Raw genomic sequence first — 57,671 nt, forward strand, 5'->3', positions numbered from 1 at the left:
ACGACGGCGACCCGACAAATGATGATACGGACGGTGACGGCACCCCCGACTACCTTGACCCGGACGATAACGATCCCGATACGGACGGCGATGGCGTACCCGATAGTGTTGACCTAGATGACGACAACGACGGTATATTGGATACTACTGAGGACCCTAACGTGGATGGTGACAACGACCCGTTGACCGATTCCCTGGATTCGGACGGCGACGGTAGACCGGACCATTTGGACATAGACAGTGACAACGACGGTATTCCGGACAATATTGAAGGTCAAACGACGGCAGGTTATATAGCTCCCAACGACGACGATGCGGCCACTTACGCGGCGAACGATGGGGTGAACAGTGCTTACATCGGTGGTCTTACCCCTGTGAACACGGACGGTACGGACAATCCGGACTATCTGGACGACGACAGTGACAACGATACGGTCCCTGACAACAACGAGGGTAACGATTTCAATTTCGACGGAGTACCGGACCAGACCTTTACGGGTGTGGATACGGACGGTGACGGTCTTGACGACGGCTACGAGGGTAGTGATGTCGATGACGGTTTCGACGTGAACGACGAGATAGACGACCCGCAGAACGATTTACCGGATACGGACGGTACGGAGGACGTTAACTACCGTGACCTTGACGACGACGGAGACGGCATCGACACTCCGGACGAGGATCTGGACAACGACGGCGACCCGACAAATGATGATACGGACGGTGACGGCACCCCGGACTACCTTGATCCTGATAGTGGTATTTTGGATGCAATAGACGACAGTGTTACCACACTTGAGAATACCCTAGTTGATATTGATATTTTTGACAATGACACTGGTATTCCGGTAGATGGAACACTCACTTTCACCAATCCTTCCAACGGTACCTTGGTATTGAACGACGGCGGTACTCCGGATGATATCACGGACGACTTTCTAGTCTACACGCCAGAGGACGGATTCAATGGCACGGACACGTTTGAGTATACGGTTTGTGATGCGCTTGGAAACTGCGATACGGCTGTAGTTACTATAACGGTAGGAACTCCTCCTGTTTTGGATGTGGTGGACGACTCTTTGTCCACACCGGAGAATACTCCAGTTGATATTGATATTTTTGCCAACGACACTGGTATTCCGGCAGATGGGACCATCACTTTCACTGACCCTTCCAACGGCACAGTGGTATTAAATGACGGAGGAACACCCGACGATATCACGGATGACTTTCTAGTCTACACTCCAGAGGACGGATTCAATGGCACGGACACGTTTGAGTATACGGTTTGTGATGCGCTTGGAAACTGCGATACGGCCATAGTTACTATAACAGTGGGAACTCCTCCTGTTTTGGATGTGGTAGATGATTCGGTTACAACGGACCCTGAAGTTTCCGTAGATATTACGATGTTAGATAATGATAGTAATATTCCCGCAGATGGGACCATCACTTTCACTGACCCTTCCAACGGCACAGTGGTATTAAATGACGGAGGAACACCCGACGATATTACTGATGATTTCTTTACCTATACTCCTAATACAGGATTTAGTGGTACGGACACTTTTGAGTACACCGTATGTGATGTCGCAGGCGTTTGCGATACGGCAATCATAACTGTGACCGTCAATGAACCTCAAATATTACAGATTGAGGTCAACCAAATGGTAACTCCAAACGCAGATGGAAAGAATGATTTCTTGTTTATAAGAGGAGTAGAAGGTATTAGAACCAGTTCTTTAAAAATATTTAACAGATGGGGAGTTGCTGTGTACGAGGGAGAGAATTATAACAATCAAAATAATGTTTTTGATGGACGCTCACGAGGAAGGTCAACCTTAAGTGTTGAGGACTATCTTCCGTCGGGTATCTATTATTATATATTTGACTATACTACCTTGGATGGGGAAAATAAAGTTGATAGTGAGTATATTTACATCAGCAGATAATACTATAACCATATGAATATCAGGAATAAGTTTACTATTGTTACGCTATTATCCTTTGTTTTTATTGGATTGGTCAATGCCCAGCAAGATGCTCAGTATACGCAGTATATGTTCAATACGATGAGTGTCAACCCGGCTTACGCAGGTTCTCGTGGGCAACTTAGTATTGCTGCTTTGTACAGGGCGCAATGGGTCGGTCTCGATGGCGCTCCGACTTCGCAAACGCTAAACCTTCACTCTCCTATTAGAAATAGTAAATTAGGCTATGGTGTGTCCATAGTAAATGACGAAATAGGGGATGGGGTAGTTCAAGAAACTTATTTTGACGGAATTATATCATATACTATTGATGTGTCCAGAGAGGGTAAATTATCTTTTGGATTAAAAGCAGGGGGTAATTTATTAAATCTAGATTTTAATAAGTTAAGGAATTTTGATGCAGAGCCTGTAAATTCAGATAACATAGAGAATAGGTTTTCGCCAAATGTGGGTTTAGGACTGTATTATCATTCCAACAAGTTTTACGCCGGCCTATCCGCTCCTAACTTATTACAAACAGAGCATTTTGATAATTCCCAGAGAGATGCGAATACGGTACAGTTCCTTTCCAAGGAGCGTATCAATTTCTACTTGATAACTGGTTACGTTTTTGATTTAAACGGCAATCTAAAGTTCAAACCTGCATTATTGACCAAGATGGTGGGCGGAGCTCCGTTACAGGTTGATTTTTCAGCAAACTTTATGTTCAATGAGAAATTTACTTTTGGAGCGGCTTATCGTTGGGATGCCGCCTTAAGTGCTATGGCCGGTTTCCAGATTTCGGACCAGTTTATGTTGGGCCTAGCTTACGATAAAGAGACTACTGATTTGGGCGGAACACAGTTCAACGATGGGTCTTTTGAAGTGTTTTTACGATTTGAATTGGTAAAATCGTTCCAAAGATTAGTATCTCCCCGATTCTTCTAAAACAGACAAACCATGATGAAAAAATCACAGCTTTTGGTTCTGCTTTTAATGATATGTGGTTTGGAATTTTCCCAAGCGCAGGAAAGGCTTATCAATAAAGGAAATGAGAAGTATGAAGAGTATTCTTTTAGTCCGGCTATTGATATTTATAAAAAAGTAATTGAGAAGGGATATACTTCAGCGGATTTATTGAAAAAATTAGGAAATTCCTATTACTATAACGCACAGTACAAGGAAGCCGCTGAAACCTATAAGAAATTAGTTTCGGAGTACCCAAATGATATCACCCCTGAGGATTATTTTAAGTACTCTCAGACACTAAGAACGCTCGGCGATTATAATGGGTCTAATGAAGTGATGTCCAAATTCACCATGCTTACCTCGGGAGATAACAGAGCTTCGGTATTCAAGAGTGAAAAAGACTATTTGGCAGAGATTAAGGCTAACTCTGGGCGTTATGAACTAAAGCCTTTTGAATATAACTCGGTTTACTCGGAATTTGCTCCGTCATATTATAAAGAAGGGCTCATTTTTTCATCGGATAGGGATACCGGCAACTTTGCGCGATACAGACACACTTGGAATTCCAAGGATTTTTTAGACTTATATAGGGTAAATGCGGATAGTGTATCTCTTAATAATGTAGTAAAAATAGACCTCAAAGGAAAAAAAGAATCAATTCCTTTAGATAATGGGAATACAACTACTTCCGATGATTTGGGAAAACGGAAGGATAGGATTAATACGCGCTTGCATGAGTCCACGTCAATAGTGACCAAAGACGGTAAAACAATATATTTTACTAGGAATAATTTTGTAGAAGGAAAGTACAAGAAGGACGAAAAAGGGATTATACGATTGAAAATTTTCAGGGCACAGTTGATTGATGGCGATTGGACTGAAATTGAGGAACTTCCCTTTAATAGTGATTCTTATTCTGTGGCACACCCAGCGCTAAGTCCCGATGAGAAGACTTTGTACTTTGCTTCAGACATGCCGGGTACGCTTGGAGAGTCGGATATATTTAAGACATCCATTAATAATGATAGAACGTTCGGAACACCAGAAAATTTAGGAGCCAATATTAATACAGAAGCGAGGGAAACCTTTCCTTTTGTGACTAGTGAGGAAATTCTATATTTTTCATCTGATGGTCATCCCGGACTCGGAGGATTGGATGTTTTTGCTACAAAAATAAAACGACAGGATTTTACTGGGAACGTTATGAATGTCGGGGAACCTGTGAACAGTAATAAGGACGACTTTACTTTTATCTTCAATGAGGAAACTAGAACAGGTTATTTGGCTTCGAACAGGGAAGATGGGTTAGGAGCTGACGATATTTATGCCTTGGTTGAAAAAGAACCACTTGTTTTTGAATGTGTGCAAAAAGTTACTGGAACGGTGAGGGACAAAATTTCAAATGAAGTCTTGGTAGGTGCTACGGTAAAGGTCATAAATGAGGAGAATGAGGAGATTTTTTATACCATTACGGACTCTGATGGTAATTATAGTTTAGTTTTAGATTGTAATCAAGGAAACTTTGTAAGGGCCCTGATGGAGGGTTATATACCATTTGAAGAATATGTTGGCATCTCTGATGGTAAGCCTAAAATAATTGATTTTTACTTGGAAAGAGATACGATTACAGCTGGTTTTGGAGACGATTTGGCCAAGTTACTGCAATTGAGTACCATTTATTTTGACTTTGATAAATACAATATCCGCAAAGATTCTGAAATAGAGGTAGAAAAGGTAATCGCTGCCATGGAGAAATATCCGAGTCTTAAGATACAGGTCAACTCCCATACCGATAGTAGAGGGCCTGCAGCCTATAATCTCTGGTTATCCCAAAAAAGGGCTGAATCAACCATTAATTATATGATAAAAAATGGTATTTCTAAGGACAGGTTAGCGAGTGAAGGATTTGGAGAAACAAAACTTATCAATGAGTGTGAGGATGGAATTAAGTGTTCCTCCGAAAAGCACGATTTGAATAGACGTTCTGAGTTTATTATAATGGAATAGTTTAGTGAATTCCTTTTTCAAACAAAAAAATCATAATCTTTTTTTAGTTAATAGCCCGGTACTTAGAAATTATAAGTTTCTCACAATCAAATAATTCCGTTATTTCGCCTATACCTTTACCGCTTTCACAACAATAAATAATTTAACAATTTATTCAAGATTACATTTGATTTTACGGTTTTTACTTAACCAAACGATTAAAATCTGTTATGTTGAATAGGATTTATCCTTTAATTTTTGTTTTAATTACAATCATTGTCTCAAATGTAAATGCACAAGATACGTTTCGTGATAATTTTGATATCGTTTCTTATAGTAACAATAACGATACTCAAAATTTTAGTTCAAACTGGATTGAGCAAAATGATAATGGGAGCCCCTCTAACGGAGATATTAGAATAAATTCCATTCAGCTCAGGTTCAGGAATATGGATGATGCGTGGATATATAGATTTGTTCCTATAGCTGGCGCATCTTCAGTAACATTAAAATTGGACTACAACGCCACTTCCAGGGGAGATGAACAATTAGATGTTTACATCTATAACTCAAACACATTTGTTTGGAATTTGGTAGGTTTAATAAACACCTCCGATTCGGGAACAATTACGTATGTTTTAACAAGTGACGAAATTGCTTCTAATCCGGCAATCATTTTTTTTAGTGATAACAATGATTGGGGAAATACGGAAACCATTTTCGTAGATTACGTCCTATTTACCGCTCAGTATGGTCCAACTGTTACCGTAAACGACGTTACGTTTAATGAAACGGACGGCACGGGCTCTATAACAGCCACTCACTCCAGTAATGCTGCTACCGGTCCTTTTACAGTAAATTATCAGACCGCCGATATTACGGTGACGGCGGGAACCGATTATGCCCTATCTTCCGGGGCTTTGAATTTTAATGGGACTGTGGGTGATACGGAAACCATAACCGTGTCAATTTTAGATGATACGTTAATTGAAGGACCCAAAGATTTCAGAATTGATTTTGTTTCAAGTTCGGATTCAATAGTGGATTTTACGGATACGGCTACTATTACTATTGATGATAATGAGGTGCGGTCAAATACGCCCTTATCACTATTTAGGGAATATAATGGGTATTATGATTATGCTCTTACCGGTGGTAGTATGCGTGATCAGGATAATAGTGGTAATACCTGTTCTATAGTAACGACATCTAGCAATACGCTAACCACCACTGTGCCCGCCACCGCCCAGAAAGAGCAGGCCTTTTTATTCTGGACACATTCCGGTACCAGCCCCGATTTACAGGTTACGCTTGAGGGGCAGAATATAAATGCAGATTTCGCAAATGAGTCCTTCATAGGTGCACTTTCCTTTTATTCTATGATTGCTGATGTTACAACTCTCGTGGAAGGTATTCCTATAGGTAATATAAGGACAAATACTTTTGATTTTTCAGGTTTGAACGTAGATAATACTAGTTCTTATTGCTCGGGTCAAGTGACATTGGGTGGATGGAGTTTGATGATTTTTTATGAAGAAGCTTCGTTACCTGCGGTATCACTAAAACTATATCAAGGTTTTCAGGGATATCAAAATGCCACATCTCCCGTGAGCTTTACTTTGGACGGATTTTATGCAATCGCTGCTTCTGAAGCTAAGACCACCATTTTGTCTTGGGAGGGATATCAATCGATTACCGGCGTAGAACAACTTTCTATAACCACCTCCTTGGGTACCAATAGGCTCGCAGGCGATGGGGAGAACGACGGTGTAACAGTGGACAATCCATACAATTCTACAATTTTTGATAATACGGTACTTCCAAATATAAATAACACCACTACCTATGGTCTGGATTTGGATACCTACGATATATCTTCATTTATTGCGCCAGCTGAATAATCAGTAGCTACAAACGTAGAAATGGGAGGAGATTTTGTTCTGCCTAACGGTGTGGTAATTAAAGTACCTTCAAATTTGATTGCTGGAACTGTCTTTGAAGATGTAAATTATCCAGGTGGCGCTGGTCGAGATATCACTACAGCTGGTGGAATACCGGTTGAAGGTGTATCGGTAGAATTATATAATTCATCTGGCAGTCTTGTAGATACTCAAATAACCGATGAGAACGGACTATAAGTATATGGAGGAATTCCTAACGATACATATTCATTGCGTGTGGTTAATTCTACTGTTTTTTCAAATAGAGGTGGTGGAGCTGCATGCTCATCATGTTATCCTGTTCAAACATTTAGAAGATTTGATACTGGTGCTGGTCTTGCCGATGTTGTTGATAAAGTTGGTGGAACGAATCCAGCAGGCGAAGATACTCCACTAGGCACTTTGACTGGTGGACAGTCGGTATCGACTATATTTATCAATGCGAGCGGAATTATTGATGTCGATTTTGGTTTTAACTTTAACACCATAGTAAATACCAATGAAGATGGTCAGGGATCTTTTGACCAATTCATAATCAATGCTAATAATTTGGACGAAAGCGGACTGGATATCGAGGCAAATGCCATTTTTGATCTAGGAACAGGAGAAGATGTCTCCATTTTCGTAATTCCTTCTAGCTCAGACCCTATGGGTCTTACGGCTGATGGTGGGTTTGCCTCAGGCTACTTTGATATTTTTTATAATGATACTGTTAACCCTAAAGACCTTACTTCAAATAATTTGATAATTGATGGGCGAACCCAAACAGCATATAGTGGAAATACAAATTTGGGTAGCGTGGGTGCCAGCAGAAATACGGTGGGTACTACTATGGTTAATCTTCCAAACTATGAAAGACTCGAAATACAGATTCAAAGAAATGCCGGAGATGTTATAGTTAATAATGGTAACAATAATGTTATTCGGCATATTTCCATTTTTGCCAATAATAACTCAGGTATTCGAATAGGAACTGGCTCATTGACCAAAGAATCAAACCTTATAGGTGTCAATGCATTAGGTAATAATGCTGGTAATATTGATATAGGCATAGAAAACCAAGGTGGAAATATCCAAGCAATTGGAAATTACGTATCCACAAATAGTGATAGTGGAATTGTTTTGAATGGTGGCACTTCCAGTCTCGTTCAACTTAACCATATTACTACAAATGGAATAACCTCGTGTGATGACAACATAAGAATTTCGGGAGGGAGCGGAATTATTATTCAACAAAATTTGATTGAAAATGCAGCTACGTTGGGAATCAATGCCACTTCCTACTTCAATGGTTTGAGTCTTACGGAAAATACAATTACTTTCTTGGGCCGAATTGTAAGTAATTGTGGAGCGGGACCTGAAAACATGGGAGTTGAGTTGAATGGGGGGAATTCAACCATTAGCTACAATGTATTTCACTCCAATGGAGGTACAGGTTTTGCAACCACTGGTAATGGTACGGCTAATACAATTACTCAAAACTCTTTTTATAATAATGGGACTACCACAGATGCATTGGGTATAGATTTATTGGGTGATGGGGTAACATTAAATGATTCTGGGGATGTTGATTCAGGTTTCAATAACCTTCTCAATTTTCCAATTATAGAAACAGCAAATATTAACGGTACAAGCGTTATTGTTACCGGATGGTCTATACCCGGAGCAACCATGGAGTTCTTTCTAACCGATATTTCTGAAGGAACCGCAGTTGCTGGAGCTAATCAACTAGGTTTATCAACTGATTATGGTGAGGGTCAGGTATTTATTGGCTCCTTTGTAGAGGGTAGTGGTGCTGATACGAATTCAAAAACATCATCTTATTTAGATTTGGATAATAATACGGACAATACCAATCAATTTACGTTTATTTTTAGTATTCCGTTGGGAGTAACTCCAGGAAAGGATATTACGGCTACAGCCACAGTTGCGAATTCTACTTCAGAGTTCTCACCTATGAGTACATTAAAGACCTTTACGGTGATTACCAATCGCAGGATTACCTATCGCATAAAGAAAAATTAATTGTATCTAGGGTGTGCTCCGCAAAACATTCTTCTTCTTCTTCTCGACATACACTTGCAATCGCCCTCAAAGCCCTCTAAGCACATTTGCTAAGTGGTTGTGGATTTTTGTTTTGTCCTATTCCTTATTCGAGTGACTCTAAAGGCACTATCACTCATACGCTTTGCGCTATTGTTGTTCGACTCCAATTGAATCTTATTTTCAAGCTGTTCATATATAAAAAAACTATTATTCAAATTTTTCAAATAGATTAAATATTATTATTTCCATAAAGTAGTGATTCAATAATTATGAAATAGAATACGTAAGCTGGCAATTGAATTCACTTCTAAGAAATATGCCTTTCGTTTAGATCTGTACCTATTTAATAATAATGAAACCTTTGTTTAGCCTATCGTAGGACCCATTGCGGAGTAGAGGTAAGGGTGCTATTACTGGACGATTAGGCTATTGCACGTAATTCGTTTACTGCAATGAAGAGTTCTTATAAGTTGTTCTTGACTTACAAGAATATACTACAAATAAAAGGGTAAAATCGTATGTGTTAATTAAAGATATTGGTCATTTCATCAATTAATTAATTGTTTCAAAGATTAATTTTTACTGGTTTTCCTTAAGGAGTATTGTGTGGTATTTCGTGGAACAACTATAATGAAACCTCATGTTTTTAGCACTAGACATTACTTTTAAATGGTTACACAACATTTATTTCTCAGGACAGGGCTTTAAGTTAATTTTGTGAAGAAGAAGTATGCCATAAATTTTTTACGGGCATTTTAGAACATAAGATGATGAAATTGATTATAGAAATTTTGAATTCAGGATTTACAAAAATGAAGAGGACACAAGTAAGTATTATTAATAAAAATTCACATATGGACAAAAGAGTTCTATGGATACTGTTTTTAGTAACAAGTTTTACATTTGCCCAGACAACGGTTACGTTAGAAGATCAATGTAATTGCGAGGTTATTCAAGGTACGGACGTATCCGCTCCAGGTGTAACAACACCAAGCGGTGCGGATTTGGGTGATTTGTACGTAAACACCACCACAGGTACAATATTCTTCTGGGACGGTGATTCATGGGAATTGACCACTGCTACCAATACAGATAATCAACAACTTCAAAATTTTACATTTGAAACTGCTACAAATATCTTGAGTCTCGATTTACAGAATGGAGGAACGGTAATAGTTGATCTTTCTGACTTGCAGGATACTTCGGTAGATACCAATACGACGAATGATCGTATCGAAGTTGTTGGCCCTAATTTAGTAATTACGGATAGCGATAACAATATAATTTCTATTCCTTTAGCTGACATTGCGTCCCAAGTAGATACGAATACAACGATTACTTCCTTTGCGATAGACGGCTCAAACACAAATTTAGTATTAACAGATAGTGATTCAAATAGTTTTTCTATTGCTATAGCTGATATTGCTAATCTTGTAAATAGCGATAATCAAAATTTGGAGAATTTTCAAGTCAACGGCGCAAATTTAGAATTGGGTATTGTTGACGGAAATGTCGTTTCTGTTCCGCTTGCTGATATTACTGCTGGAGTTAATACGGACGATCAAACCTTGTCCGAAGTACTCGGTGAGGGCGCGGATGCCGGCGGTACGGTGATCACGAACCTGGGTACTCCGGTAGCCGGGACGGATGCGGTAACGAAGGATTACGTCGACGGCCTTGCGGACGACGACATCAGTGCGGTGGCCTTCGACGGAACGAACCTGAGCGTAACGGAGAGCGGAACGACGCTGTCCGCCGATATTTCGGCCTTGGACGATTCAGCGGGAGTGGCGACCAACGCAAGCGACATCGCCACGAACACGACGAACATCGCGACCAACGCAGGGGACATTAGCACTAATGCTGGTAACATAACTACCAATGCTACGGACATAGCGAACCATATCGCCAACGATAACGATACGGACGACCAGAACGAAATACAGAACCTGGGCGAGGTATTGACCGAGGGCGCGGATGCCGGCGGTACGGTGATCACGAACCTAGGCACACCAGTTGCAGCGGGAGATGCGGTAACGAAGGCCTATGTCGACGGCCTTGCGGACGACGACATCAGTGCAGTGACCTTCGACGGAACGAACCTGAGCGTAACGGAGAGCGGAACGACCCTATCCGCCGATATTTCGGCCTTGGACGATTCAGCGGGAGTGGCGACCAACGCGAGTAACATCGCTACCAACACAGGGGACATTAGTACCAATGCTGGTAACATAGCCACGAACGCCGGAAACATTGCCATTAATACCACAAACATAGGTACTAACGCAACGGACATCGCCAATCATATTGCCAACGATAACGATACGGATTTAACAAATGAATTATCACAAGTTGATGCGGGAACACCAGCCTCAACTGGCGCGACAGCCAGTAATATTGGAGAAACATATGTAGATACTAACACAGGGCAGCTATATGTTTGGGATGGAGCAGTTTGGACACAAGTAGGAGGAAATGCATCTCCAGATGCTGATCCAGACCCATTGAACGAGATTCAGAATATTGAAGAAGTACTGGCCGATGGTAACGATGCCAACGGAGCGGTGATTACAGGGTTAGGTACACCTACACTAGGTAGTGATGCTGCTACCAAGACCTATGTGGATACACAGATAGCGGCATCAGCCGACGACGATATCACTGGGGCAAGTTTGGACGCCCCCAGTAATGTTTTAACGATAAGAGAGGGAGCAACCGATGTAACGGTGAACCTTAGTGACCTAGACGATTCAGCGGGAGTGGCGACCAACGCAAGCGACATCGCCACGAACACGACGAACATCGCGACCAACGCAGGGGACATTAGCACTAATGCTGGTAACATAACTACCAATGCTACGGACATAGCGAACCATATCGCCAACGATAACGATACGGACGACCAGAACGAAATACAGAACCTGGGCGAGGTATTGACCGAGGGCGCGGATGCCGGCGGTACGGTGATCACGAACCTAGGCACACCAGTTGCAGCGGGAGATGCGGTAACGAAGGCCTATGTCGACGGCCTTGCGGACGACGACATCAGTGCGGTGGCCTTCGACGGGACGAACTTGAGCGTAACGGAGAGCGGAACGACGCTGTCCGCCGATATTTCGGCCTTGGACGATTCAGCGGGAGTGGCGACCAACGCAAGCGACATCGCCACGAACACGACGAACATCGCGACCAACGCAGGTAACATAACCACGAACGCTACGGACATAGCGAACCATATCGCCGCTGACGGGGATACTGACGATACGAACGAGATACAGGATGCCGTTGGAGTTGACTTCACGGCTGCTGGCAATACAACGAGTACCAATGTACAGGATGCCATAGAGGAGATACAAACGGAATTGGACGGTGTGGATGGAACGGACGACCAGAACCTCGAGAACTTCCAGGTGAACGGAGTCAATTTGGAGATAAGTATACAGGACGGCAACACGGTAAGTGTACCTTTGGTGGACATCGATACGGACAACCAGACGGCATCCGAAGTCAGCGTTGCCGATGTAGGAGGTAACTTCACGAACAATGAGGTAGAGGGAGTTCTCGAAGAAATAGATTCTAGGATAGATGCGCTTGTACTTGCCGGCGGTTCCGATGGGAACGATTTTGTCACGGGAGGTACTTTATCGGGTACCGACCTCACATTGAACGTTCCAAATCAGGTAGACCCTGTCATTGACCTATCGGGACTTCAAGATGGTACGGGTACGGACGACCAGACCCTGTCCGAAGTACTTGCCGAGGGCGCGGATGCCGGCGGTACGGTGATCACGAGTGCGGTGGCCTTCGACGGAACGAACCTGAGCGTAACGGAGAGCGGAACGACGCTGTCCGCCGATATTTCGGCCTTGGACGATTCAGCGGGAGTGGCGACCAACGCAAGCAACATCGCCACGAACACGACGAACATAGCGACCAACGCAGGGGACATTAGCACTAATGCTGGTAACATAACTACCAATGCTACGGACATAGCGAACCATATCGCCAACGATAACGATACGGACGACCAGAACGAAATACAGAACCTGGGCGAGGTATTGACCGAGGGCGCGGATGCCGGCGGTACGGTGATCACGAACCTGGGTACCCCGGTAGCCGGGACGGATGCGGTAACGAAGGATTACGTCGACGGCCTTGCGGACGACGACATCAGTGCAGTGGCCTTCGACGGAACGAACCTGAGCGTAACGGAGAGCGGAACGACCCTATCCGCCGATATTTCGGCCTTGGACGATTCAGCGGGAGTGGCGACCAACGCAAGCAACATAGCAACGAACACGACGAATATCACGGCGAATACGAACGATATCACGAACCTACAGAATGACAAAGAGGACGCCGCCAACAAATCAACTGACGGCACTTTAGCAGGTAATTCCAATACAGACTTCCCAACGGAGCAAGCGGTAAAGACCTATGTGGATACACAGATTACTGCAAACAATACTGTTGTAACGGCAGGTAACGACATAAGTGTAACCGGAGATGGGTCATCAGCAACTCCATACGTTGTAGCTAATACAAGGCCTAATATATTTTATCCGCCATCTATTGCTATTGATGTTTCTGCATATTCGGGAACGCCTATTTTGAACCAAACTATTAATTTGCATGCTCAATATATTGCACAATATGGAAGTCCAATGGTTAGAAGTGATGTTGGAGGTGGAGATGAAGCCCCGAACGCAATTCCGACTTACGCATCGGGCGATTTATATTATTATGTAACATTTTTTGACAACACGGTTTTTGCAAATGTTGAAATTGATGCAGATGGAGAAATGGAGTATGACATCATTGGAGCTCCTGCGGATTACAACTCCTTGATTAATGTAGTGTTTGTTGTAAAGTAACTAATTAAAATAGGAGCCCAAATCAATTTGAAAGCTATCAAAACATATAAAAGTATATTTCTCAGTATTGTGCTAACATTACTAGGAATAGTAGTTTCTAACGCCCAGTTCTTGTTGCAAGCACCGAATAGTACCGATGAAAATAATTATCAATGGTATGAAGCTTCGGATACGAGTACCGTCCTGGGAACGGATTTTTTCTTAGAAGTAACTAATCCAGGTATCTATTTTGCTACCTACGATGGAACCTTATGCGGCTCCAACGCTACAGGTTACTTCATAGTAACGGATTGTTCTTCACCGGATAATCAGGTAACAATGGATATCTCTTCAAATGTTACGTCGGGAGCTTCCGTGAGTTGGAATCCGGTAGTTCCTGGAGATCAACTGAGACCCACTATAACGGCTACGGAGACAGTGGTGCGATATACCGCTACGATTACCAAAGTTGGCAATGATTCTAGTCTGCCAAATTTTACCGTGGTCTGCTTACAGCAGGCAGCTACCTTAGTAAACGATGTTGTAACAGTAGATGAAGACGATAGTGTAATTGTAGATATTTTCGTGAACGATTCGGATTTACCTACCACAGGTACGCTTACGACTACCAATCCCGCAAATGGAACGGTTGCTATAGATGATAACGGTACACCTAATGACCCAACTGATGATATCGTTACCTATACACCTAATGCTGATTACAATGGGCCAGATAGTTTTGACTATACAATTTGTAATGCTATGGGAGATTGCAGCACGGCAACAGTAACGATGGATGTCCTGCCCATATTGGATACCGTGGACGATAGTGTTGCGGTAGATCAAGATACCAATGCAGTAATAGTTTTTTGGCAGGATAATGATAATGATTTACCTAGTATAGGTACTTTAAGTGTAACACAACCTTCTGATGGTGTGGTAACCGTAGATGATAACGGAACTCCAAATGATCCTTCTGATGATGTGGTTACCTCCACTCCAAATTCCGGTTTCTTTGGAACGGACTCCTATGACTATACTGTGTGCGACAATCTTGGTAATTGTGATACCGCTACAGTAACGATTTTAGTTTCACCTCCAATGGTTACGGATATTGATTCGGACAACGACGGTATCATAGATAGTTTTGAGGATTTAAACTTGGACGGAGATAATGACCCTGCTACAAATCCAACCGATTCGGATGGAGACGGTTTCCCGGATTATCTAGATATCGATTCAGACAATGACGGTATACCGGACAATTTAGAGGCACAAACTACTGCGGATTATATTCCACCAAGTGGTGTCGATGCAAATAATAATGGACTTGATGACGCCTATGAAACTAATGGGGATTTAGGATTGTTCCCAATAGATACGGATGGTGACAGTTTGCCAGATTACTTGGATGAAGACAGTGATAATGATAATGTTCCCGATAATATCGAAGCACACGATTATGATCACGACGGTATTCCGGATGTTGTCTTCATTGGTTCCGATAAAGATGATGATGGGCTTGATGATGGTTATGAAGACGCAATAACAGTCGATGTTGACGTCAATGATGAATTGGACGACCCCTTCGGACAGCTACCTAACACGGATGGTGACGAAGAGTCCGACTATCGTGACACGGATGATGATGATGATGGTATTGAGACCATAGGCGAAGATTTAGATTTGGATGGTAATTATGCCAACGACGATACTGATGAGGACGGTATTCCGAACTATTTAGATCCGGATTCAGGAGTACAGGGAGATATCATTGAAGTTTTCAATGTGCTAACGCCTAATGGAGATGGTGTTCATGACGTACTACGAATAGATGGTCTGGAAAATTATCCTAATAATGATATCAGCATTTACAATAGGTGGGGTGTATCTGTCTTTACAACAAGAGCTTACGATACGGAGGGTAATGTTTTTGACGGCACGTCTCAGGGAAGAGTAACCGTAAATCAAGATATCCAACTGCCTGTTGGAACATATTTTTATATTTTGAATTATGAAGAGCCTAATGGCGAAACAAAACAGCTTTCGGGTTACTTATATATTAACAGATAGAGGAATGGTAAGAATTAAATCTTTGGTGAAAAATGTTCATGTCCGGTTTTCTGGTCTATCCTCCCTTATAGTATTGGTCTGTTTTATGAGTATAGGTGTTTATGGGCAGCAAGATGCCCAATATACCCAGTACATATATAATACGGTGAGTGTTAACCCTGCCTATGCGGGTTCTAGAGGTCAGATTAGTATTGCGGCACTACATCGTTCCCAATGGGTGGGTTTAGATGGTGCACCTGTAACTCAAACTTTAAACATACATTCGCCGATAGGGTATAAAGGATTAGGCTTAGGGTTTTCGATTGTTAATGATAAAATTGGTCCGACTTCTGAAACCAATTTTGATGTAGATTTCTCTTATACAATTTACACCTCTTTAGAAGGTCGTTTAAGTTTTGGATTAAAAGCGAGTGCTAATTTATTGGACGTTCGCTTTTCCGAACTGAACCAATTTGGGCCGGATCAAACCTTGCAACAGGATATAGACAACAAACTATCGCCAAATATTGGAGCTGGAGTTTATTATCATACCAATAAATTTTATGCGGGCCTATCCGTTCCAAGATTTTTAGAAACTTCACATTTTCAAGAATCCTCTTTGTCCACGGCAAAAGAGCAGATGAACTTTTATTTTATCACAGGATATGTTTGGGATATAAATCCATTCCTAAAATTCAAACCTACACTACTTACCAAATTGACTCAAGGTGCGCCCCTACAGGTAGATGTCTCCGCTAATTTTATGTTCAGCGAAAAGTTTATCGTGGGAGCTGCATATAGGTGGGATGCTGCGTTTAGTGGTATGGCAGGTTTCAATGTTTCTAACAAATTCTTAATAGGTATTGCCTATGACCGAGAAATGACGGAACTAGGTAACGCTGCCTTTAATGATGGGTCTTTTGAAGTTATATTCAGATACGACTTTATCACTAGCAAGAATAATCTTAAATCCCCTAGATTCTTCTAGAATCACTGTAGTTCCTTTCTTCGTTTCAAGGTTTTTTATTAATTGGTATTGCCCCAAGTTACTTAAAGGTCTTATTTTTACGTAATGAAGGAAGAAGAAGTAATTTTGGTCAATGCCAGCGATGAGCAAATCGGCACGATGCCGAAAATGGAAGCGCACGAAAAGGCACAACTTCACAGAGCATTTTCTGTATTTATTCTTAATGATAAAGGTGAAATAATGTTGCAGCAAAGGGCTGCGCATAAATACCACTCCCCATTACTATGGACGAATACATGTTGTAGTCACCAAAGAGTAGGGGAGACCAATGTAGAAGCCGGTAGAAGGCGTCTTCAAGAAGAAATGGGCTTTACCACAGAACTCAGGGAATTGTTCTCTTTTATCTACAAAGCTTCATTTGATAATGGGCTTACGGAGCATGAATTGGACCATGTGATGATAGGGACTTTTAGTGCACCTCCAGTAATTAATAAAGAAGAAGTTGAAAACTGGAAATGGATGAAACCTGATGTTATTAAAAAGGATATGGAAAGTAATCCGCAGGAGTACACCGCTTGGTTCAAGATTATTTTTGAAAAATTTTATGAACATTTGCTAACGAATATTGAAGAAAATGAAGGTAAAGGTAAGTAGGAAGGCACATTTTAACGCTGCCCATAGATTATTTAGAGCAGATTGGGACGATGCTAAAAACAAAGCAATATTCGGGAAATGCAGTAACCCTAATTTTCATGGTCACAATTACGAATTGATTGTTAGTGTTATTGGAGCGATTGATCCTGAGACCGGTTTTGTAATGGATGTTAAGGTATTAAAAGATCTTATTAAGTTGCACATAGAGGACGCCTTTGACCATAAAAATTTGAATATTGAGGTTGAAGAATTTCAAACACTCAACCCTACTGCGGAGAATATCGCGGTAGTAATCTGGAACAAGTTAAGAAAGCACATTAGCAGCGATAAAGAGCTGGAAGTAGTTCTTTATGAAACACCAAGAAATTTTGTAACCTTTTCTGGATAAATGGGACTTAAAATAGGCGATGCTATTCCGCTATTCACGCTTCCGGATGCACAGGGAAATCAATTTTCTATCAAGCAATTAATAGGGGAAAAGCCTTTTGTACTTTACTTCTATCCAAAAAATAACACCCCTGGTTGTACAAAAGAGGCCTGTGATTTCCGCGATAGATATGAGGATTTTAAAAATTGCGGTGCCGAAGTTGTGGGTATAAGTGCGGAAACACCTAAAAGTCACGCAAATTTTCAGAATAAACATCAGTTACCTTTTATTTTACTATCGGACAAGAACAACGAAGTCCGCAGAAAGTTTAAGATTAGGAACAACTTTCTTTTGGTGCCTGGTAGGGAAACCTATGTTATTGATGAAAAAGGAAAGGTTGTTATGGTCTTCAATAGTTTAAATGCCTCTGAACATATGAAAAGGGCATTATTGGCGTTATCTAAAAAGTAAGATATATCTTACTTAAAAAAGTTAGTATGAATATACATCCACTAAAATTTAAGCCGATTCTCAAAGAGCGACTTTGGGGCGGAGAAAAGTTGCATACGGTCTTAGGAAAACCGATTACGAGTGACATTACAGGGGAAAGCTGGGAACTTTCCACGGTTTCAGGAGATATAAGCGAAGTTTCTAACGGAGAATTGGCCAATACTTCCTTAAAGACACTCATTGACAAACACCCGGAAAAGCTTTTAGGAAAAAGTGTAGTAGAGCGTTTTGGTAAAGAATTTCCCATCCTCATAAAATTCATAGACGCTAAACAGGACCTTTCCATACAGTTACATCCTAATGATAAATTGGCAAAGCAAAGACATGATTCTTTTGGAAAGACAGAGATGTGGTATGTTATGGATGCCAACCCTGGCGCAGAGCTCATAGTAGGATTCAATAAAGATGTTACTAGGTCCGAATATGCTAAGAGCTTAGAGGATAATACCTTATTGGATTTGTTGAATTTTGAACCTGTAAAGGAAGGGGATACTTTTTTTATAAATACTGGAAAGATTCATGCTATTGGCGCTGGTGTACTTTTAGCAGAAATTCAACAAACCTCAGATGTAACCTATCGGGTGTTCGATTTTAATAGGAAGGACAAAGAAGGGAATTTAAGGGAACTTCATACAGATTTAGCGTTAGACGCAATTGATTATCAGAAAAAGGACGATTTTAAAGTGTCCTATGAGGATAAAAAAGATGCTACCAATACCATGGTAGATTGCCCCTATTTCAAGACCAATTTTCTACGTCTTGAAAGCAATTTTAGACAAGACACTGTTCTTAGAGATTCTTTTGCCATATTCATGTGCGTAGATGGTACGGGCAAAATACAAACCGAATCTGGTGAAGCTATTATATCAAAAGGAGAAACGGTTTTGGTTCCTGCTTCATCCAATAGTATTACCATAAAAACTACTAGTGCTAAATTTTTGGAAGTTACTATTTAATCGGATTATATAGTTTAATATTCTAAAATTGTATTTTTGTAAAAAATAGAAGTAACATGGCAAGTGTAAGAGATTTAAAAAAAGATATTAATTACGTTTTAGGAGATATTATTGAGGCGGTCTATATTGTTGAGGCTGCTAACGGAAAACAAGATTCTAAAGAAGGCTCTAAAATCATTGATGGGGCTATTGAAACTTTTGATTCGTTAATCGCAAAAGTAAACCAACGTGATGTTGAAAATAGAAAAGCCCATTTAAAATCGGTTCGTGCAGAACTAGAAACTAAAGCAAAAGGTTTGGTAGACGAGCTTAATAAACTGAATTAAAACTCACTATTTAAGAATTTAGAAAGCACCTTATATAGGTGCTTTTTTATTTTCTATTCTCTAGGAATGCCTTAAGCTGCTTTCCATACTTAGACGCCGCAACTTCTGGAGTTAATACTTGAGCAATAGTATCCAAATATTTAATATTAGCGTCTGGAATCTCCTTGATGGCAATGTAAGGAGCTACATAGGAGTCTTTGTTGTTGATGGCAAAATTAATGGCATACATATAACCTCGCTGAATATTTCTAGTGTTCATAAACTCTAAAGAATCTATTTCTTGGGCAGTCAAGGGGTTTTCGGTATTTGAAGCTGTTTGCATAATTTCGAGACTTCTTTTATTTACCTCGGACATGTTCTTTCGGAACTCATCTAACTTATCATTACTATCAGAGCCTACTATTTTTGCATTTAAATCAAACGTGTTCCAATTGGTGGTAATATTGATAACACCTGATTCTCCAAAAAAGGCAAGCCTATCGTTGACGTCGTTATTATCTTTTTTGTTTAAATACAGGTAAAATAGCTCTGGACTTTCTAGTTCTGTTTTAAATTCAAAATTTCCATCACCCTCAATAAGTAAGGAGTCAATAGACACAAGAGCGGTATCTTTTACATGTTGAAAATATAGAGTTCCTTTTTTTAACCCTTTAATTTTACCTCTTACAGTCATAGTATTTTCTGTGTCTCCACCACAAGAGCTTAAAAAAGCAAGAACTAAAAATGAAGTAAGTATTTTTTTCATGGTTGAATTTTAGAGGGCAAATATCAATAATTTTTTTAGTATTTCTATGACTTCCAACTTTATTTGCAAAGTTTAGTGAACACTAGAAGCTATTTCCATAAGGTAGGCGCAAAGTAAAGCACCTCCTGTACCGACGACATATCCAAGTACAGCCAATAAAACACCAACTGAAGTAAGTGAGGGATGAAACTCTGCTGCTACAACAGGGGCTGAAGCTGCACCACCAACATTAGCCTGACTACCTACCGCAAGGAAAAAGTAGGGCGCTTTTATAAGTTTTGCCACGAGTATAAGTAAAGCGGCATGAATAGTGATCCAAATAAAACCTATGGCGATCAGCCCAGGGTTTTCCAGTACTTTACCCAAATCCATCTTCATGCCAATAGTAGCAACGAGAATATAAATGAACATGCCACCAATTTTACTGGCGCCGGCTCCTTCATAATTTTTTGCCTTGGTAAAGGAAAGTGCTATCCCTATCGTTGTGGCTATGACCACCATCCAAAAGAAAGCAGAACTTAAGAAAGAAAGAAAGCTCTTTTTATCACTGATAGCTTCAATATTACTGCTGAGATAAGCACTTATGGCGTCCCCGAAAAAGTGTGCTATCCCTACTGCTGAGAAGGCCAAACATAACATTATCATATAATCGTTTAGCGTGGGTACTTTAGTAATTCTTTCCGTGAATTCGGTCACTTTAATTTTCAAGGTTTCAATTGCTGAGGTATCGGCCTTTAGCCATTTATCTATCTTTTTGGTCTTGCCTACCCCAAGGAGGATAATTGCCATCCATACATTGGCGACAACGATATCTATAAGCACCATTCCGCCATACTTCTCAGGATTATATTGAAAAATTTCTAGCATGGCGGCTTGGTTGGCTCCACCACCGATCCAACTACCGGCAATAGTGGATAATCCTCTCCAAATAGCATCAAAATCGTTTCCGCCCACGGTCTCCGGTGAGAAAATAGATACGAGCAGAATAGCAATAGGTCCTCCTATAATGATACCCACGCTACCGGTAAGGAACATAATGATCGCTTTTGAACCAAGGTTGGCTATCGCTTTTAAATCAATACTCAGGGTCATTAAAACCAAGGCCGCAGGTAAAAGGTATCTGCTAGCCATAAAATAGAGCTTAGAAGTTTCATCCGAGATAAGTCCACTACTAGCTAATATGGCGGGTAGTAAATAACACATAAGAACCGCGGGAACTATAGAGTAAAATTTTCTCCAAAACCCTGTTTTTATACTAGAGGTGTAAAATATGAAGCCCAGCGCAAAAGCGAGGAGCCCAAAAACTACGGTGTCATTTGATATTAGTGGTTCGGTAATAGAATTGTCCATATATCGGTTGAAGTTGATTTTCCCAAATATACTCAAATAAGTAGGTGTTCACGGATAAAGTGCGCCACCCCGTCTTGCGTATTTTTTAAAGTTACGTGGTCGGCAATATGCTTAACTTCCTCCCTAGCATTTCCGACCGCTACACCACAAGCCACATGGGTCAGCATGTCCATGTCGTTATAATTATCACCAAATGCGATAATGTCCCGTAATGTTTCCTCCTTTGTTAGCAATTGTTGAATGGCCGTTAACTTTGATACTGACTTCGGTGCGACTTCTATAAGCGTATCGTTAGATCGGTATACATGCAACGCTGTACCAAATTGCTGCCGTAACACCGGCATTAATTCATCTGAACTCTCCTTAGTCCCCATAAGCATCAACTTGTGTGCGCCAATCTTATTTTTTTCTAGATAGGCCAATGTCATCTCGGCCGGAACAAATGAAGGGTAAGTTCTCGTATATTTTATTTCTTTTTCTACCCTTTCGGATGATCGGGTCACCTGCCAATGGTCATTTTCATACAGACCTATATCGGTCTTAAATTCTTTACATATTTCGTAAATCTGTCTTACGGTATGCAGAGGTATATAAACGGACAGTAGTTCTTTTTTTCCATCCAGAACAAGGGCCCCGTTATAACAGATAATAGGTTGGTCTTCAATTCCCAGTCTTTTTTGAAGGTAGTGCATGCCACTGGGCATTCTGGCGGAGACTAGAATTACTTTAATTTTCTTGCGAATACGTGCAATTTCACTAATGGTAGTGTTAGATACATCACTTTTAGTGGTGAGTAAAGTTCCGTCCAAATCTGAACATAGTATTTTAAAATTCATTCTAAATATTTAACCAATAAGATAGTTTAAGGTTTATAGATCTAAACCTTGGGGCGAACACGTTAACAAAATAATTGTCATTGTACACGAGAAAAAGGTCTGATAATGGAGCAAAGCGCCATTGCAATCGAGAGTTGAAACCTAAATTATCCCGTTGGTTGCTGTACTGAATCAGGGTAGACCAGAAAATAGATTTGCTGAACGTAATATCGATATTAGGACTAATTAACCAAATATTTGCGCTTGAAAAGGGTTGGGGGAGGTCTATTTGATCATAGTTGAACATAAGGGAGACAGAGGCTTTCGGTTGAAATCGCATGGTCATACCACCTTCCACGGAAAATCGGTCTCCGTTGAAAAAGCGGCCAATGCTGGACTCTATGGCGTAAGAAAAGATTTTTCTTTGGTCGGATTGATACCCTGCTCTTACGCTATTGTAAAAGTAATTTTCGTTAGCGGGAAGCGGTATAGCACCTTCCGTGCGAGTAGGGTCAAAGGGGTTGAACAGGAAAGTAAAACTATTCGTGTACGCGATGCTTGCTCGTGATTGATTATTGAAATTAACTTCATAGCGTGACCGAAGATCATAATCGGTATTTAGAAAACTTCTACTTGGGCTCCAACGTACATTGGTGAAATACTGAAAGGAATGGTTTTGCACTATACCCTTCTTAGGCCAAAACACACGTTCAAGGCTCAAAAGGGTTTTAAAAAGGTCGGTTCTACGAACAAAACCCAAATCTGAACGAAAATCTTCATCTATAAATGAAGCTTTGGCAAAAACATTGAACTTTCTTTTATTGTACCGAATTAATGCACTTGTAGCAAAGTTTCCTTTGCTATCGTCCGGTTGAAAAGATTTATGGGTAATAAATGACCCGTTCCAGGTGTTATCTTTTGAAGCCAGATTATAGTCAATACCCAAAACACGATTATATTCATCCTTGCGTTCTACAAAGTCATAGTCTTGAAAAGACTGCTTATTGATGAAGAAAACACCGATGTTAGACCTTGAGAAAATGCGTTGTTGTAATGCCAACATGGTATTATTGTTAGACGGAATTCTATTTTCTAAATCTTCTGCAGTTTGAATGTTCAAAACCCCTACACGAAGATCATTAGTCAATTTACCGCTTAGCCTTACACCGCCTATAATATTATTTTCTATGGTTTCACCCAAGGTGTCCTGTGCGATTCCGATACGTCTTGAGAAAAACGGACTAAAATCAAAACCGTTTCCAAAACTTGCGAAAAGATCGTTATTGTCTATAAAGAATTGACGTCGTTCCGGTAACGCAATTTCAAAGCGCGTGAGGTTGGTTATAAAATTATCGACCTCTACCGTGGAGAAATCAGGATTTAAGGTAAGGTCCAGGTTTAAGCTGTTTCCTACAGATATTTTGGCATCTGCACCCACCTTTACGTTATTGAAATTACGGTTACCATCAAACTCTCTTTCCGCAATACCGTTAACGTAGGGAATAAGGGCCAATGGAGTTCGCGATTTTCCCAAAGGTTTTTCAAATATCATATCGCCCATAAAGGCAAGATTGTAAATTTGTTGGTTCTGCGGAATCCTTGTCCACGTGCTGCGTTCATTGGATTGAGTTTCAATTCTGTAACTGTTAAACCGCCATTTGGTTGTGCCTTCTTCAAATTTAAAAGAGGTGAGTGGAATGACCATTTCCGCCGTAAAATAATCATCGTAAATTTTTGCATTTCCTTTCCATTTCATATCCCAAGCCAAATTAAAATCATCTTGGCTTGTACCACCGTTTGCGATGAGCCCTTCTCGGCGCACACCAAAAGGATTTATACCGAACAGAAAAGCATTAGTGCCATCGTTAAAGGTGTCAAAAACTAGCGAAAAGCTATCGCTTCCACTGCCTCTAAAATCTCTTCTTAAGGATTGCGTAGCATAATTTTTACCGATAGAATAGGCCTTAATACCTATATAAAGGTTCTTGTGATCATAAAGTATTTTAATTTGGGACTGTTTTCTGGCCTGAATAGAATCTAACGGAAAATACTCCCAAAATTCATCCGCACTTTGTGCTATTTCCCATATAGGCTCGTCTATAATACCATCCGGGACAATTTTTTCGGAAATAAACTTTACGGTTACTGATTTGGTTTCTTGTTGGCTTTGCACAAGAGAATAGCATAACAGACATACGAAGACACAAAAAAGTCTAGTCATTCATTTTAGGTTTGGTACACTCTCAAATTTAAGTGTTTACAAATTAATTTTAAGCATTACATTATGCTACATCGCCTAAATATTTAGCCAATAAGTAAGCTTCAAATTTATGGAGCGAAACTTAGGTTCAAATAAGTTAACGGCATAGTTGTCATTATAAACAATAAAAAGGTCCGACAGTGGTGCAAAACGCCATTGCAGCCTAGAATTAATTCCTAGATTATCTCGTTGATTACTATATTGAATGAGCGTGGACCAGAATACGGATTTACTGAAGGTGATACCAACACGAGGACTAACCAACCAAAGGTCTGCGCTAGGGAAAGGGTCCGGTAGGCTTATTTTATCGTAGTTTACATTTAAACTTAAACGCACTTTGGGCTGTATTCTTAAGGTAAATTCTCCTTCGGCAGAAAATCGGGATCCATTAAAAAAGCTTCCTATAGAACTATTACCTTCATAAGCAAAAACGTTGGCCCTGTTAGACCGGTAGGAAAAATTTACAGTATTGAAATTATAATTTTGATTCCCCGGCAATTTTATGGCACCTTCTGTACTCGTAGGGTCAAAGGGATTGTTCAAAAAAACAAAACTATTGGAATACCCTAAGCCAAACTGGGATAGGTTTTTCATTTCAAAATCATAACTCAGGTTAATGTCGTGGTCCGTTCTTTGGAAATCCAAAGTTGGTCGCCACGTTACCACGGAAAAGAGTTGAATGCCGTGATTATTGATGGGGCCAGATGCTGGCCAAAATAAACGGTTCACGGATAATGCCGATTTAAATATATCCTTTCTTCTTATAAATCCAAGGTCGGAGGTAAAGTCCTCGTCCACGAGTACAACATCGCCAAAAACGCTCCAAAAGCGGGTGTTACGGCCAAGGTTCGCTCCCAGTGAATAATTCCCGACTTTATCTCCAGGTTGAAAGGATTTATGGCCATAGAATTTTCCCTGCCAAACATCGTCCTTACTGGATAAGTTGTAATCTATCCCAACGACTCTGTTGTAACGGTCCTCTGGTAATGAGAAATCATCGTCTCCAAAAGTTTCCCGGTTAATGAAGAAAAAACCAATGTTGGAACGCGAAAATACTTTCTGCTGTAGCGCTAACATCATATTGTTGTTGGAAACTATTTCCCGGTCTAAGTCTTCACCGGTCTGGATGTTCAACAAACCCAGTCTAAGACCGTCATTAATTTTACCACTAAGACGTATGCCTCCAATAATATCGTTTTCTACGGAGTTTCCTGCGCTGTCCGTCGCAATACCTATACGGCGAGAAAAGAAGGGATTTGCATCTCTACCACCTCCAAAATCACCAAAAAGGTCATTATTATCCACGAAGAACTGGCGTCTTTCCGGTAGGGAAACCTCAAAACGTGTAAGGTTGGTAAAAATATTATCTACTTCAACATTAGAAAAATCGGGATTTACCGTAATGTCAAGATTCATTCCGTTGCCAATGGCTATTTTAGCATCCCCTCCGACTTTTAAAGCGGTTTCTCCTTGGTCGGAAGAAAAGTCCCTGTCCGATAGGAGGTTTGCATAGGGGATAATCGTTAAAGGTGTTCTTGATTTTCCTAATGATTTTTCAAATACCATATCGCCCATAAAGGCCAAACTGAATATCGATTGATTTTGAGGAACGGGATACCAAACGCTATTTTCATTGATCTGCACATCGAACCGGTAACTTTGAAAGCGCCATTTCGTCTCTCCTTCTGCGAACTTGAAAGAGGTTAAGGGAATCGCCATTTCGGCGGTGTAATACCCATCGTATATTTTGCTGTCTCCTTTCCATTTTACGTCCCAAGAAGTAGTAAATCCGCTATTGTTGCCGCCGCCTCCAGAAATTAGAGCTTCTCGGCGCACACCATATGGGTTTATTCCAAAAAGGAAGGCGTTGGTTCCATCATTGAATGTGTCAAAAAGAATACTGATGTTATCGTTTCCACCGGCTCTAAAATCGCGTTCTAATGATGGTATTACGTAATCTTTTCCGGGACTATAGACCTTGATTCCTACATAGAGCGTGGTCTCATCGGTAACCATTCTAATATCGGTTTGATATTCCGCTAAGACATCATCAGCGGGAAAATATTGTTGAAAATCACCCGCACTTTCTGCCATTTCCCAAATGGGCTCATCCAAAATACCATCGGGGACAATTTTGTCTGAGCTGTGTTTAACAGTAAAGGATTTATCTACGCCTTGTGCATGTACCGTAGTAAAAAGCAGCAAAAGCACAAGCGTGCTCAATATTTTTGTCATCGGGTAAAATTTGTTTGCCTTAGTATTATGTTTATGTACACAGGTAGTATCTAGCAGCTCGTTTTCTAAATATTTAACCAATAGGTGAACTTTAGGTTTATAGAACGGAATTTTGGTTCAAATAAGTTTACGGCGTAGTTGTCATTATAAACAATAAATAGGTCTGATAGTGGTGCAAAACGCCATTGCAATCTAGAATTTATTCCGAGATTATCCCTTTGGTTGCTGTATTGAAAAAGTGTGGACCAAAATACGGATTTACTAAAGGTTACGCCCACCCTAGGACTGACCAACCAAAGGTCTGCACTGGGAAATGGATCAGGTAGGTTTATCTTATCGTAATTCACGTTTAAGCTTAATCGTAGCTTGGGTTGTAGCCGTAGCGTTGCCTCTGCACCCATAGAAAATCTTGAACCGTTAAAAAAGCTGCCAATGGAGCTTTCTGTCTGAATAGCGAAGACATTAGCTTGGTTAGATTGGTAATTGAAACTGACCGAATCAAAAGTATACCCCCTATCACCGGGTAACTCAACGGCGCCATCTGTACTGGTGGGATCAAAAGAATCGGACAAGAAGATGTAGTTGTTGGAATAGGAGAAGCCAAATTCGGAGAAATTTTTCATTGCAAAATTATAGTTCACCTGCACCTCATGATCCGTTTTCTTATAGTCAAGACCGGGTCTCCAAGTTAAAATCGGAAAAATTTCTAGTCCATGGTTATTGATCGAACCTTTTTCGGGCCAAAATAAGCGACGTACAGAGGTCGCAGATTTTATAATGTCATTTCGTCTTATGAATCCGAGATCAGACTTAAAATCATCCCCGACATACGCCAAATCCGTAAACACGTTCCAAAACCTCGTATTTCTGCCTAAGAAAGCACCTGCCGAGTAGTTTCCTTTCTTATCTCCAGGTTGAAAGGATTTGTGCGTGTAGAACTTTCCGAACCAAACATTATTTTCACTGGCCAGGTTATAATCCACTCCTATAACCCTGTTATAGCTATCTTCTTCATTGATAAAATCTTCGTTTCCGAACGCTTGTCTATTAATGAAGAACATTCCAATATTAGACCTAGCAAATACCTTTTGCTGCAGGGCGAACATCATGTTGTTATTCGATGGTATTTCCTGATTTTCATCCTTAGCCGTTTGAATGTTCAAAAAGCCAAGTCTAAGGTTATTATTTAATTTACCGCTTAATCTAATACCTCCAAGAATATCATTTTGTACAGAATTACCGGAACTATCGGTAGCGATACCGATCCTTCTGGAAAAGAAGGGGTTTGCATCCCTACTGCCGCCAAAACTTCCAAAGAGGTCATTGTTATCTACAAAGAACTGTCTTCTTTCCGGCAAGGAAACCTCGAACCTAGTAAGGTTTGTGAAAATATCATCTACCTCCACATTAGAAAAATCAGGATTTACCGTAACATCGAGGTTCATTCCGTTGCCTATGGCAATCTTGGCGTCACCTCCAACTTTAAAAGAGGTATCTCCGCTATCTGTACTAAAATCCTTATCCGTAATTGCATTTACATAGGGTATCAGGGCAAGGGGAGTCCTTGAGCGACCTAGTGGTTTTTCAAAATACATATCTCCCATAAAAGCTAGGTTAATTACGCTTTGGTTCTGCGGGATAATATACCAATTACTCCGTTCGTTGGACTGCATGTCAAAACGGTAACTCTGGAACCTCCATTTGGTTTCACCCTCCGCGAATTTGAAAGAAGTTAGGGGGATAGCCATTTCTGCCGTATAATATCCTTCGTATATCTTACTTTCTCCACGCCATTTTACATCCCATGATGTGGTAAAGCCCCTTAAACTTTGCCCACCACCGGATATGAGTACTTCTCTGCGAACTCCGTAGGGGTTTATGCCAAATAGGAAGGCATTGGTGCCGTCGTTAAACGTGTCGAATATGATACTTATATTATCGTTACCGCCAGCCCTAAAATCGCGTTCCAATGACGGGATAACGTAGTCTTCCCCGGGAGTATAAACTTTTATTCCTACGTAAAGCGTAGTTTCGTCCGTGACCATTCTTATATCGGTCTGATATTTTGCAGGAACATCGTCCGATGGAAAATATTGTTGAAATTCACCGGCACTCTCGGCAATTTCCCAAATGGGTTCATCTAAAATGCCATCAGTAATAATTTTATCCGTAGTATGTTTAACAGTAAAAGATTTGTCTTTGGTTTGGGAACGTACCGAAATAAAAAGAAGTAGAAGCACTAGAGTACTTAATATTTTGGTCATTTTCGTTTGGAATTAGCTGGTACCAAAATTAACCTTTTACATCGTTAAAAAAATGCTAAAACTTAGTTGTCTTTTTTCTCCTTTGGAGCGCGCTTTGCTTCTTTAAGACTTTTCATAAGCATCCATTCTATTTGCCCGTTAGTACTGCGAAATTCATCTGCTGCCCACTTCTCGATAGCTTTGAGCATATCTTCATTTACCCGTAATGCAAAGGCCTTTTTTTTACTCATTTCATTAAAATCATGACTAGAAAATCTAGGGCTGAATTGTTCTGTAACTTATAGAATAAAGAATCTTAATGATTTAAGGTCCCTGTATTCACAATGGGAGCGGCATCCTTATCCGAACATAATACTACCATTAGATTACTAACCATAGCTGCCTTACGCTCCTCGTCCAAAGCTACCAATTCTTTTTTGCTTAACTCGTCCAGGGCCATTTCTACCATACTTACGGCTCCCTCAACAATTTTATGTCTGGCAGCTACGATGGCGGTTGCTTGTTGTCTTTTGAGCATGGCATTGGCAATTTCTTGAGCGTAGGCCAAGTAGCCCATCCTAGCTTCTAATACTTCAATACCGGCCATGGCCAAGCGTTCCTGAACCTCTTTTTCCAATGCCTCGCTTACTTCGTTGAGGCTAGAACGTAGGGTGATATCCTCATCCAAGCCCTCATCCGCAAAATTATCGTAAGGATACATACTGGCCAGTTTACGCACCGCCGCGTCGGTTTGTACACGTACAAAGTTTTGGTAATCGTCTACCTCAAAAGCTGCTTTGTAGGTATTGGTGACGCGCCAAACTAAAATGGTACTGATCATAACAGGATTCCCTAGTTTATCATTTACCTTAAGTCTTTCACTATCAAAATTACTGGCGCGGAGAGAAATTTTCTTTTTGGAGTATAACGGATTTACCCAGAACAAACCATTTTTCTTGATGGTACCTACATATTTTCCGAAAAGTAAAAGAACTCTGGAGCTGTTGGGGTTTACAAGGACGAACCCGGGTATAATAAAGACTGCGGCAAATAATAGTAAAGCACCTACATAGATTCGAAGTAGAGGTATTCCTCCACCCACCAATACTAGTAGTACAAAAAGCATTGTGTATCCGTTGATGGGATTATAGTTTTTTTCAGTTGACATAATATATGATATTAAAATGATATCATAAATATATCAAATTATTTGACACGAAGCTTTAGTTTGAACTAATTTTTGAACTTTTTTTCTTTCTTCTTATTTGGGTTTTTAAAAAGACGTTTAAAAAAACCATCTCTTTTGATAGGCTTGCAGTCTAGCGCGGTTAGCACGGAAGCACTGGGCTGGGAAAATTTGGCCTGGGTAATTTTATTAAAGGTCTTGTCTTTATTCAATTCTTGATACCACAGCGCAAAAAGAGGTAGTGCGGCGTTGGCACCTTGGCCCAAGCTGGTGTTTTTGAAACCTATTTCATGATTATCCAGTCCTACCCAAGTTAGGTGCAGCAGTTTCGGAGTCAGGGCAACGAACCAAGCATCTTTATTATTCTGAGTAGTGCCTGTTTTCCCTGCAATATCATTCTTTAAATTATAGGTGTCCCGTATTCTGGAAGCAGTACCAGAGTTAATAGTAGCCTTCATCATTTCTATCATAATTGCGCCATTTTCCCTCGAAAAAGCGCTTTTTTCGTTCATTTTTGATTCAAAACTGGCTAAAATAGAGTCATTTTGATTGGTAATACGCTTAATGATAAACGGTTCTACGGTTTTACCTTCATTTAAATAACTGGTATAGGCCTTGGCCATTTCGGTCATTCTAATTTCACCTGTACCCAAGGCCAGGGAGGGTAATTTAGGAAGCTTCTCTTTGATTCCCATTTTCTTGGCCTGCTCCAAAACATGCCCTATTCCCGTTTTTTCTAAAACTTTTACGGCAATCGTGTTTACCGAATTGCTCAGCCCTTGTTCCATGGAGTAATTGAGATAGGTTTCATTCTTTTCGCCGGAGTTACTGGGAGACCATCCTTCTAAATTTTTATAGGCAATTTCCTGAGCGGAAAAATAGGTACATGGGGCTATACCTTTTTCTAGGGCAGCCGTATATACAATAGGTTTAAATGTAGAGCCTACTTGACGTTTGCTTTGTGAAATATGGTCGTATTTAAAGCGTTTGAAGTCCACACCGCCTATCCAAGTGAATACAGCTCCCGTATGGGCGTCCATGGACATGGTCCCCGTATTCAAAATCTTACTGTAATACTGGATGCTGTCCCAAGTACTGGCATCTTTCTCAAAGTCGCCCTGCCAACTAAAAAATGGTATTTTACGGGTGTTGTTCTTAAGGCTATCCATTATTTCAGATTCCTTAAAGCCTTGATTTTTCAATTTTCTAAAAATGGCGCTCCGCTTCACAATTTTATTCATAAGCATCTTGTCTTTTAACCAGGGCGCATTTTTTCCATAACTTTTTTCAAAACTTTCCTGTAATTGGGTCATGTGCTTCACCATAACCTCTTCTGCTAATTTTTGCATTTTATAATTGAGCGTTGTATATATCTTTAGACCACCGGTGTAGAGGTTTAGATTGCCTCCTTTTTCATTTTCCTGCTCGGTCCATTTTATGAGTTGTTTGCGCACTTCTTCCCTGAAATAGGGTGCCAAGCCGGCATTATAGTCAAATTCCCTATAATCCAAGGCCAGCTCGGTATCCGTAGATTCCTTCAACTGATTTTCACTAATAAAGCCATTGCGATGCATCGCCATGAGTACAACGTTTCTTCGGGTAATACTTTTGTCCGGAAAAATTCGGGGATTATAGCCGTAAGTGGCTTTTAGCATACCGACCAAGGTGGCCGCCTGGGGATATGAAAGATTTTTAGTTCTTGTATTAAAGAACTTTAAGGCCGCACTTTCAATACCGAAAGTGTTATCGCCAAAGGACATGGTGTTTAGGTAATGGGCGAGAATTTCTTCTTTTGAAAAAATGGTTTCCAGTCTTTTAGCTATCAACATTTCCTTGAACTTATCTACGACGATATTGGTCTCATTACGCTCTTTTCTCGGATAGAGATTTTTAGCCAATTGCTGGGTAATGGTGCTACCGCCTCCAGAGGAAGTGTCTCCCATAAGTATGGTTTTGAGACCTACTCTAAAAAGACTTTTGTAGTCTATTCCGGAGTGGTCGTAAAAGCGCTCATCTTCAATTGCAATGAGTGCGTGCAGCACCTTATCAGGTATGGCATCGAAAGGAATGGGTTGGCGGTCTTTGAGGTAATATTTACCTATCAATACACTGTCCGCCGAAAAAACTTCCGAAGCCTCTTGATATTGAAAACTGGCCAGTTCCTCGGAGCTGGGAAGCTTGCCCCATGCACCTAGATATATACTTGTTATGAATACGAACAAGACCAGAAAAGACAACCCTATCGTAACTAGAAAATAGCTTAGGAGCTTTGGTTTTATTCGCTTTATAATACCGAACAACTTTTTCATGATTGCAAGATGTAATTAAAATGTAAGCCTAATAGCTTTTTAACAATAACTTAAAATATGATGGTCTATTTTTGATACAAATTTAGGGAATGAAAAATATAGTTATACTGGTCTTTTTAGTGACGCAATTTTCTTTTGGGAACGATGTGATATGGTCTAAAACGGGACATAGGGTTGTAGGAGAGGTAGCCCAAGCGCATTTATCAAGAAGAGCGAAAAAGGCAATACATAAGATTCTTAAAGGTCAAAGCTTGGCAGCGATTGCCAATTTTGGTGATGAAATCAAGGCAGATAGGCAGTTTAGAAAGTTTAGTGCTTGGCATTACGTGAATTTTCCGTCTGATAAGAATTATCGGGATGTTGAACCGAGCGAGTATGGCGATTTAGTAATGGGCATTAATACCTGTATTTCTATAATCAAGGACCCGAACAGTGCTGAGCAAGACGTTGCTTTTTATCTAAAGTTCTTGGTCCATTTGATCGGTGATTTGCATCAGCCCATGCATGTGGGTCGTTTGGAAGATAAGGGCGGAAACGATATACAGGTGCAATGGTTCGGTGAAGGGAGTAACTTACACCGGGTTTGGGACTCCAATATGATCAATGACTATGGAATGAGTTTTACAGAGCTCTCGGATAAATTACCGGTTCTGACTAAAAATCAGATAAAGGAACTACAAAAGGGAGATGTGTACGACTGGGTAGAAGAATCTCAAGATATTGCGAACGAAATCTATGACTCCGTAACGGTAGGCGAAAAAATCGGGTACCAATACAGCTATAGGTGGTGGAACACGGTAGAGGAGCAATTACAAAAAGGAGGAATACGTCTGGCCGCCGTACTGAATAGCATTTTTGAATAGAAAATGTAGTATTACCTTTTAGAAATTTTATTTCCGGTAATTTGCCTTTGACGTGAACATTTAAAACGGTCCACGTTGTTGGTCCTTAATTTGGCGTGTTTCGTTGCCCTACCCTGTACTCTCTTGCGCCACATGCGGAAACTACTGGGCTTCATTTCTTTTCTCATGATTTCTATCGTCTCCTGTTCGGATATTCCAAACTGAAAAGTTATGGCGTCAAAAGGTGTACGGTCTTCCCAGGCCATTTCTATTATACGGTCCAATTCTACTTCTGTAAATTCTTTTTTCATAGCAGTACAAATATACGAACCAAAAAAGAATGGTCTTTGGCACGACCTTTGAAATAGGTTATTTGATTATGAGCAGCGCGGATATTGGTTTAATTTGTCCCTATACCAAAGATAGTTGCCCATGAAATAACGGACTTAAAAAACCGGTTCCCACGGCCGGTTTTTTTACTCGATAATCGAGAGTTAAATGTTCCGTGGCTTACTTCAGAAAAAGAGTTCGTTTTCCTACGAACACTTGCCGCGCTTGGTCTGAGACTATTTATTTGATAATCCGAAAGGTAAGATTAATGCGCTCTGGAATAGGTTTAGCGGTTTTGGGTATCTGGTGCTTCCAAAAGTGTTGGGTTTTTCCTTGCATTAGTAGCAGGCTACCGTGTTCTAAAAGAATTTTTTGTTTTAGCTCGGGATTGGTATTATGCTTCAAGTGGAAAAAGCGTTCAGCTCCCAGACTTATTGAGGCGATAATAGGGTTTTTGCCCAATTCTTTTTCGTTATCGGCATGCCATCCATTACTATCCCTGCCGTCTCTGTATAAATTTAGAAGACATGTCGTAAACTCGCAATCGGCGATATCCTCAATCTTGTTCTTAAGCCATAGAAGTTCTTTTGTAAACCGATGAGGCCTCATCGTAATATTGGAATAAGAGTAGGGCAGTTCATTGTTGGCGTACAGTGCGGTAAGTCTTGGTTGCGCATATACTTTACCAAATACCTTTATATCATCTTGTTGCCAGACAACCCTATCCTTAAGTGAGTTAAAGTATTCGGTCGCTTTTTCCGGTGCTAAGAATTTTGGATAATAGCGTATGGTGCTATCCGGTAGATTTAAATCTATGGGTTCATTAAAAAGGCCCTGCATTAACTTAATACCGTTTTAAGTTGATTTCTATATTCCGAAGGGTTTTGTCCCGTAAAGGCTTTGAAGGATTTGTTGAAGTGAGAAAAGTTGTTAAATCCACATTCAAAACATACCTCGGTAATACTCATGGGTTTTTCCGCTAACAGTTTGGATGCATGCACCAGTCTGTATTCGTTAACGAACTGTATGAAGGTTTTGTTGGTTATCTTTTTAAAATACCTACAGAAAGAGGGTATGGTCATGCTGGTAATGCCAGCTATTTCCTCCAAAGTAATTTCTTCCTTAAAGTTGTTCTTCACGTGATTGAATACTACATTAATACGGTCATTATCCTTTATATCTGTCTCCAAGGAAAAGCCTTCGGCATTCAAAAGTTTTATTTCGGTAGAATTGGCCAATTCGTTTAGAATGTTGAGAATGGACAGGAGTCGTTGAAAATCAGTCTGATATTCCAATACTTCCATCTTTTCTCCAATTTTACGTTTGGTTTTACCGGAGAAGGTGATACCACCATTAGCAGTGGTAAAAAGTTTCTGTATTTTCTGCATTTCAGGAATATTGAAAAAATCGTTCCCTAAAAAATCCAACTTCATTTGAATTACCGTTTCGCTAGTATTTCCTGTGAGCCTATCCGTTAACCCACAGTGTGGTAAGTTACTGCCGATTAAAATAAGTTCTCCGTTAGTATAATACGATACATGACTTCCAATTTGTCTTTTCCCGGAACCACCGTTGACATACACCAACTCTATTTCTGGATGATAATGCCAGGCGTAGTTCTTGTTCAACTTAGATTGGTCAAATTTCTGGTAGGTAAAAGAGTGACCAAAAGTGGGTTCTATGGCTTCAAAAGCAGGTTTTTGAGTAATCATAGCAAATGATAATTTTTATATAAAATTAGTCAACAAAGGTCTTAAGAATATTTACAAAATTACCAATAATATGTGCAATATTAACCATCTAAATAAATGAAGGGGTAATCGTTGTTAAAATAGAACATAAAATGGGAAAATATCATGTAGTGAGAAGCTAGGACCGGACCTAAATTTGCCTTGTAACTATTTATTAATCTTAAAAACAGATTATTATGAAAACAATTTTAAAACTTACAACAGTTGTTGCCCTAATGCTTTCTACAGTAGTTGGCTTGGCAGAAGAAACGAAATTAAATCTAGTAGCGCTTACTAAAGCTAAGAGCTTGCTGCTAACATTAGAGAACGGTTCTGAGGATTTATCAGTACGTTTAGTAGATGCCGATATGAATCTTATATATGCTGAAACTATTACCAATAGCACCATCAGTAAAAAGTTTGATTTAAGGAACTTGAACGACGGAACATATTACTTTTATACATCGGATAATTTCAAGAACTACATGTACACTATGGTCATAGCGGATAATGTTCTTAGAATTTTGGATACGGAAGAGCGTGTAAAGCCTTACTTTAGAAAGACAAAGAACAAGATTTACATGAACTTCCTAAACTTGGAAAAAGCTCCTGTAGAGATTAAGGTTTACGACGCGGATTATAGATTGGTTTTTTCAGAAATTAGAAATGAAGAATTAATAGTAGAAAAAGCGTTTGATTTTTCAGATGCCTTTTCCGGTAGTTATACAGTAGTAATTACGGATAGTACAGCTACCTATACAGAAGATTTTACAGTTGATTAAGTTAGGTTAAATTTCAAGGAAAAGAGGGGACGGGCGCGTCCCCTTTTTGTTTTATCAATATTTTAAATAAGAGAAAGCCCAAAACATGAGTGCGAACTGTAAGGGAATACGGAGCACTAAAATCCATCTGGGGACACCTGCTGCCTGTTTTTCACCGGTAAGCATGTAAACGTGCACTAGTAGAAAGATAAGGAGCATTGCTATAATACCGTAAATGGCAAAATTTTTAGTGGGTCTAAACAACAAGGCTGCGCCCAGGAACACTTCCGCTATTCCACTCCATAGTACCAAAGCCCTATGATTCGGTAAATACCTGGGCATGATTCTCAAATAAACTTTAGGTTTAATAAAATGCATTAGACCGGCAAAAATATATAGGGCGGCCATTGTATATAAATGCCATGGAAAAGATATTTGCATTAAATGTATTTTTTAAATCGGTCCTTTTTATACTGGGGAACCGCATCGTTATCCATGAACAGGGCCAAAAGTTCCTTATCTTTTTGTCTCGTAAACAGCAGCTCGTAGAAATTCTTTACGGTTAAGGTATTTTCAGATTCTTTTACCAAGACCAAGGAATCCCCCGCAGTAACCGTTCCCTCTTCTAAAATCTTAACGTAGGTACCGGGGTGGTTATGCGCAATAAATTGCCTTAATATTTCTTGTGTGCCAAAACGAATACCCAATTTGTAGCAGGGCTCTCTTGGTTGGGACACTTGTACCAAAGCAGAACCCAAACGATAGACATTCCCTATCCTTATCTCATCTTCATCTAGACCTTGGACGGTAAGGTTTTCTCCGAACATGCCCCAGTCCCATTTTAATTTAGGATACAAATTCTTCCAGTAAGGATAGTAGTCTGCCGAAAAAAGATAGCAGGCCTTATTGATTCCTCCATGATGAATACGGTCTATTACGGTATCTCCCTTAACATCGTTCTTGGATAAATACAGGGGTGCTTCCGTCGGGTATTTAAAAATACCGGTCTGTTCGTTTTTACCGTGCCATTCAACGGTGACCGCTTCTCCAATATTTGTGGCAATGACCTTCATAACGTGAAGATATAAAACCAACCTCTATTTCAAAGGGGGTTTCAAATTATAATTTGTTTAGTTATGATGATTATTTAGTACTTAGCGAATCTACTCGTATGTTGGTCATTGGGGTAGTTCTATTGTCTTCAGGGAAATACCAAAATGGAATGGTTTCATAATCAATCGTAGGTATGCTATCTCCTTTAAGTTCTTTGTGTTTTATAGTTAATAAGTGCTTTCCTCGTGAATAACCCAAAAGATCCACGAACATTTCTAAGTCAAGTTTTTCATTTTTGTTAGACACTACTACCAATTCTGAAACCAAATCGGTACCATCTATTTGAAAATGAAACATTTCATTAATAGTTTGTAAATATTCATTAGACCCTATTCCTAAAGTGTCTTTTTTTCTTTTGAAAAAGTTGATTATACTAGACTCATAACCTCTGGCATCTGATTGTGGTCTTAATAAGGTGTCGTATTCGATAATATCATCTTCCAAATATTTGCTATAAGGTATGGTAATCTCTGGAAACGGTTGGGTAATGATTTTGGATGAAATAGCGGCGTATCCTATATAATCTCCATTTCTGCTTATCATATCCTTATAATTTCTTCTAAAAGCTACTTGATTGGAAGATTGCTCATAGGGATCAAAAAAATTACTTTCATTTAGTTTTAAAGAATAAAAAAAGAGTAATATTCCATAGAGGGGAATCAAGGAGTATATTATTTTTTTGCCGAATTTATTGTCTAACAAGTTGTAAAGAATAGGTCTGTAAATAAAAGACAAAGTCAATACGCTAAAGATTTTGTAAATAGGTAGATATGCCTTAGCTACATCTTGTGAGCGTTTTACGATGCCTGGTAAGATGAAGTCTATTAGAGTTATGAGATGACCTAAGATGAAAGCTGGTATTAGAAGAAAACCTAAAATTGCTTTTAATTCAAAAGGAAAAAAATCACTTTCCCAAAAAAACATGAAACAAAAGATGAAAATTATAAAATTAAGAGCTAGTGCAATGGTAATAAATGCAATTAAAAAAGTGACCCCAAAAAGAATACTGGAATAATTTTCTAGGCTTATTATATACCTGTCGAAAGTTCCAATTTTTTTTTGTAAGTGAGCTTTGAAAACCTTTGATATATTGAGTGCTTCAAAATCAATATCCCCGGATACCGATCGTATACCAACTGCACCTATCCACAAACCGCGAAGTAGAACATGAATTATAAGATTTACTATTGCAAGTAAGCATGAAATGTAAATGGTATATAAAAAAATAAATTGAAGCTTGCTACCCTCTAGTTTTTTATCTATTGCAAACTCAAACAAAGGTTCCAGGGAAGAAAATAAACCAAAGATTGCAAAACCGGAGATTACCAGTTCTAATTGCCAACTTTGTACTTGCAGTTCATCTAATATCTCCTCGTATTTAATTCCACTTTTCTTGTCCTGCATCTGGTTGGTATGGATTGGTAGAAGAAAAGTAAGGGTAAATTGTGTAATATGCAATACGATATAAAGACATAAAAAAACCGCTTCATGTAACTGAAGCGGTCTGTTATGCTCTAATTTAAAATGATTTTACTTCACCATCTCGTAACTACGTTTTATAAACTCGGTAAGCTCGGCGCCCTTTAAAAGTCCTTTTGACAATCTTGCCAAATCCAGCGACTGATTAATTAAACGCTCTTTTTTCTTAGCCGTTTTCGTGCTTAGTATTTCTCCCACCAATTCATGATTGGTGTTAACGATAAGGTTGTACATTTCTGGCATATTGCCCATACCGAACATACCACCACCACCGGTCTGCTGCATTTCTTTCATACGGCGCATAAACTCTGGTTCAGTGATAATAAAGGGAGAGGCATCGCTATCCATAGCTTCCAGTTGCACGGTGTAGCTGCTTTTCTCGCCAATAACCTTCTCTAGTTCGGTTTTAAGCGTCTCCTTCTCCTCGTCGGATAATTTAGAAATCTGTGTTTCCTCTTTTTGAATGAGTTTATCAATATGGTCCGCGTCCACACGTGCAAAGGAAATTTTCTCTTTGGAGGTTTCCAGTTTTTGCATTAGGTGACCAATGATAGGGGAGTCTAACAACAAAACTTCGTAACCTTTAGCCTTGGCGGCTTCAATGTAACTATGTTGTGCTTCCTTATCCGAAGCGTAAAGAACTACGGTCTTATCATCCTTATCTGTCTGAGACGCCTTAATTTTTTCCTGAAGTTCTTCAAAAGTGAAAAAAGTACCGTCTACGGTGGGGTAAAGTGCAAATTTGTCCGCTTTTTCAAAGAACTTGTCCTCTGATAGCATACCGTATTCGATTACTATTTTAATATCGTTCCATTTTGCCTCAAAATCCTCACGATTGTTTTTGAACAAAGAGCTCAACTTATCGGCAACTTTACGTGTAATGTAAGATGAAATCTTTTTGACGGCGCCATCTGCCTGTAAATAAGAACGAGATACGTTCAAAGGAATATCCGGAGAATCGATAACACCGCGCAGCATGGTCAAAAACTCTGGTACAATGCCTTCTACGTTGTCGGTAACGAATACCTGATTTTGATAGAGTTGAATTCTATCTTTCTGAACGTTAAGGTCATTGGTGAGCTTTGGAAAATATAAAATCCCCGTTAGGTTAAAAGGATAGTCAACATTGAGATGAATGTTAAATAAAGGCTCCTCAAATTGCATAGGGTACATCTCCCTGTAAAAATCCTTGTAATCCTGTTCCTTTAAATCCGTAGGTTGTTTGGTCCACGCCGGATTAGGATTATTGATAATATTATCCACTTCTTTAGTAGGAGCAGGGTCTTCTTCTTTTGCACCTTCTGGTTTTGGTAGGGTTTCGGTTTTCATTCCGAACTTAATGGGAACTGGCATGAACTTGTTGTATTTTTTCAACAGTTCCGTAATGCGATGCTCTTCCAAAAACTCGGTAGAATCCTCGGCAATATGAAGGATGATTTCTGTTCCCCTGGTTTCTTTGTTCGATTTTTTGGTCGTGAATTTAGGAGAACCGTCACAAGTCCAGTGAACGGCCGGTTCATCCTTAAAACTTTTGGTTATAATCTCAACTTTCTCCGCTACCATGAAGGCAGAGTAAAAACCTAGACCAAAGTGACCTATAATACCTGCATCTTTGGCAGAATCCTCATATTTGTTTAAAAACTCCTCTGCTCCGGAAAAGGCAACTTCGTTAATGTATTTCTTCACTTCTTCTTCCGTCATCCCAAGACCTTGGTCAATAACATGAAGTTTCTTGCCCTCCTTATCGACCTTTACCTCAATGATGGGGTTGCCGTAATCTACTTTGGCCTCTCCAATAGAAGTTAGGTGTTTAAGTTTTAGGGTTGCATCCGTTGCATTGGATATTAACTCTCTGAGAAAAATTTCATGATCGCTGTACAAGAATTTCTTAATAAGCGGAAATATGTTGTCTACCGAAACATTTATTTTACCTGTAGCCATAATTCAATTGTATTTTAAATTTTACCATTACCTATTGTCAAAAAAAATACCACAATACAGAACGATGACAAACTGACATAGTATGGCGTAAAAAGTTTAACAAAATTTTCTGTTTAATTTTTTTTAATAAAAGTTAAACAATGTTATATTTGTATTGTGATTAGAAAAGAATTGCTATGAAAAGGATTCTAAAAGTATAATCACGTTATGATTATTTATTGGTTAGGTTGTTAGAAAACGTGCTTTCACTGAAAGCACGTTTTTGTTAAATGATACCTAAACTTTATCAGACCTGTTTTTATTTAAGACAGGTGTTGTAAATTGAGTAATAAAAACACAGCTATGGCTACCAAAGCAAAAAAGATAACCGAGGATATCATTATTACCAAGTATATGGAGTACGTGCTGGAGCACGAGAAGACTCCTAAATCCATTTATAAATTCTGTAAGGCCAACGACATTAAGGAAGAAGATTTTTATCTCTTTTTTGGTTCTTTGGAAAGACTACAAAAGGGGATATGGGAAAAGTTCTTCACCAATACCATGAATCTTATGCAGAAGAATAAGGAATACGAGGGATTCAGTAATAAGGACAAGATGTTGACTTTCTTCTATACCTTTTTTGAAATGTTGACGCTGAACAGAAGTTATGTTCTTTTTGTGCTAGGTCAAGAGAAAAATTCTTTGAAAAACTTAGAACGGTTAAAAGGGCTTCGAAAGCATGTAAAGGGTTTTGCAAAAGATTTAATTGAAGATGGCAATGCCGAGAAAAACTTTAAAATAACGAAGCATAACCCGCAATTATTCTCCGAAGGAGCGTGGTTGCAGTTCCTATTTATATTGAAGTTTTGGATGAACGATGATTCGGCCAGATTTGAGAAAACCGATATGGCCATTGAAAAATCCGTCAATACCATTTTTGACCTTTTTGATAACACCCCGTTAGAAAATATTGTTGACTTCGGTAAATTTCTATACAAAGAAACTTTTGCTTAAATTTTAAAGTACACAGACTATTGAAGACACTTGATAAAATACCTACAGGGAAAATTGAAAGAGCCAGTAAGCTTGTTAAAACGGGTGTTAAGATAGGTGGGAACTACGCCAAATACTACAGCAAAAAACTTATCAATTCAGAAACTACCAAGGATGAACTGAATGAGGATAATGCAGAGGATATTTATGACGGATTAAAGAGTCTTAAGGGTAGTGCGCTAAAAGTGGCGCAGATGCTTAGTATGGAAAAGAATCTGCTGCCTAACGCCTACGTAGAGAAGTTTTCGCTTTCGCAATTTTCCGTACCACCATTATCGGCACCTTTGGTAAGGAAAACGTTTAAAAATTACCAAGGGGAATTTCCCGAAGAGGTTTTTGACACCTTCGAAAAAAGTTCTATAAACGCTGCTAGTATAGGTCAAGTGCATAAAGCTACGAAGGACGGAAAGGAGTTAGCGGTTAAAATTCAATATCCCGGGGTGGCCAAAAGCATTAGTAGTGACTTGGCTTTGGTGAAACCAATAGCCATACGCATGTTTAATCTGAAAGGTAAAGACTCCGACAAGTATTTCAGAGAGGTCGAGGATAAGTTGATAGAAGAAACCAATTATCTTTTGGAAATCAAACAAAGTAAAGAAATCACCGAAGCTTGTGGCGCTATCAAGGGCCTACGTTTTCCTAAATATTATGAAAATTTATCCAGTGAGCGTATCATTACTATGGACTGGATGACCGGAGTACACCTAAGTGAATTTGCCAAAACGGATTTTTCGCAGGAACTGGGTAATAAGTTGGGACAGACACTCTGGGATTTTTACATGTTTCAAATCCATGGGCTCAGAAAAGTTCACGCAGACCCACATCCTGGAAATTTTTTGATAAATAAACAGGAAGAATTAATAGCTATCGATTTCGGATGTATTAAAGAGGTGCCAGATTCTTTTTATGTTCCCTATTTTGAACTGGCTAAAAAGGACAATATTTCCAATGATACGTTATTCACGCAAAAATTATACGAGCTAGAAATTCTAATCCCTGCGGATACCAAAAAAGAAATAAAATTTTTTAAAGAGCTTTTTCATGAAATGCTGAGTCTTTTCACTTCTCCCTTTCACGAAGAAACATTTGATTTTGGTAATGGGGATTTTTGGAACAAGATTGCAGCATTGAGCGAACATTACGCTTCCGATAAGGAGATTAGGAAAATGAATGGTAATAGAGGCTCTAAACATTTCCTCTATATGAACAGAACGTTTTTTGGCCTTTATAATTTATTACATGACCTTAAGGCAAATATTAAAGTGAATAACTATAAGCAGTACCTTTCTTAAGAAACGTCGTACGCCTAAAATTCTCCCTGCCCGGGAATTGTTGGTTATATTGCAGTACGATTTAGAACAATTACTAAAAAAAACTTTCTTATGTATAATTCTAAAATTACAGGTTTAGGCTATTATGTTCCCGAGAATGTGGTAACAAACGATGATTTGTCCAAAGTAATGGACACCAATGACGCATGGATTCAAGAAAGAACGGGAATTAAAGAAAGAAGACACGTTATAAAGGGTAGTGAAGACACCACCACTACAATGGGTGTAAAAGCTGCAAAAATCGCCATCGAGCGTGCAGGGATTGATAAGAACGATATTGATTTTATCGTCTTTGCCACACTGAGTCCAGATTATTATTTTCCTGGGCCTGGGGTTTTGGTTCAAAGAGATTTGGGCATTGATACCGTTGGTGCCTTGGACGTACGCAACCAATGCTCCGGATTTATATATGGTATCTCGGTAGCGGACCAGTATATAAAAAGTGGCATGTACAAGAACATCCTGGTTATTGGGTCAGAACTACATTCCCATGGTTTAGATATGTCAACCAGAGGTAGGGGCGTATCGGTTATTTTTGGTGATGGTGCCGGAGCGGCCGTACTTAGTAGAGAAGAAGATACGACCAAAGGTATTTTATCCACACATTTACATTCTGAGGGGCAACATGCAGAAGAACTTAGTCTTATAGCTCCGGGAATGGGTAAAAGATGGGTCACAGATATCATAGATGAAAACGACCCCAATGACGAATCTTATTTTCCATATATGAACGGCCAATTTGTATTTAAGAATGCAGTCGTTCGTTTTAGCGAAGTTATTATGGAAGGTTTAGGAAAAAACGAATTACAGCCAACGGATATTGATCTGCTGGTGCCGCATCAAGCTAATTTGAGAATTTCGCAGTTCATTCAAAAGAAGTTTGGGCTTACAGATGATCAAGTATTCAACAACATAATGAAATATGGTAATACCACCGCCGCTTCAATTCCTATAGCGCTTACGGAGGCTTGGGAATCTGGGCAGGTTAATTCTGGCGACCTGGTTGTTTTAGCTGCTTTTGGAAGCGGTTTCACTTGGGGTAGCGCCATAATTAGATGGTAAATAAAAACCCGTGACACTGTCACGGGTTCCTCAAAATTGAAATTCTACGCTTAAAAACCAACCAATCTAAGCTTAGAGAATACCAATCTTATTTAAATAGACTCTTATTTAGCTTAAATGTTACGTTACAGGTTGGCTTTAACGCAAACTCAACTGAAACGTCCAGAATTTATACTGCTTTAAAAAACGAAACCCGAGCGGATGCTCGGGTTTCTGCGCTGATAGGCTATACTAAACACTAACCATTAACTATAAATATATAGCGTTATCAACATCTTTAAATTATTTACTATTTAGACTTTACTTTTCCTTACTTTTAATAGTCCACTAAGAGACGAAATTTTTTGTAAATAGTTACAAATTACACAAAGTTTAACACGCTGATAACATATGAAACAAACACTCGTTTTCGGAGCTTCTTTAAAATCAGAGCGTTACAGCAATATTGCTGTAAAAAGATTGGTAAATAAAGGAATCCAAACCGAAGCTTTTGGTTTAAGACGTGGTAATATCGGGGGAATTGAAGTTAATACCAATTTAGATAAATTCCAAGATATTCATACAATAACGTTGTATTTGAATCCACAGCGACAAAAGCAATATTATAAGGACATTCTGGCATTACATCCCAAGCGCGTAATTTTTAATCCTGGAACGGAGAACCCTGAATTTTATAAACTATTGAAAGAAAGTAACATAGAGGTGGAAGTGGCCTGTACATTAGTTTTGCTGGCCACCGGTCAATACTAAGGATTAGTCAAAGCTGTTCAAGGTATTTTTTTCCGAATGAACCACAGGCCAATAAATGTAAGCAAACCGTTAATGGGCAAAAGTTCGTATCCAAAGACATAACCGCCCAAATTCTCTGCCGGAATTTTTCCAAGAATAACTATAACAACGGCCGATAATAATGCCACCAACCAGACGTAGTTATCCTTAACCTGGTAATTCGTAAAAATGCCAAAGGAAAAAAGCCCCAATAAGGGCCCGTAAGTGTAAGAAGCCACTGTGAGCAGACCATCTATTACGTTTCGGTCCAATATATATTTGAAGGAAACTACGACCAAAATGAGCAGTATGCTCATTCCAACATGAGTATTTCTCCTCGTGGCCTTAGCCTCCTTTTCAGATTTCTTTTCCGTACCTAAGAAATCTACGCAGAAAGAAGTGGTAAGGGAAGTTAGGGCACTATCGGCACTGCTATATGCCGCTGCAATTAAACCCAACATAAATGTTATGGCTACGGTTATTCCTAGTCCACTGTTCAAGGCAATTTCTGGAAAGAGTAGGTCGGACTTTGGGGCTCCGTCCATTAAAGGAATTGCTATCTGAAATTTTTCGGCGTAAATGAACAATAGGGCACCTAACAACATAAAAACAAAGGTTACCAAAACGAGTACTACACTAAAAGAAACCATGTTTTTCTGTGCATCCTTTAGGTTTTTACACGTAAGGTTCTTTTGCATCATATCTTGGTCGAGCCCCGTCATACAGATAGTGACGAACATTCCTCCCAAAAATGATTTTATCAAATGGTTTTTAGCAAAGAAATTATCCGTAAAAATGGTTTTACTATAGGCAGATAATTCTTGCGACATCAGAAAATCTGAAAAGCTCCATTCTAATTTGTTCAAGATAAAATAGATAGATAACCCTACCGAGACAAGCATGAACATGGTCTGCAACGTATCGGTCCATACTATAGTTTTTATACCACCCTTAAAAGTGTATATCCAAATTAAAAGAATGGAAAGTGTTACGGTAATTTCAAACGGAACGTTCCACGAATCGAATACGAACTGCTGTAAAACGATTGCTACTAGGAATAATCTAAAGGCGGCTCCCAAAACTCTGGAAATAAAGAATGAAATGGCACCTACTTTATAACTCACAAAACCGAATCTGTTGTCCAAGTATTCGTAAATGGAGGTAACGTTCTGTCGGTAATATATGGGTAATAGCACGTACGCGGTAATAAGGTAGCCCAAGAAATATCCGAAGACAACCTGCATGTAGCTAAATTGTGAAGCATCTACCCAACCAGGAACCGAGATAAAAGTAACACCAGATAGGGAGGCACCTACCATTCCAAAAGCGACTAGATACCAGGGTGATTGTTTTCCCGCTTTAAAAAAATCTTCGTTGGAATCATTTTTTCCCGTAAAATATGATATCAGAAGTAATAGAATAAAATAACCACCGATTAAAAGCAATATATGGGAAGCGTTCATTGGAAATAATTTACGGGCAAAGTACAAAAAGTAAAAATAGTGCGTAATTTTACGAGAAAATTCAGTGAATGGAATTTTCTTCAAGATTATTGGAAAATGCCGTATACGAAATGTCGCAACTACCAGGTATCGGTAAGCGAACGGCACTTCGTTTGGTCCTCCATTTATTAAAACAATCCGAGCAGCGAACGGAACAATTGTCCAGTGCATTGGTTCAACTACGAAGCACGGTAAGATTCTGTAAAAACTGTCATAATATTTCGGACACCGAACACTGTGAAATTTGCGCCAACCCTAAACGGGATGCTTCTTTGGTCTGTGTTGTTGAGGATATAAGAGACGTAATGGCCATAGAAAATACAGGGCAATATCGTGGAATGTATCACGTACTCGGTGGAAAAATTTCTCCTATGGAAGGAATAGGTCCTCAAGATTTGACCATTTCCTCCCTTGTTTCTAAAGTACGAAAAGGTGAAATAAATGAATTGATATTTGCGTTAAGTTCTACTATGGAAGGGGACACCACCAACTTCTATATTTTTAGACAAATAGAGGAATTCAAGATAAGGACGTCAACTATTGCAAGAGGAATAGCGGTGGGAGACGAATTGGAATATGCAGATGAGGTCACCTTGGGAAGAAGTATTCTCAACAGGGTGCCTTTCGAAGGTTCCTTCAATAACAATTAATAAATATTATAATGCCGTAACAGTAATAAAAGGCTATATTTTTTATTATTTTTGCAAAAAAAGTACTTCAAAGCAGCAGTAAATTATTGATATGTCAAAATTTGAATTAAAACTACCACGGATGGGAGAAAGTGTTGCGGAAGCGACATTAACATCTTGGTTGAAGGAAGTTGGGGATACCATTGAAATGGATGAGGCAATTTTTGAGATTGCTACGGATAAGGTAGATAGTGAAGTCCCTAGTGAAGTAGACGGAGTTTTGGTAGAAAAGCGGTTTCATGTTGATGATGTTATTAAGGTGGGTGATACTGTTGCTGTAATAGAATTAAACGATGGTGCAGAGGCTCCAGAAGTAGAAAAAGAGGAGGAGGAAGAGGCCTTGGAGGAAGAAATGGTCGCCGCGGCTGAGCAAGCTTTGTCCACGGCCAAGGACACGGTTAGTAATCCCACGCCAAATTACGCTGGTTCCGAGCGATTTTATTCGCCTTTGGTAAAGAATATTGCCAAAGAAGAAGGGGTATCTTTTTCGGAATTAGAGTCCATATCCGGTACCGGTAAGGACGGTAGGGTTACCAAGAACGATATTCTAGCCTACGTGCAGCAGAAAAGAAAACCGGAAGTAACCACCAGTGCGCCGGTACCGGCAGATACACCTCCTGTTCAACAAGAAGTACGGACGGTTGCCATGGATACACCCAAAGAAACGGCACAGGAAGCGGCTCCTGTCAAAGTTTCAGGCGGGGACGAGGTTATAGCCATGTCCAGAATGGGTAAACTCATCGCTAAACATATGGTAGATAGCGTTTCTACTTCTGCCCATGTGCAAAGTTTTATAGAAGTCGATGTCACCAATATTGTCAACTGGAGAAACAAGATGAAAGTTTCGTTTGAGAAGCAAGAGGGTGAGAAACTGACCTTCACACCTATCTTCATGGAAGCTATCGCCAAAGCGTTAAAAAAATACCCCATGATGAACATCTCTGTGGACGGGGATAGTGTTATCAAAAAGAAAAATATAAACATAGGTATGGCCGCGGCGCTTCCGGACGGCAACCTCATCGTACCAGTGATTAAGAACGCAGACCAGTTAAATTTGGTGGGTATGGCAAAAGTGGTCAATGATTTGGCTAATCGTTCTAGAAATAATGAGCTTAAGCCAGACGAAGTTCAAGACGGTACCTACACCGTTACCAACGTAGGTACCTTTGGAAGTGTATTCGGTACTCCCATCATAAATCAGCCTCAGGTAGGAATCATGGCCTTAGGGGCCATTCGTAAGATTCCGGCTGTCATTGAGACCAGTGAAGGCGATTTTATTGGTATTCGCAGTAAGATGTACCTTTCCCATAGTTACGACCACAGAGTGGTTAATGGTGCTTTGGGCAGTATGTTCGCAAAGGCGGTTGCGGATTACCTGGAAGCCTGGGATATCAACAGGGAAATATAGGAATAGTCCTAGTTTCATCATTTGAGGGTAACACGGTTCACTAAGTTTCTTCCTATCTTTGTAAAAAGTCCCGAAAATGGAGTTGAAACTCACAAGACCTATTTGTTTTTTTGATTTAGAGACCACAGGAGTAAACGTTGCAAAGGACCGCATCGTCGAGATTTCCATACTTAAGGTTTTTCCTAACGGAAATAAAGAAAGTAAGACCTGGTTGGTTAACCCTGAAATGCCTATTCCCGAGGAGGTCGTTGCAGTACATGGTATTTCTAATGAGAAGGTAGCTAATGAACCTACTTTTAAAGAACTATCCAAAGATATTTACGCCATGGTAAAGGATTGCGATTTGGGTGGGTTTAACTCGGACCGTTTTGATATTCCCTTGTTGGCAGAGGAAATGCTCCGAGCCGATATCGATTTTGATATGAAAAATACCGTTTCAGTAGATGTGCAGACAATCTTTCACAAGATGGAAAAGCGAACCTTGGAAGCGGCATACAAATTCTACTGCGATAAGGACCTAACGGATGCGCATAGCGCTGAAGCGGATACCAAAGCTACCTATGAAGTGCTTCTTTCCCAATTGGATAGGTATCCTGAATTGGAGAACAACATCAAAAAACTCTCGGAGTTCTCAAGAAGAAAGCAGTCCGTAGATTTTGCGGGTTTTATTGCCCTGGATAAGGATGGAGAAGAGATTTTCTCGTTCGGTAAACATAAAGGCAAGAAAGTACATGATGTTCTGGAAAAGGAACCTGGTTATTTTGGTTGGATTCTTAATGCTGATTTTCCGCTTTACACTAAAAAAATTCTTACCCAAATCAAATTAAGTAAATTCAATAATAAACTGGGCTAGATGAGAGTGCTCTTGCTGTTATTATTATGTTTTAATATTGGTTTTGCTCAAGATGTGCTGTTAGAGGGCTATATTTTAGATGGAAAGAATAACAACCCAATTCCGTACGCCAATCTTAGTTTTCTAAATACTCTGAAAGGAACATCTAGCGATGAAAAAGGTCATTTTTACATTGACGTTCCCGAATCCTATGTAGAGAAAAAAGTACATATATCTTCTTTGGGATATAAGGATACTATTCTTCCTGCAAAAACTATTTTGGACAATAAAAAAATACTCCTGCAAGAAGATACTTATGAACTGGACGAGGTAGTTGTTTCTAAGAGTCTTGGAGACGTCATCATCCTAAACCCTGTTAGTTCTTATGATATCAAAAGCGGCTTTTCCTCTTCGGCTACACCTTGGGTCTTGGCTACCTATTTCCCGAATATTGGAGCTGCCAAGAAGTACATAGATAAGATTACCATACACGTGCAAAGTGAAACGAGGTTTAAAAGAACCTCTTCAAAATTTAGGCTACGTATCTATGACGTAGATGAAGTGACTAAGAAGCCTTATAGAGATTTGGTGCTTAAAAGCATTATCCTGGAATCAACGGAATCTGAAGATTTCGTGTCAATAGATTTATCCAGTATCGGCATTAAAGTTCCTCAAGAGGGTATTTACATAGGGCTAGAGTGGCTTTTTTTACCTTTTAATTGGTATGCCAATACTTTTGAACATCCCATATCAAAAAAGAAAATAATAGAAGACCGTTTTGCACCGACCTTTGCCGCGGTATATCAAAAAAACCAGAACTATAGAACTATGGTGTACGGGTTGGGAGAATGGTCGGACTTTAGTATTAAAGCTCCTGGCAATAACCAAAATCTAATACCTGCAATAACCCTTAAACTTTCAAAAGAAAAATAATCGTCTGTTATGAAGATAATATGTATTGGCCGTAACTACACTGATCATATAGAGGAGTTAAAAAATGAACGACCATCGGAACCAGTGGTCTTTATAAAGCCAGATTCTGCAGTTTTGCCTAAAGAGCAGGATTTTTATATCCCGGAATTCTCTAGCGATGTGCATTACGAGGTCGAGGTTTTGGTGAAGATTAAAAAAGTAGGAAAGCACATCGACGAGAAATTTGCGAATACCTACTATGATGAGATAGGTCTGGGAATAGATTTTACGGCGCGCGATTTACAGTCAAAATTAAAGGAGAAGGGACTGCCATGGGAAAAGGCCAAAGGGTTCGATGGGGCTGCCGTAATTGGGAATTGGGTTCCGAAAACCAAATTCAAAGACCTTAACGAGCTCAATTTTAAACTTTTAAAGAATGGGGAGGTGGTACAGTCCGGAAATACCAATTCAATGCTTTGGAAGATAGATGAAATAATAGCCTATGTCTCTACTTTCTTTATGCTCAAAAAGGGAGATGTTATCTTCACAGGTACACCCGCCGGTGTTGGCAAAGTAAACGCAAATGATTATCTTACGGGTAGTTTGGAAAACGAGGAACTCTTCACATTAAAAATAAAATAATGATTTATAATTTAGATAAGCTTAATGAAATGGCGGATGGTGACCAGGACTTCATTAATTCGGTCATTTCGGTATTTCTTGAAGAGGTTCCTGTAGATTTGGAAGCTTTGGAAATAGCGTTGAAAGAACGAAATCATGAAAGCGTTTATCAACTGGCACATAAGATAAAGCCAAATGTGGATTTGCTGGGTATGGAGCAGACCCGAGCTGCTGCATTGGAGATGGAGACCTTGGGGAAACAAGCGGCAAATATGGAGGATATTGAAAAGGTGTTACCTTCGCTCAAGGCAGATATTCATCAAGTTATCGGTGAGCTTAAAACCGATTTTAACTTGTAATGCTTGCAGAAATTATCACCATTGGGGATGAGATTCTCATTGGTCAAATCGTAGATACCAATTCAGCGTTCATAGCTAAGGAGCTAAACAAAATAGGGATATCCGTATATCAGATTACCTCGGTGCAAGATGATAGGGAACATATCCTGCAATCACTCTCGGACGCCCGTTCCCACGCTGATATTGTTATAGTCACTGGTGGTCTAGGACCCACTAAGGACGATATTACCAAACATACGTTTTGTGAATTTTTTGATGATACCTTGGTAGAAAACGCTGAGGTTTTGGCCCATGTAGAAGAGCTTTTTGCAAAACACATCAGCACCCCTATTTCAGATTTAAACAGGAAACAAGCCTTAGTCCCCAGCAAGTCGGAAGTGCTTAAAAACAGCTATGGTACAGCACCCGGAATGTGGTTTTATGAAGAAAACACCACATTTATTTCTATGCCGGGCGTACCTTTTGAAATGAAGAATATCATGAAGGATGCCGTTATCCCTAAATTGGTAAGCTTTTATGAAAGACCTCATATTATTCATAAGACGATAATTACCTATGGCCTGGGAGAAAGTGCCATAGCCCAAAGGATAGAGGAATGGGAAGAGGCGTTGCCTAATTTTGTAAAACTAGCCTATTTGCCCAATCTCGGTAAGGTACGCCTCAGGTTAACGGCAAAAGGAAAAGTTCGTGAAGAATTGCAGGATGCCATAGGCGCTGCCTCAAATACATTGTACCCGTTAATTGACGATATTCTTTACGGTACCGAAGATGAGGAAAGTATAGAAGCTTTCGTTGCCAAATTACTAACGTCAAAGAATTTTACACTCGCTACGGCAGAAAGTTTTACAGGAGGTAAAATTGCCGAACATATTACGGCAATCCCTGGTGCGTCAGCCTATTTTAAAGGGAGTATAGTAAGTTATGCTACTGAAGCGAAAATTAATGTGCTCGGGGTATCAAAAGAGGATGTTGCCGCCTACTCCGTGGTAAGTGAACAGGTTGCCAAGGCTATGGCCATTGGAGTTAAGAATTTGTTGAAAACAGATTTTGCCATTGCCACAACAGGCAACGCCGGACCCGCCAAAGGAGACTCGTCCGCAGCTATAGGTACGGTCTTCATTGCCATCGCATCCCCGAACGGTGTTTTTGTAACGCAGTTCAACATGGGAAACCATAGAGAGCGTATCGTGCAAAAGTCTGTAAATAAGTCCTTTGAGTTGCTTCAAAAAGAAATTTTAAAAATGTGAAGGAGAATGTTGGCTGTGAGATAAAAATGATATAAATTTGCACCCTGTTTAAAAGAAAAATTCGACACGATGTCAAAAGTTTGTGAAATTACGGGAAAGAGAGCGATGTTCGGTAACAACGTATCCTTCTCTATCAATAAGACAAGAAGAAGATTTGACGTAAATCTTTCTAAAAAGAGATTTTACATTCCAGAGGAAGACCGTTGGATAACTTTAAAAGTCTCTGCAAGAGCTTTAAAAAGTATCAACAAAAAAGGAATCTCTGCTGTGTTGAAAGAAGCAAAAGCTAAAGGGTTAGTAAAGTAACCTTTAAATTATAGATTACAATGGCAAAGAAAGGCAACAGAATTCAAGTAATTTTAGAATGTACCGAGCATAAAGAGTCGGGGCAACCTGGAACTTCCAGATATATTACCACGAAGAATAAGAAGAATACTCCAGAAAGGATGGAAATTAAAAAATTCAATCCTATTTTGAAACGAATGACAGTTCATAAAGAAATTAAATAAGAATTCCACTCGGTGGATTTGATATAAATACATTTAGCCATGGCAAAGAAGACGGTAGCAAGTTTACAGACCAGCTCAAAAAGACTAACAAAAGCAATAAAAATGGTAAAGTCACCTAAAACTGGTGCTTACGTTTTTGTAGAATCGGTCATGCCTCCAGAAATGGTAAATGAGTGGATTGCTAAAAAATAAGAAACTTTCTTTTATAAGTTATTGAGCCCCTTTCTGATGAAAGGGGCTTTTTAATTTTTATATTTGACCAACTATTGCTGATACGATGAGTTTATTTAAAAAGATATTTTCAAAAGATAAAAAAGAGACCTTGGATAAGGGTTTGGAAAAGACGAAAACAAGTTTTTTTTCCAAGCTTGGAAAAGCGGTTGCAGGCAAGTCCAAAGTAGATGATGACGTATTGGATAATTTAGAGGAAGTCCTGGTTTCCTCCGATGTTGGTGTAAACACCACGCTAAAGATTATTGAACGCATTGAGGCGCGGGTAGCTAAGGACAAATATATGGGTACGGATGAGCTCAATGATATTTTGCGTGAAGAAATAGCAGGGCTATTATCCGAAACAAATACCGTGGAAGATGCAGGAATCCATATTCCGAAGGATAAAAAACCCTACGTGATTATGGTGGTCGGTGTTAACGGAGTCGGTAAAACCACTACTATAGGTAAATTGGCCCATCAATTAAAAAATCAAGGTTTAAAAGTAGTTCTAGGTGCTGCGGACACATTTAGGGCGGCAGCCATAGACCAACTACAAGTATGGGCAGATAGGGTAGACGTACCCATTGTAAAACAACAAATGGGAAGCGACCCGGCCTCCGTTGCTTTTGACACCCTTAGCTCTGCGGTTACCCAAGATGCGGACGTTGTTATCATTGATACCGCCGGGAGATTGCACAATAAGGTGAATCTTATGAATGAGCTGACTAAGGTGAAACGAGTGATGCAAAAAGTTGTGGAAAATACGCCCCATGAAGTTTTATTGGTCTTAGATGGGTCAACAGGGCAAAATGCATTTGAACAGGCCAAGCAGTTTACCAAAGCCACGGAGGTGACTGCCCTGGCCGTTACAAAATTGGACGGCACCGCAAAGGGAGGTGTAGTCATTGGAATTTCCGACCAATTCCAAATTCCCGTGAGGTATATAGGGGTTGGAGAAGGAATTGAAGATCTCCAGGTTTTCAATAAGCATGAATTCGTAGATTCTTTTTTTAATATGAAGCATTGAAAAAAATAGCTTTTTTTATTCTAGTTGTTTGGTATTATCACGGTTTCTCCCAGATAAACCATCCTAAGGCTAGTCCCTTATCCAAAATAGAGCAGACCGTTGGACTCTCTAAAATCACTATAACATATTCAAGGCCTGCTGCTCGCGGAAGAACTATATTTGGAAATAGGGCAGATGGCCAACCCGCTTTGGTGCCTTATGGCCGTATTTGGCGAGTGGGCGCCAACGAATCGACCAAAATAACCTTCGATTCAGAGGTAAATATTCTGGGGAATTCCCTTTCAAAAGGCACCTATGCCCTTTATGCATTTCCCGAGGCGAACGAGTGGCAGCTTGTTTTTCATAACAATACAACGCATTGGGGAGACGGTAGAACGGCCTACAATCCTGAGGAAGACGCCCTTAGGGTCACAGTACACCCCAAACAAACCTTGAATTATCAAGAGAATTTTTTAATATCCTTTGATGACATTACACACCATACGGCTACGTTAAACCTACTTTGGGCCGGTACCGAAGTAAGTCTGCCAATGACCTTCAATACCCAAGGGTTGATGGAAGCGCAGATAGAGGAAGAATTGAAAGGCAATCCAACCGTACAGACCTATTATGAAATTGCAAGGTATTATCAAGAGCAGGATAGCAACCTACCACAAGCATTAACGTATTTGAACAAGGCAATTGAACTTGGTGGGGATACCTACTATTTTCATAGGGTCAAATCTTTGGTTCAAGCAAAATTGGGAGATTACAAGGGAGCCATACAATCAGCCGAAAAATCGCTCCAAATAGCCCAAGATTTAGGTAAGGACGAGTTTGTTCGTATGAACCGGAAGAATAGTATTGATTGGAACGAAAAACTAAAACAAAAAAACTGATAGCATGAAAAAGGCATTGCTAGTGCTTCTTGTTGGACTACTATTTTCTTGTAAGGACAGTTCTAAAGTCGATGAGAAGCAACAACGTATTTGGGAACCCTATAACGATTCTCTTGAGGTAGCGTCCAATGCAGATCATGAAAAGGGAAGAATGCGTTATAAATTGATTCAATCCAAAGTTTTGGATAAAAACGATGTGTTTCTTCCGTTGTATGATGAAGTTTCCAAAATGACCGAGAAGGAGTATGAATTCCTGAAGCCCTTGGTATTGGAGCAAAACATTTTTTCGATTCGGAAAAGAATAGAAGGCGGTCTTCTCACCTACGAAAAGTTGGTATTATTTTATTTATATCGCATCTACAAGTACGAGTTAGATAATACCACGACCTTGAATACGGTCATTGCCCTAAACCAAGACGTAGTAAAGCAGGCACGAGCATTGGACGAAATGATGGCCAAAGGTACCGCTCCCGGCGCGCGGCACCCCGTCTACGGTATGCCCATTTTGTTGAAGGACAATATAAATACCTCAGGTATGCGAACTACTGCTGGGGCTATTGCTTTGATGGATAATGAAACGGAAGATGCTTTCATCGTACAGCAATTAAAAAAGAACGGCGCGTTGATTTTGGGAAAGGTAAACCTAAGTGAATGGGCCTATTTTTTGTGTTCCGGTTGTCCGGTAGGGTATAGTGCGGTCGGGGGTCAAACGTTAAACCCCTATGGAAGGCGCATCTTTGAAACAGGCGGTTCCAGTTCCGGAAGTGGTACGGCGATAGCTGCGAATTATGCCGTGGCCGCAGTGGGAACGGAGACCTCGGGTTCTATATTATCGCCTAGTAGTCAGAATTCCGTAGTAGGTTTAAAACCGACTATAGGACTGTTAAGCAGAACGGGTATTGTCCCTATCTCCAGCACCTTGGATACTCCCGGTCCCATGACTAGGAATACCATAGACAATGGTATATTGCTGGACGCGATGACCGGTTTTGACGAGGGAGACACAAAATCTACTAAAGAGGAATATCCGGGAATTATTTCTGCAGGGCTGCATCCTACTTCCTTTAAGAATATGCGCTTGGGCGCTTTTTCTTCCCTAATGGAAAATGATTCTATTTATAGTGCTACCATTGAAAAATTAAGAACTTTAGGAGTAACGGTCATTGTGTTTACTCCGCCGGAGGTTAATATGGATGGCTTTTTAAGTATTCTGAATTTAGATATGAAGAATGATTTGCCAGCCTATTTAGCGAAACACACAAATTCGGAAAAGGTACAGATTGCATCCATTGCTGATGCCGTTGCCTTTAATAGCGAAGATAGCTTGACTAGAGTACCTTACGGACAGGCTTTGTTCGAAGGAATTTTGACCGATTCTACCACTGCGCAGGATTTAACCGAAATAAAAACAAGATTGGAAAATTCTGGACGCACATTTTTTGATACTGCCCTTGAACAACACGATTTGGATGTTATTTTGTCCATAAATAACTATCACGCCGGCTATGCCGCCGTGGCAAAATATCCGGTGCTAACAGTTCCTATGGGCTATAAAAATTCTGGTGAGCCCATAAGCTTAACATTTATAGGAAAGCCTTTTAAGGAGGCAGCTTTATTGCGATTGGGAGCTGCCTATAAAAAAGAATTCCCTAATAGGAAAATGCCGGAAGGCTATGAATAATAGTTGTTAAAAGAAAATAGTAGCCTATAAGTGGGATAGCATCAATGATGCTATCTAATTGTTAGGTATAAGCAAGAAGCCAAGAAGAAGTGCCTCTCTGTGATGAAAAGAACTTCTTCTAAGCCTACCATGTTAATACAGCTTTAACCCAAGTTGGCAGACAACTCTATCTTTGTATCCAACAACTTTGATATTGGGCAAATTTCTTTTGCTTTTTCAGCGAGTTCTAGAAATTCTTCTTTTGAAAGATTAGGAACCTCTGCTTCTAATTTGAGTTCAATTTTAGGAATAGCACCATCCTCGAAAAATACTTTTGCATGCGTGTCTAAGTTCGTTGGAGTGTAGCCTGCTTCACTCATTAAAAAACTCAACTGCATTGTATAACAGCCTGCATGAGCTGCTCCAATAAGCTCTTCAGGATTAGTACCAACACCATTCTCAAACCTTGTCTTGAACGAATACTGAGTCGAATCTAATACTGTACTTTGAGTAGAAATAGTACCAGAACCTTCCATACCAGTACCTTTCCAATTTGCACTTGCTTCTCTTTTAAACTTCATATCTATTATTATTTATCTGTGGTTAAAAATCAAAAATATAGTTCTTAATCTTATAAATCAAATTAATAATATTTATATTTAATAACTTAAAATTATGAAATG

52 protein-coding genes (1 of these 52 running past the window's edge) are annotated in these 57,671 nt (G+C 39.7%); 34 read left to right on the forward strand and 18 right to left on the reverse strand.

The features are described 5' to 3' along the window. The 14 genes from BFP77_RS12300 to BFP77_RS12365 form a co-directional block, all read left to right on the forward strand. Positions 1-1,952 (forward strand): Ig-like domain-containing protein (locus tag BFP77_RS12300; protein WP_180272356.1); only part of this gene is annotated, 1,952 nt, incomplete at its 5' end. 12 nt (positions 1,953-1,964) lie between these two features. Then, entirely contained in the window at positions 1,965-2,918 is a 954-nt protein-coding gene (locus BFP77_RS12305) for a PorP/SprF family type IX secretion system membrane protein (RefSeq protein WP_099574332.1), read from the forward strand. 15 nt (positions 2,919-2,933) lie between these two features. Then, a complete protein-coding gene (locus tag BFP77_RS12310) occupies positions 2,934-4,946 on the forward strand; it encodes an OmpA family protein (protein WP_373604834.1) in 2,013 nt (670 codons plus the stop codon). A 209-nt stretch (positions 4,947-5,155) separates the two neighbouring features. Then, positions 5,156-6,826: a Calx-beta domain-containing protein gene (locus BFP77_RS12315; RefSeq protein WP_099574334.1), complete on the forward strand. Its 1,671-nt coding sequence runs from the start codon at positions 5,156-5,158 to the stop codon at positions 6,824-6,826. Positions 6,827-6,847: 21 nt separating this feature from the next. Next, positions 6,848-7,063 carry a hypothetical protein gene (locus BFP77_RS12320; protein WP_099574335.1) on the forward strand — a complete coding sequence of 72 codons (216 nt, stop codon included), beginning with the start codon at positions 6,848-6,850 and terminating at the stop codon, positions 7,061-7,063. A 39-nt stretch (positions 7,064-7,102) separates the two neighbouring features. After that, a complete protein-coding gene (locus BFP77_RS12325; protein WP_099574336.1) occupies positions 7,103-8,890 on the forward strand; it encodes a NosD domain-containing protein in 1,788 nt (595 codons plus the stop codon). Between the two features lie 875 nt (positions 8,891-9,765). Then, complete coding sequence (locus BFP77_RS12330; RefSeq protein WP_143751902.1) at positions 9,766-13,785, forward strand: beta strand repeat-containing protein; 4,020 nt, start codon at positions 9,766-9,768, stop codon at positions 13,783-13,785. Positions 13,786-13,854: 69 nt separating this feature from the next. After that, on the forward strand, positions 13,855-15,837 hold the full coding sequence (locus tag BFP77_RS12335) for a gliding motility-associated C-terminal domain-containing protein (protein ID WP_257212963.1): 1,983 nt from the start codon (positions 13,855-13,857) through the stop codon (positions 15,835-15,837). Positions 15,838-15,841: 4 nt separating this feature from the next. Further along, entirely contained in the window at positions 15,842-16,804 is a 963-nt protein-coding gene (locus BFP77_RS12340) for a PorP/SprF family type IX secretion system membrane protein (RefSeq protein WP_099574487.1), read from the forward strand. A gap of 84 nt (positions 16,805-16,888) precedes the next feature. Next, positions 16,889-17,437, forward strand: coding sequence for an isopentenyl-diphosphate Delta-isomerase (gene idi / locus BFP77_RS12345; protein WP_099574339.1), 549 nt, complete (start codon positions 16,889-16,891; stop codon positions 17,435-17,437). Further along, positions 17,418-17,825 carry a 6-pyruvoyl trahydropterin synthase family protein gene (locus BFP77_RS12350; protein ID WP_099574340.1) on the forward strand — a complete coding sequence of 136 codons (408 nt, stop codon included), beginning with the start codon at positions 17,418-17,420 and terminating at the stop codon, positions 17,823-17,825. The genes idi and BFP77_RS12350 overlap by 20 nt, the downstream gene beginning before the upstream one ends. Further along, positions 17,826-18,275, forward strand: coding sequence for a peroxiredoxin (locus BFP77_RS12355; protein WP_099574341.1), 450 nt, complete (start codon positions 17,826-17,828; stop codon positions 18,273-18,275). It begins immediately after the preceding gene. Positions 18,276-18,301: 26 nt separating this feature from the next. Further along, entirely contained in the window at positions 18,302-19,270 is a 969-nt protein-coding gene (locus BFP77_RS12360; RefSeq protein ID WP_180272357.1) for a type I phosphomannose isomerase catalytic subunit, read from the forward strand. A 56-nt stretch (positions 19,271-19,326) separates the two neighbouring features. Next, positions 19,327-19,596: a hypothetical protein gene (locus BFP77_RS12365; protein WP_099574342.1), complete on the forward strand. Its 270-nt coding sequence runs from the start codon at positions 19,327-19,329 to the stop codon at positions 19,594-19,596. 46 nt (positions 19,597-19,642) lie between these two features. Here BFP77_RS12365 and BFP77_RS12370 read toward each other — a convergent pair whose 3' ends face one another. The 9 genes from BFP77_RS12370 to BFP77_RS12410 all read right to left on the reverse strand — a co-directional run bounded on the left by BFP77_RS12370 (position 19,643) and on the right by BFP77_RS12410 (position 32,739). Continuing rightward, positions 19,643-20,341, reverse strand: a complete 699-nt coding sequence (locus BFP77_RS12370) for a DUF4369 domain-containing protein (protein ID WP_099574343.1) — start codon at positions 20,339-20,341, stop codon at positions 19,643-19,645. Positions 20,342-20,413: 72 nt separating this feature from the next. Beyond that, positions 20,414-21,691: a DUF819 family protein gene (locus tag BFP77_RS12375; protein WP_099574344.1), complete on the reverse strand. Its 1,278-nt coding sequence runs from the start codon at positions 21,689-21,691 to the stop codon at positions 20,414-20,416. Between the two features lie 32 nt (positions 21,692-21,723). Then, a complete protein-coding gene (locus BFP77_RS12380) occupies positions 21,724-22,527 on the reverse strand; it encodes a Cof-type HAD-IIB family hydrolase (protein WP_099574345.1) in 804 nt (267 codons plus the stop codon). Between the two features lies 1 nt (position 22,528). Continuing rightward, positions 22,529-24,727 (reverse strand): DUF5916 domain-containing protein, encoded by a 2,199-nt coding sequence (locus tag BFP77_RS12385; RefSeq protein ID WP_099574346.1) that lies wholly within the window; start codon positions 24,725-24,727, stop codon positions 22,529-22,531. A gap of 75 nt (positions 24,728-24,802) precedes the next feature. Beyond that, a complete protein-coding gene (locus BFP77_RS12390) occupies positions 24,803-27,001 on the reverse strand; it encodes a DUF5916 domain-containing protein (RefSeq protein ID WP_099574347.1) in 2,199 nt (732 codons plus the stop codon). Positions 27,002-27,066: 65 nt separating this feature from the next. Continuing rightward, entirely contained in the window at positions 27,067-29,265 is a 2,199-nt protein-coding gene (locus tag BFP77_RS12395; protein ID WP_099574348.1) for a DUF5916 domain-containing protein, read from the reverse strand. A 62-nt stretch (positions 29,266-29,327) separates the two neighbouring features. Further along, on the reverse strand, positions 29,328-29,495 hold the full coding sequence (locus tag BFP77_RS12400; RefSeq protein WP_099574349.1) for an Arc family DNA-binding protein: 168 nt from the start codon (positions 29,493-29,495) through the stop codon (positions 29,328-29,330). Between the two features lie 65 nt (positions 29,496-29,560). After that, entirely contained in the window at positions 29,561-30,412 is an 852-nt protein-coding gene (locus BFP77_RS12405) for an SPFH domain-containing protein (RefSeq protein ID WP_099574350.1), read from the reverse strand. Positions 30,413-30,477: 65 nt separating this feature from the next. Continuing rightward, a complete protein-coding gene (locus BFP77_RS12410) occupies positions 30,478-32,739 on the reverse strand; it encodes a transglycosylase domain-containing protein (RefSeq protein ID WP_099574351.1) in 2,262 nt (753 codons plus the stop codon). 89 nt (positions 32,740-32,828) lie between these two features. On the opposite strand from BFP77_RS12410, the gene BFP77_RS12415 reads away from it, so the two are divergent. After that, the gene (locus tag BFP77_RS12415; protein WP_099574352.1) at positions 32,829-33,602 is read left to right on the forward strand and encodes a S1/P1 nuclease; all 774 of its coding nucleotides are present in this window, start codon (positions 32,829-32,831) and stop codon (positions 33,600-33,602) included. Between the two features lie 11 nt (positions 33,603-33,613). Here the strand turns inward: BFP77_RS12415 and BFP77_RS12420 are convergent, their stop codons facing one another. From BFP77_RS12420 to BFP77_RS12430, 3 genes are all read right to left on the reverse strand, one after another. Further along, entirely contained in the window at positions 33,614-33,892 is a 279-nt protein-coding gene (locus tag BFP77_RS12420; RefSeq protein WP_099574353.1) for a TIGR03643 family protein, read from the reverse strand. Positions 33,893-34,151: 259 nt separating this feature from the next. Next, a complete protein-coding gene (locus tag BFP77_RS12425; RefSeq protein WP_099574354.1) occupies positions 34,152-34,751 on the reverse strand; it encodes an alpha-ketoglutarate-dependent dioxygenase AlkB family protein in 600 nt (199 codons plus the stop codon). Beyond that, the gene (locus tag BFP77_RS12430; protein WP_099574355.1) at positions 34,751-35,623 is read right to left on the reverse strand and encodes an AraC family transcriptional regulator; all 873 of its coding nucleotides are present in this window, start codon (positions 35,621-35,623) and stop codon (positions 34,751-34,753) included. Before BFP77_RS12430 ends, BFP77_RS12425 begins: the two co-directional genes overlap by 1 nt. Positions 35,624-35,838: 215 nt before the next feature. Between BFP77_RS12430 and BFP77_RS12435 the strand changes: the two genes are divergently transcribed. Continuing rightward, positions 35,839-36,423, forward strand: coding sequence for a hypothetical protein (locus tag BFP77_RS12435; protein WP_099574356.1), 585 nt, complete (start codon positions 35,839-35,841; stop codon positions 36,421-36,423). Between the two features lie 54 nt (positions 36,424-36,477). On the opposite strand, the gene BFP77_RS12440 is transcribed toward BFP77_RS12435, so the two are convergent. From BFP77_RS12440 to htpG, 4 genes are all read right to left on the reverse strand, one after another. After that, positions 36,478-36,837, reverse strand: coding sequence for a DoxX family protein (locus BFP77_RS12440; protein ID WP_099574489.1), 360 nt, complete (start codon positions 36,835-36,837; stop codon positions 36,478-36,480). Positions 36,838-36,842: 5 nt separating this feature from the next. Then, entirely contained in the window at positions 36,843-37,475 is a 633-nt protein-coding gene (locus tag BFP77_RS12445) for an MOSC domain-containing protein (protein WP_099574357.1), read from the reverse strand. A gap of 70 nt (positions 37,476-37,545) precedes the next feature. Next, a complete protein-coding gene (locus BFP77_RS12450; RefSeq protein ID WP_099574358.1) occupies positions 37,546-38,919 on the reverse strand; it encodes a hypothetical protein in 1,374 nt (457 codons plus the stop codon). Between the two features lie 126 nt (positions 38,920-39,045). Next, on the reverse strand, positions 39,046-40,935 hold the full coding sequence (htpG, locus tag BFP77_RS12455) for a molecular chaperone HtpG (RefSeq protein WP_099574359.1): 1,890 nt from the start codon (positions 40,933-40,935) through the stop codon (positions 39,046-39,048). A 342-nt stretch (positions 40,936-41,277) separates the two neighbouring features. On the opposite strand from htpG, the gene BFP77_RS12460 reads away from it, so the two are divergent. From BFP77_RS12460 to BFP77_RS12475, 4 genes are all read left to right on the forward strand, one after another. After that, positions 41,278-41,931 (forward strand): TetR family transcriptional regulator C-terminal domain-containing protein, encoded by a 654-nt coding sequence (locus BFP77_RS12460; protein ID WP_099574490.1) that lies wholly within the window; start codon positions 41,278-41,280, stop codon positions 41,929-41,931. A gap of 20 nt (positions 41,932-41,951) precedes the next feature. Further along, entirely contained in the window at positions 41,952-43,262 is a 1,311-nt protein-coding gene (locus BFP77_RS12465; RefSeq protein ID WP_099574360.1) for an ABC1 kinase family protein, read from the forward strand. Between the two features lie 90 nt (positions 43,263-43,352). After that, a complete protein-coding gene (locus tag BFP77_RS12470) occupies positions 43,353-44,363 on the forward strand; it encodes a 3-oxoacyl-ACP synthase III family protein (RefSeq protein WP_099574361.1) in 1,011 nt (336 codons plus the stop codon). Positions 44,364-44,753: 390 nt separating this feature from the next. After that, positions 44,754-45,113, forward strand: a complete 360-nt coding sequence (locus BFP77_RS12475) for a CoA-binding protein (RefSeq protein WP_099574362.1) — start codon at positions 44,754-44,756, stop codon at positions 45,111-45,113. Positions 45,114-45,130: 17 nt separating this feature from the next. Here BFP77_RS12475 and BFP77_RS12480 read toward each other — a convergent pair whose 3' ends face one another. Further along, positions 45,131-46,594, reverse strand: a complete 1,464-nt coding sequence (locus BFP77_RS12480; protein WP_099574363.1) for a sodium:solute symporter — start codon at positions 46,592-46,594, stop codon at positions 45,131-45,133. A gap of 68 nt (positions 46,595-46,662) precedes the next feature. Here BFP77_RS12480 and recR point away from each other — a divergent pair, with 68 nt between their 5' ends. From recR to BFP77_RS12545, 13 genes are all read left to right on the forward strand, one after another. Continuing rightward, a complete protein-coding gene (gene recR, locus BFP77_RS12485; RefSeq protein ID WP_099574364.1) occupies positions 46,663-47,283 on the forward strand; it encodes a recombination mediator RecR in 621 nt (206 codons plus the stop codon). Positions 47,284-47,374: 91 nt separating this feature from the next. Further along, positions 47,375-48,730: a dihydrolipoamide acetyltransferase family protein gene (locus tag BFP77_RS12490; protein WP_099574365.1), complete on the forward strand. Its 1,356-nt coding sequence runs from the start codon at positions 47,375-47,377 to the stop codon at positions 48,728-48,730. Between the two features lie 76 nt (positions 48,731-48,806). Beyond that, complete coding sequence (locus tag BFP77_RS12495) at positions 48,807-49,583, forward strand: 3'-5' exonuclease (protein WP_099574366.1); 777 nt, start codon at positions 48,807-48,809, stop codon at positions 49,581-49,583. Continuing rightward, entirely contained in the window at positions 49,584-50,495 is a 912-nt protein-coding gene (locus BFP77_RS12500; protein ID WP_099574367.1) for a carboxypeptidase-like regulatory domain-containing protein, read from the forward strand. A 9-nt stretch (positions 50,496-50,504) separates the two neighbouring features. Then, the gene (locus BFP77_RS12505; protein WP_099574368.1) at positions 50,505-51,116 is read left to right on the forward strand and encodes a fumarylacetoacetate hydrolase family protein; all 612 of its coding nucleotides are present in this window, start codon (positions 50,505-50,507) and stop codon (positions 51,114-51,116) included. After that, the gene (locus tag BFP77_RS12510) at positions 51,116-51,454 is read left to right on the forward strand and encodes an Hpt domain-containing protein (protein WP_099574369.1); all 339 of its coding nucleotides are present in this window, start codon (positions 51,116-51,118) and stop codon (positions 51,452-51,454) included. The genes BFP77_RS12505 and BFP77_RS12510 overlap by 1 nt, the downstream gene beginning before the upstream one ends. After that, positions 51,454-52,701, forward strand: coding sequence for a competence/damage-inducible protein A (locus BFP77_RS12515; protein ID WP_099574370.1), 1,248 nt, complete (start codon positions 51,454-51,456; stop codon positions 52,699-52,701). The genes BFP77_RS12510 and BFP77_RS12515 overlap by 1 nt, the downstream gene beginning before the upstream one ends. 69 nt (positions 52,702-52,770) lie before the next feature. Continuing rightward, positions 52,771-53,007: a 50S ribosomal protein L28 gene (gene rpmB, locus BFP77_RS12520; RefSeq protein ID WP_099574371.1), complete on the forward strand. Its 237-nt coding sequence runs from the start codon at positions 52,771-52,773 to the stop codon at positions 53,005-53,007. A gap of 20 nt (positions 53,008-53,027) precedes the next feature. Then, positions 53,028-53,210, forward strand: coding sequence for a 50S ribosomal protein L33 (gene rpmG / locus BFP77_RS12525; protein ID WP_099574372.1), 183 nt, complete (start codon positions 53,028-53,030; stop codon positions 53,208-53,210). Positions 53,211-53,249: 39 nt separating this feature from the next. Further along, positions 53,250-53,402 (forward strand): DUF4295 domain-containing protein, encoded by a 153-nt coding sequence (locus tag BFP77_RS12530; RefSeq protein ID WP_099574373.1) that lies wholly within the window; start codon positions 53,250-53,252, stop codon positions 53,400-53,402. Between the two features lie 85 nt (positions 53,403-53,487). Next, complete coding sequence (gene ftsY / locus BFP77_RS12535) at positions 53,488-54,450, forward strand: signal recognition particle-docking protein FtsY (protein WP_099574374.1); 963 nt, start codon at positions 53,488-53,490, stop codon at positions 54,448-54,450. Continuing rightward, positions 54,447-55,328 (forward strand): DUF2911 domain-containing protein, encoded by an 882-nt coding sequence (locus tag BFP77_RS12540; protein WP_180272358.1) that lies wholly within the window; start codon positions 54,447-54,449, stop codon positions 55,326-55,328. The genes ftsY and BFP77_RS12540 overlap by 4 nt, the downstream gene beginning before the upstream one ends. 4 nt (positions 55,329-55,332) lie before the next feature. Next, positions 55,333-57,009, forward strand: a complete 1,677-nt coding sequence (locus BFP77_RS12545) for an amidase family protein (RefSeq protein ID WP_099574375.1) — start codon at positions 55,333-55,335, stop codon at positions 57,007-57,009. A 143-nt stretch (positions 57,010-57,152) separates the two neighbouring features. Here the strand turns inward: BFP77_RS12545 and BFP77_RS12550 are convergent, their stop codons facing one another. Beyond that, positions 57,153-57,569: an OsmC family protein gene (locus BFP77_RS12550; protein ID WP_099574376.1), complete on the reverse strand. Its 417-nt coding sequence runs from the start codon at positions 57,567-57,569 to the stop codon at positions 57,153-57,155. Positions 57,570-57,668: 99 nt separating this feature from the next. Here BFP77_RS12550 and BFP77_RS12555 point away from each other — a divergent pair, with 99 nt between their 5' ends. Next, positions 57,669-57,671, forward strand: partial view of a LysR substrate-binding domain-containing protein gene (locus tag BFP77_RS12555; RefSeq protein WP_099574377.1) — the 5' end (the start) only. The gene runs 960 nt beyond the window's last position; the window shows 3 of its 963 coding nt (coding positions 1-3); the start codon lies at positions 57,669-57,671; the stop codon falls past the right edge of the window.

Origin of the sequence: Maribacter sp. 4U21 (assembly GCF_002742365.1) — a bacterium.
GTDB lineage: Bacteria > Bacteroidota > Bacteroidia > Flavobacteriales > Flavobacteriaceae > Maribacter.

Excerpts from the sequence above, each read along its gene's own strand:
- BFP77_RS12305 (WP_099574332.1), top strand. The coding sequence starts at position 1,965 with ATGAATATCAGGAATAAGTTTACTATTGTTACGCTATTATCCTTTGTT.
- BFP77_RS12310 (WP_373604834.1), top strand. The coding sequence starts at position 2,934 with ATGAAAAAATCACAGCTTTTGGTTCTGCTTTTAATGATATGTGGTTTG.
- BFP77_RS12315 (WP_099574334.1), top strand. The coding sequence starts at position 5,156 with ATGTTGAATAGGATTTATCCTTTAATTTTTGTTTTAATTACAATCATT.
- BFP77_RS12320 (WP_099574335.1), top strand. The coding sequence starts at position 6,848 with ATGGGAGGAGATTTTGTTCTGCCTAACGGTGTGGTAATTAAAGTACCT.
- BFP77_RS12330 (WP_143751902.1), top strand. The coding sequence starts at position 9,766 with ATGGACAAAAGAGTTCTATGGATACTGTTTTTAGTAACAAGTTTTACA.
- BFP77_RS12340 (WP_099574487.1), top strand. The coding sequence starts at position 15,842 with ATGGTAAGAATTAAATCTTTGGTGAAAAATGTTCATGTCCGGTTTTCT.
- idi (WP_099574339.1), top strand. The coding sequence starts at position 16,889 with ATGAAGGAAGAAGAAGTAATTTTGGTCAATGCCAGCGATGAGCAAATC.
- BFP77_RS12350 (WP_099574340.1), top strand. The coding sequence starts at position 17,418 with ATGAAGGTAAAGGTAAGTAGGAAGGCACATTTTAACGCTGCCCATAGA.
- BFP77_RS12355 (WP_099574341.1), top strand. The coding sequence starts at position 17,826 with ATGGGACTTAAAATAGGCGATGCTATTCCGCTATTCACGCTTCCGGAT.
- BFP77_RS12360 (WP_180272357.1), top strand. The coding sequence starts at position 18,302 with ATGAATATACATCCACTAAAATTTAAGCCGATTCTCAAAGAGCGACTT.
- BFP77_RS12365 (WP_099574342.1), top strand. The coding sequence starts at position 19,327 with ATGGCAAGTGTAAGAGATTTAAAAAAAGATATTAATTACGTTTTAGGA.
- BFP77_RS12370 (WP_099574343.1), bottom strand. The coding sequence starts at position 20,341 with ATGAAAAAAATACTTACTTCATTTTTAGTTCTTGCTTTTTTAAGCTCT.
- BFP77_RS12375 (WP_099574344.1), bottom strand. The coding sequence starts at position 21,691 with ATGGACAATTCTATTACCGAACCACTAATATCAAATGACACCGTAGTT.
- BFP77_RS12380 (WP_099574345.1), bottom strand. The coding sequence starts at position 22,527 with ATGAATTTTAAAATACTATGTTCAGATTTGGACGGAACTTTACTCACC.
- BFP77_RS12385 (WP_099574346.1), bottom strand. The coding sequence starts at position 24,727 with ATGACTAGACTTTTTTGTGTCTTCGTATGTCTGTTATGCTATTCTCTT.
- BFP77_RS12390 (WP_099574347.1), bottom strand. The coding sequence starts at position 27,001 with ATGACAAAAATATTGAGCACGCTTGTGCTTTTGCTGCTTTTTACTACG.
- BFP77_RS12395 (WP_099574348.1), bottom strand. The coding sequence starts at position 29,265 with ATGACCAAAATATTAAGTACTCTAGTGCTTCTACTTCTTTTTATTTCG.
- BFP77_RS12400 (WP_099574349.1), bottom strand. The coding sequence starts at position 29,495 with ATGAGTAAAAAAAAGGCCTTTGCATTACGGGTAAATGAAGATATGCTC.
- BFP77_RS12405 (WP_099574350.1), bottom strand. The coding sequence starts at position 30,412 with ATGTCAACTGAAAAAAACTATAATCCCATCAACGGATACACAATGCTT.
- BFP77_RS12410 (WP_099574351.1), bottom strand. The coding sequence starts at position 32,739 with ATGAAAAAGTTGTTCGGTATTATAAAGCGAATAAAACCAAAGCTCCTA.
- BFP77_RS12415 (WP_099574352.1), top strand. The coding sequence starts at position 32,829 with ATGAAAAATATAGTTATACTGGTCTTTTTAGTGACGCAATTTTCTTTT.
- BFP77_RS12420 (WP_099574353.1), bottom strand. The coding sequence starts at position 33,892 with ATGAAAAAAGAATTTACAGAAGTAGAATTGGACCGTATAATAGAAATG.
- BFP77_RS12425 (WP_099574354.1), bottom strand. The coding sequence starts at position 34,751 with ATGCAGGGCCTTTTTAATGAACCCATAGATTTAAATCTACCGGATAGC.
- BFP77_RS12430 (WP_099574355.1), bottom strand. The coding sequence starts at position 35,623 with ATGATTACTCAAAAACCTGCTTTTGAAGCCATAGAACCCACTTTTGGT.
- BFP77_RS12435 (WP_099574356.1), top strand. The coding sequence starts at position 35,839 with ATGAAAACAATTTTAAAACTTACAACAGTTGTTGCCCTAATGCTTTCT.
- BFP77_RS12445 (WP_099574357.1), bottom strand. The coding sequence starts at position 37,475 with ATGAAGGTCATTGCCACAAATATTGGAGAAGCGGTCACCGTTGAATGG.
- BFP77_RS12450 (WP_099574358.1), bottom strand. The coding sequence starts at position 38,919 with ATGCAGGACAAGAAAAGTGGAATTAAATACGAGGAGATATTAGATGAA.
- htpG (WP_099574359.1), bottom strand. The coding sequence starts at position 40,935 with ATGGCTACAGGTAAAATAAATGTTTCGGTAGACAACATATTTCCGCTT.
- BFP77_RS12460 (WP_099574490.1), top strand. The coding sequence starts at position 41,278 with ATGGCTACCAAAGCAAAAAAGATAACCGAGGATATCATTATTACCAAG.
- BFP77_RS12470 (WP_099574361.1), top strand. The coding sequence starts at position 43,353 with ATGTATAATTCTAAAATTACAGGTTTAGGCTATTATGTTCCCGAGAAT.
- BFP77_RS12475 (WP_099574362.1), top strand. The coding sequence starts at position 44,754 with ATGAAACAAACACTCGTTTTCGGAGCTTCTTTAAAATCAGAGCGTTAC.
- BFP77_RS12480 (WP_099574363.1), bottom strand. The coding sequence starts at position 46,594 with ATGAACGCTTCCCATATATTGCTTTTAATCGGTGGTTATTTTATTCTA.
- recR (WP_099574364.1), top strand. The coding sequence starts at position 46,663 with ATGGAATTTTCTTCAAGATTATTGGAAAATGCCGTATACGAAATGTCG.
- BFP77_RS12490 (WP_099574365.1), top strand. The coding sequence starts at position 47,375 with ATGTCAAAATTTGAATTAAAACTACCACGGATGGGAGAAAGTGTTGCG.
- BFP77_RS12495 (WP_099574366.1), top strand. The coding sequence starts at position 48,807 with ATGGAGTTGAAACTCACAAGACCTATTTGTTTTTTTGATTTAGAGACC.
- BFP77_RS12500 (WP_099574367.1), top strand. The coding sequence starts at position 49,584 with ATGAGAGTGCTCTTGCTGTTATTATTATGTTTTAATATTGGTTTTGCT.
- BFP77_RS12505 (WP_099574368.1), top strand. The coding sequence starts at position 50,505 with ATGAAGATAATATGTATTGGCCGTAACTACACTGATCATATAGAGGAG.
- BFP77_RS12510 (WP_099574369.1), top strand. The coding sequence starts at position 51,116 with ATGATTTATAATTTAGATAAGCTTAATGAAATGGCGGATGGTGACCAG.
- BFP77_RS12515 (WP_099574370.1), top strand. The coding sequence starts at position 51,454 with ATGCTTGCAGAAATTATCACCATTGGGGATGAGATTCTCATTGGTCAA.
- rpmB (WP_099574371.1), top strand. The coding sequence starts at position 52,771 with ATGTCAAAAGTTTGTGAAATTACGGGAAAGAGAGCGATGTTCGGTAAC.
- rpmG (WP_099574372.1), top strand. The coding sequence starts at position 53,028 with ATGGCAAAGAAAGGCAACAGAATTCAAGTAATTTTAGAATGTACCGAG.
- BFP77_RS12530 (WP_099574373.1), top strand. The coding sequence starts at position 53,250 with ATGGCAAAGAAGACGGTAGCAAGTTTACAGACCAGCTCAAAAAGACTA.
- ftsY (WP_099574374.1), top strand. The coding sequence starts at position 53,488 with ATGAGTTTATTTAAAAAGATATTTTCAAAAGATAAAAAAGAGACCTTG.
- BFP77_RS12545 (WP_099574375.1), top strand. The coding sequence starts at position 55,333 with ATGAAAAAGGCATTGCTAGTGCTTCTTGTTGGACTACTATTTTCTTGT.
- BFP77_RS12550 (WP_099574376.1), bottom strand. The coding sequence starts at position 57,569 with ATGAAGTTTAAAAGAGAAGCAAGTGCAAATTGGAAAGGTACTGGTATG.